The 57,671-nt window shown below is 48.2% G+C and carries 53 protein-coding genes (2 of these 53 cut by a window edge); 34 read left to right on the top strand and 19 right to left on the bottom strand.

The annotated features are described in order from the left end of the window. Window positions 1–177, top strand: partial view of a 3D domain-containing protein gene (locus OWN49_RS05500; protein WP_003151990.1) — the final stretch only. It extends 465 nt beyond the left edge of the window; only the last 177 of its 642 coding nucleotides appear in the window; the start codon falls outside the window, past its left edge; the stop codon is at window positions 175–177. 28 nt (window positions 178–205) lie between these two features. Here OWN49_RS05500 and OWN49_RS05495 read toward each other — a convergent pair whose 3' ends face one another. Next, complete coding sequence (locus tag OWN49_RS05495) at window positions 206–682, bottom strand: divergent PAP2 family protein (protein ID WP_003151991.1); 477 nt, start codon at window positions 680–682, stop codon at window positions 206–208. 147 nt (window positions 683–829) lie between these two features. Between OWN49_RS05495 and OWN49_RS05490 the strand changes: the two genes are divergently transcribed. Both OWN49_RS05490 and OWN49_RS05485 read left to right on the top strand, forming a co-directional pair. Then, a complete protein-coding gene (locus OWN49_RS05490) occupies window positions 830–2,320 on the top strand; it encodes a leucyl aminopeptidase (protein ID WP_176283512.1) in 1,491 nt (496 codons plus the stop codon). 132 nt (window positions 2,321–2,452) lie between these two features. Then, window positions 2,453–3,781, top strand: a complete 1,329-nt coding sequence (locus tag OWN49_RS05485; RefSeq protein WP_025650207.1) for a Na+/H+ antiporter NhaC family protein — start codon at window positions 2,453–2,455, stop codon at window positions 3,779–3,781. A gap of 45 nt (window positions 3,782–3,826) precedes the next feature. Here the strand turns inward: OWN49_RS05485 and OWN49_RS05480 are convergent, their stop codons facing one another. After that, window positions 3,827–4,420: a biotin transporter BioY gene (locus tag OWN49_RS05480; RefSeq protein ID WP_003151994.1), complete on the bottom strand. Its 594-nt coding sequence runs from the start codon at window positions 4,418–4,420 to the stop codon at window positions 3,827–3,829. 99 nt (window positions 4,421–4,519) lie between these two features. Here OWN49_RS05480 and OWN49_RS05475 point away from each other — a divergent pair, with 99 nt between their 5' ends. The 8 genes from OWN49_RS05475 (at window position 4,520) to OWN49_RS05440 (ending at window position 18,267) form a co-directional block, all read left to right on the top strand. After that, a complete protein-coding gene (locus OWN49_RS05475) occupies window positions 4,520–5,116 on the top strand; it encodes a sulfite oxidase-like oxidoreductase (protein ID WP_166705778.1) in 597 nt (198 codons plus the stop codon). Window positions 5,117–5,291: 175 nt separating this feature from the next. After that, window positions 5,292–6,161 carry an alpha/beta hydrolase gene (locus OWN49_RS05470; RefSeq protein WP_176283511.1) on the top strand — a complete coding sequence of 290 codons (870 nt, stop codon included), beginning with the start codon at window positions 5,292–5,294 and terminating at the stop codon, window positions 6,159–6,161. Between the two features lie 135 nt (window positions 6,162–6,296). Continuing rightward, on the top strand, window positions 6,297–7,082 hold the full coding sequence (locus tag OWN49_RS05465) for a 2,3-dihydro-2,3-dihydroxybenzoate dehydrogenase (protein ID WP_176283510.1): 786 nt from the start codon (window positions 6,297–6,299) through the stop codon (window positions 7,080–7,082). 23 nt (window positions 7,083–7,105) lie between these two features. Beyond that, window positions 7,106–8,302, top strand: a complete 1,197-nt coding sequence (dhbC, locus tag OWN49_RS05460) for an isochorismate synthase DhbC (protein ID WP_070082298.1) — start codon at window positions 7,106–7,108, stop codon at window positions 8,300–8,302. An 18-nt stretch (window positions 8,303–8,320) separates the two neighbouring features. Further along, the gene (locus OWN49_RS05455; RefSeq protein ID WP_031378404.1) at window positions 8,321–9,946 is read left to right on the top strand and encodes a (2,3-dihydroxybenzoyl)adenylate synthase; all 1,626 of its coding nucleotides are present in this window, start codon (window positions 8,321–8,323) and stop codon (window positions 9,944–9,946) included. A gap of 18 nt (window positions 9,947–9,964) precedes the next feature. Next, window positions 9,965–10,891, top strand: a complete 927-nt coding sequence (locus OWN49_RS05450; protein ID WP_031378405.1) for an isochorismatase — start codon at window positions 9,965–9,967, stop codon at window positions 10,889–10,891. A gap of 14 nt (window positions 10,892–10,905) precedes the next feature. Next, complete coding sequence (locus tag OWN49_RS05445) at window positions 10,906–18,033, top strand: amino acid adenylation domain-containing protein (protein WP_176283509.1); 7,128 nt, start codon at window positions 10,906–10,908, stop codon at window positions 18,031–18,033. A gap of 18 nt (window positions 18,034–18,051) precedes the next feature. Further along, on the top strand, window positions 18,052–18,267 hold the full coding sequence (locus OWN49_RS05440) for an MbtH family protein (protein ID WP_003152009.1): 216 nt from the start codon (window positions 18,052–18,054) through the stop codon (window positions 18,265–18,267). A gap of 44 nt (window positions 18,268–18,311) precedes the next feature. Here OWN49_RS05440 and OWN49_RS05435 read toward each other — a convergent pair whose 3' ends face one another. The 3 genes from OWN49_RS05435 to OWN49_RS05425 form a co-directional block, all read right to left on the bottom strand. Beyond that, entirely contained in the window at window positions 18,312–18,989 is a 678-nt protein-coding gene (locus OWN49_RS05435; protein ID WP_077722772.1) for a YukJ family protein, read from the bottom strand. A gap of 116 nt (window positions 18,990–19,105) precedes the next feature. After that, a complete protein-coding gene (ald, locus tag OWN49_RS05430; protein ID WP_070082293.1) occupies window positions 19,106–20,236 on the bottom strand; it encodes an alanine dehydrogenase in 1,131 nt (376 codons plus the stop codon). Between the two features lie 103 nt (window positions 20,237–20,339). Next, window positions 20,340–21,569: a PucR family transcriptional regulator gene (locus OWN49_RS05425; RefSeq protein WP_003152012.1), complete on the bottom strand. Its 1,230-nt coding sequence runs from the start codon at window positions 21,567–21,569 to the stop codon at window positions 20,340–20,342. A gap of 315 nt (window positions 21,570–21,884) precedes the next feature. On the opposite strand from OWN49_RS05425, the gene OWN49_RS05420 reads away from it, so the two are divergent. From OWN49_RS05420 to OWN49_RS05345, 16 genes are all read left to right on the top strand, one after another. Continuing rightward, window positions 21,885–22,178: a WXG100 family type VII secretion target gene (locus OWN49_RS05420; protein WP_003152013.1), complete on the top strand. Its 294-nt coding sequence runs from the start codon at window positions 21,885–21,887 to the stop codon at window positions 22,176–22,178. A 75-nt stretch (window positions 22,179–22,253) separates the two neighbouring features. Continuing rightward, window positions 22,254–22,493 (top strand): EsaB/YukD family protein, encoded by a 240-nt coding sequence (locus OWN49_RS05415; protein WP_003152015.1) that lies wholly within the window; start codon window positions 22,254–22,256, stop codon window positions 22,491–22,493. 14 nt (window positions 22,494–22,507) lie between these two features. After that, a complete protein-coding gene (gene essB, locus OWN49_RS05410) occupies window positions 22,508–23,794 on the top strand; it encodes a type VII secretion protein EssB (protein ID WP_077723177.1) in 1,287 nt (428 codons plus the stop codon). Window positions 23,795–23,848: 54 nt separating this feature from the next. Next, entirely contained in the window at window positions 23,849–28,324 is a 4,476-nt protein-coding gene (gene essC / locus OWN49_RS05405) for a type VII secretion protein EssC (RefSeq protein WP_077722771.1), read from the top strand. Next, the gene (esaA, locus tag OWN49_RS05400) at window positions 28,321–31,461 is read left to right on the top strand and encodes a type VII secretion protein EsaA (RefSeq protein WP_176283508.1); all 3,141 of its coding nucleotides are present in this window, start codon (window positions 28,321–28,323) and stop codon (window positions 31,459–31,461) included. The genes essC and esaA overlap by 4 nt, the downstream gene beginning before the upstream one ends. Before the next feature lie 7 nt (window positions 31,462–31,468). Further along, window positions 31,469–31,942: a type VII secretion protein EssA gene (gene essA, locus OWN49_RS05395; RefSeq protein WP_079898251.1), complete on the top strand. Its 474-nt coding sequence runs from the start codon at window positions 31,469–31,471 to the stop codon at window positions 31,940–31,942. A 60-nt stretch (window positions 31,943–32,002) separates the two neighbouring features. After that, the gene (locus tag OWN49_RS05390; protein WP_007408685.1) at window positions 32,003–32,734 is read left to right on the top strand and encodes a (S)-benzoin forming benzil reductase; all 732 of its coding nucleotides are present in this window, start codon (window positions 32,003–32,005) and stop codon (window positions 32,732–32,734) included. Between the two features lie 164 nt (window positions 32,735–32,898). Further along, the gene (locus tag OWN49_RS05385) at window positions 32,899–33,429 is read left to right on the top strand and encodes an HD domain-containing protein (protein ID WP_003152022.1); all 531 of its coding nucleotides are present in this window, start codon (window positions 32,899–32,901) and stop codon (window positions 33,427–33,429) included. 137 nt (window positions 33,430–33,566) lie between these two features. After that, a complete protein-coding gene (locus tag OWN49_RS05380; RefSeq protein ID WP_003152023.1) occupies window positions 33,567–33,803 on the top strand; it encodes a DUF2642 domain-containing protein in 237 nt (78 codons plus the stop codon). A 135-nt stretch (window positions 33,804–33,938) separates the two neighbouring features. After that, entirely contained in the window at window positions 33,939–35,045 is a 1,107-nt protein-coding gene (locus OWN49_RS05375) for an AI-2E family transporter (protein ID WP_014305723.1), read from the top strand. Window positions 35,046–35,106: 61 nt separating this feature from the next. Continuing rightward, window positions 35,107–35,328 carry a spore germination protein gene (locus OWN49_RS05370; protein ID WP_003152026.1) on the top strand — a complete coding sequence of 74 codons (222 nt, stop codon included), beginning with the start codon at window positions 35,107–35,109 and terminating at the stop codon, window positions 35,326–35,328. 72 nt (window positions 35,329–35,400) lie between these two features. Continuing rightward, window positions 35,401–35,649, top strand: coding sequence for a YueH family protein (locus OWN49_RS05365; protein ID WP_003152028.1), 249 nt, complete (start codon window positions 35,401–35,403; stop codon window positions 35,647–35,649). Window positions 35,650–35,714: 65 nt separating this feature from the next. Then, window positions 35,715–36,113 carry a YueI family protein gene (locus tag OWN49_RS05360; protein ID WP_003152031.1) on the top strand — a complete coding sequence of 133 codons (399 nt, stop codon included), beginning with the start codon at window positions 35,715–35,717 and terminating at the stop codon, window positions 36,111–36,113. A 96-nt stretch (window positions 36,114–36,209) separates the two neighbouring features. After that, on the top strand, window positions 36,210–36,761 hold the full coding sequence (locus tag OWN49_RS05355) for a cysteine hydrolase family protein (RefSeq protein ID WP_003152033.1): 552 nt from the start codon (window positions 36,210–36,212) through the stop codon (window positions 36,759–36,761). A gap of 17 nt (window positions 36,762–36,778) precedes the next feature. Further along, complete coding sequence (locus OWN49_RS05350) at window positions 36,779–38,245, top strand: nicotinate phosphoribosyltransferase (protein WP_014305722.1); 1,467 nt, start codon at window positions 36,779–36,781, stop codon at window positions 38,243–38,245. 129 nt (window positions 38,246–38,374) lie between these two features. After that, window positions 38,375–39,595, top strand: coding sequence for an EAL and HDOD domain-containing protein (locus tag OWN49_RS05345; protein WP_003152038.1), 1,221 nt, complete (start codon window positions 38,375–38,377; stop codon window positions 39,593–39,595). Window positions 39,596–39,601: 6 nt separating this feature from the next. Here OWN49_RS05345 and OWN49_RS05340 read toward each other — a convergent pair whose 3' ends face one another. Then, a complete protein-coding gene (locus tag OWN49_RS05340; protein ID WP_014305721.1) occupies window positions 39,602–39,943 on the bottom strand; it encodes a hypothetical protein in 342 nt (113 codons plus the stop codon). 464 nt (window positions 39,944–40,407) lie between these two features. On the opposite strand from OWN49_RS05340, the gene degQ reads away from it, so the two are divergent. The 6 genes from degQ (at window position 40,408) to OWN49_RS05310 (ending at window position 45,221) form a co-directional block, all read left to right on the top strand. Beyond that, window positions 40,408–40,548: a degradation enzyme regulation protein DegQ gene (gene degQ, locus OWN49_RS05335; RefSeq protein WP_003152043.1), complete on the top strand. Its 141-nt coding sequence runs from the start codon at window positions 40,408–40,410 to the stop codon at window positions 40,546–40,548. Window positions 40,549–40,699: 151 nt separating this feature from the next. Continuing rightward, window positions 40,700–41,575: a polyprenyl synthetase family protein gene (locus OWN49_RS05330; protein WP_146277410.1), complete on the top strand. Its 876-nt coding sequence runs from the start codon at window positions 40,700–40,702 to the stop codon at window positions 41,573–41,575. Window positions 41,576–41,589: 14 nt separating this feature from the next. After that, a complete protein-coding gene (gene comX, locus OWN49_RS05325; protein ID WP_044052947.1) occupies window positions 41,590–41,766 on the top strand; it encodes a competence pheromone ComX in 177 nt (58 codons plus the stop codon). Window positions 41,767–41,784: 18 nt separating this feature from the next. Then, entirely contained in the window at window positions 41,785–44,091 is a 2,307-nt protein-coding gene (locus OWN49_RS05320) for a sensor histidine kinase (RefSeq protein ID WP_165409405.1), read from the top strand. 80 nt (window positions 44,092–44,171) lie between these two features. Continuing rightward, complete coding sequence (locus OWN49_RS05315) at window positions 44,172–44,816, top strand: response regulator transcription factor (RefSeq protein ID WP_003152052.1); 645 nt, start codon at window positions 44,172–44,174, stop codon at window positions 44,814–44,816. Window positions 44,817–44,837: 21 nt separating this feature from the next. Continuing rightward, entirely contained in the window at window positions 44,838–45,221 is a 384-nt protein-coding gene (locus OWN49_RS05310) for a hotdog fold thioesterase (protein ID WP_007613430.1), read from the top strand. Window positions 45,222–45,260: 39 nt separating this feature from the next. Here OWN49_RS05310 and mnhG read toward each other — a convergent pair whose 3' ends face one another. Genes mnhG through OWN49_RS05275 form a run of 7 tightly spaced genes read right to left on the bottom strand, consistent with a single transcriptional unit; the run spans window position 45,261 to window position 51,030 of the window. Continuing rightward, a complete protein-coding gene (gene mnhG / locus OWN49_RS05305; RefSeq protein WP_003152056.1) occupies window positions 45,261–45,635 on the bottom strand; it encodes a monovalent cation/H(+) antiporter subunit G in 375 nt (124 codons plus the stop codon). Continuing rightward, complete coding sequence (locus tag OWN49_RS05300; protein WP_003152057.1) at window positions 45,619–45,903, bottom strand: Na(+)/H(+) antiporter subunit F1; 285 nt, start codon at window positions 45,901–45,903, stop codon at window positions 45,619–45,621. The genes mnhG and OWN49_RS05300 overlap by 17 nt, the downstream gene beginning before the upstream one ends. Beyond that, the gene (locus OWN49_RS05295; RefSeq protein WP_077722767.1) at window positions 45,903–46,379 is read right to left on the bottom strand and encodes a Na+/H+ antiporter subunit E; all 477 of its coding nucleotides are present in this window, start codon (window positions 46,377–46,379) and stop codon (window positions 45,903–45,905) included. The genes OWN49_RS05300 and OWN49_RS05295 overlap by 1 nt, the downstream gene beginning before the upstream one ends. Before the next feature lie 5 nt (window positions 46,380–46,384). After that, the gene (locus tag OWN49_RS05290; protein WP_077722766.1) at window positions 46,385–47,866 is read right to left on the bottom strand and encodes a Na+/H+ antiporter subunit D; all 1,482 of its coding nucleotides are present in this window, start codon (window positions 47,864–47,866) and stop codon (window positions 46,385–46,387) included. Continuing rightward, window positions 47,859–48,200: a Na(+)/H(+) antiporter subunit C gene (locus OWN49_RS05285; RefSeq protein ID WP_003152063.1), complete on the bottom strand. Its 342-nt coding sequence runs from the start codon at window positions 48,198–48,200 to the stop codon at window positions 47,859–47,861. Before OWN49_RS05285 ends, OWN49_RS05290 begins: the two co-directional genes overlap by 8 nt. Beyond that, window positions 48,200–48,631, bottom strand: a complete 432-nt coding sequence (locus tag OWN49_RS05280; RefSeq protein WP_077722765.1) for a Na(+)/H(+) antiporter subunit B — start codon at window positions 48,629–48,631, stop codon at window positions 48,200–48,202. Before OWN49_RS05280 ends, OWN49_RS05285 begins: the two co-directional genes overlap by 1 nt. Further along, on the bottom strand, window positions 48,628–51,030 hold the full coding sequence (locus OWN49_RS05275) for a Na+/H+ antiporter subunit A (RefSeq protein ID WP_176283507.1): 2,403 nt from the start codon (window positions 51,028–51,030) through the stop codon (window positions 48,628–48,630). The genes OWN49_RS05280 and OWN49_RS05275 overlap by 4 nt, the downstream gene beginning before the upstream one ends. A gap of 242 nt (window positions 51,031–51,272) precedes the next feature. Between OWN49_RS05275 and OWN49_RS05270 the strand changes: the two genes are divergently transcribed. Next, complete coding sequence (locus OWN49_RS05270) at window positions 51,273–51,491, top strand: hypothetical protein (RefSeq protein ID WP_146275399.1); 219 nt, start codon at window positions 51,273–51,275, stop codon at window positions 51,489–51,491. 44 nt (window positions 51,492–51,535) lie between these two features. Here the strand turns inward: OWN49_RS05270 and nupQ are convergent, their stop codons facing one another. The 6 genes from nupQ to malK all read right to left on the bottom strand — a co-directional run. After that, window positions 51,536–52,495, bottom strand: coding sequence for a guanosine ABC transporter permease NupQ (gene nupQ, locus OWN49_RS05265; RefSeq protein ID WP_003152071.1), 960 nt, complete (start codon window positions 52,493–52,495; stop codon window positions 51,536–51,538). Beyond that, complete coding sequence (locus tag OWN49_RS05260; protein ID WP_012118308.1) at window positions 52,496–53,542, bottom strand: ABC transporter permease; 1,047 nt, start codon at window positions 53,540–53,542, stop codon at window positions 52,496–52,498. It lies immediately after the preceding gene. Continuing rightward, on the bottom strand, window positions 53,535–55,067 hold the full coding sequence (locus tag OWN49_RS05255) for an ABC transporter ATP-binding protein (protein WP_015387787.1): 1,533 nt from the start codon (window positions 55,065–55,067) through the stop codon (window positions 53,535–53,537). Before OWN49_RS05255 ends, OWN49_RS05260 begins: the two co-directional genes overlap by 8 nt. A 141-nt stretch (window positions 55,068–55,208) precedes the next feature. Next, complete coding sequence (locus OWN49_RS05250) at window positions 55,209–56,282, bottom strand: BMP family lipoprotein (protein WP_007408665.1); 1,074 nt, start codon at window positions 56,280–56,282, stop codon at window positions 55,209–55,211. 401 nt (window positions 56,283–56,683) lie between these two features. Then, window positions 56,684–57,391: a response regulator gene (locus OWN49_RS05245; protein WP_003152077.1), complete on the bottom strand. Its 708-nt coding sequence runs from the start codon at window positions 57,389–57,391 to the stop codon at window positions 56,684–56,686. Further along, window positions 57,384–57,671, bottom strand: the final stretch of a protein-coding gene (malK, locus tag OWN49_RS05240) for a malate sensor histidine kinase MalK (protein ID WP_176283506.1). The gene runs 1,314 nt beyond the window's last position; the window shows 288 of its 1,602 coding nt (coding positions 1,315–1,602); its start codon lies beyond the right edge, outside the window — the gene reads right to left on this strand; the stop codon is at window positions 57,384–57,386. The genes OWN49_RS05245 and malK overlap by 8 nt, the downstream gene beginning before the upstream one ends.

The following is a 57,671-nucleotide window of genomic DNA, read 5'->3' as shown; positions in this document are numbered from 1 at the left end:
CTTGACCTCTACTTTGACACCGTCAAGGACGTCTATAACAATTGGGGCAAAAAAACACTTGAGGTCTACATTATTAAAAAAGGGAACGGCACAGTGACCGAGGACGAACTTGTAAAGCTGAACGAAACAAAGTCGCTGCAAGTGTTCAGAAATCAATACAAAACGGTAAAAGAATAAAAACGCTTCAGCATCCGCTGAAGCGTTTTTACATAAAGAAATAATCTAAAATCAATGTCAGCACAATACCGGTGACGCCGCCGAAGAACACTTCAATCGGCTGATGGCCGAGCAGCTCTTTCAATTTCTTCTGTTTTTCTTTCTCTTCCGCTTTCTGAAAGTCCTTCGCTTCGCTGACAAACCGATTAAAGTCGATGACCAGTTTATTAATGACTGTCGCCTGTTCACCCGCATGCCGCCTGACACCTGTAGCATCGAACATCGTAATGACGGCGAAAATCGCGGCGACTGCAAACAGGGGCGAGTCCAGTCCCTGTTCCAAAGCGATTCCGGTTGACAGCGCGGTGACGGCAGCGGAATGGGAGCTCGGCATGCCGCCGGTGCTCGTCACAAGAGACCAGTCAAGTTTTTTGGATACGATAAATTGAATAGGCACTTTTACAACTTGGGCAAAAATAATGGCGGCAAAACTCGCCAGTAAAGGAAAATTCATAAGTACATCCATATGCGACATCCTTTCTGTATCTGCTGATTCCGATCGTATCGAAAAACTGCAGAAAACGCCCTTAGTTTGGTAAAATAAAATCAATGAAAAATGTTTTTTCATTATACCACTTTACATAACAAATACCCACATAAGGAGTGTGTACTCATGTTTTATGCATCTGATCAACTGCGGCATCCCGAAACACTGGTCATCGGTCTTTTTCAAAAAAGCACGCTGAACGGATTTACGAAGGAATTGGATGATAAATTGGACGGTCATCTGACCCAGCTGTTAAAGGATGGTGATGTGTCCGCCAAACGCAATCGTGTATCAAAAGTATACCCTCCGGCTGCGACCGGTATGAAACGTATTTATTTTATCGGCCTGGGAAGAGAAGCGGATTATTCGTTTGAAGATACGAAAGAATGCTTTGCACGAGTATTTCAGCAGATTCATCAAGATAAAAAACAGGAAGTTTCCGTGTTGCTCGATACATTCGTCTCCGGGGAAGTGCCTGCCGCCGATGCCGCTCATGCGCTTTCGGAAAGCTGTCTGCTTGCGGTTTACGAAGTGCAGGATTATAAACATAAATCGAATGAGCCGGATCAGGAACTGAAATCAGTCTGCGCCGTGACCGAAGAAGACCTGAGGGAAGTGCAGGCCGGCCTGAACGTCGGCGCGGCATACGGCCAAGGGGCGAATTCAGCCCGCACGCTTGTGAATATGCCGGGTAATATGCTGACGGCCACTGATTTGGCGTCATATGCCGCTGAGCTTGCGGCAAAATACGATTTCGAGTGTGAAATTTTAGAAAAAGATGAAATGGAAGAGCTCGGCATGGGCGGGCTGCTTGCTGTTAACAAAGGCTCATCCGAACCGCCGAAAATGATCGTTCTGAAGTATCAGGGCAAAGATCAGTGGGAAGACGTCATCGGCCTGGTCGGTAAAGGAATTACCTTTGATACGGGCGGATATTCAATTAAGCCGAAAACCGGCATCGTCGGCATGAAAAGCGATATGGGAGGGGCCGCCTCGGTATTGGGCGCAATGGAAATTATCGGCGAACTCCGGCCTGAACAAAACGTGCTCGCCGTCATACCGTCTACCGACAACATGATTTCGTCCGATGCCATGAAGCCGGATGACGTCATCGTTTCGCTCAGCGGAAAAACCATTGAGATCCTGAACACCGATGCGGAAGGGCGTCTCGTGCTTGCCGACGGCATCACATACGCCAAGCAGCACGGAGCCTCTGTCCTTGTAGACGTCGCAACGTTAACGGGCGGTGTCATTGTCGCCTTAGGGAACGAAATGACGGGCGCCATGACCAATCACGCCGCGTTTTATGAACAAGTGGCGGAATCGGCGAAAGAATCCGGCGAGCCGATCTGGCAGCTTCCGATTACAGAAAAGGATAAAAAACGGGTGAGAAACAGTCAGATGGCTGATTTGAACAATTCCCCGGGAAGAGAAGGCCACGCGATTATGGCGGGGGCATTCCTTGGTGAATTCGCGGAAAACACGCCGTGGGTTCATCTCGATATTGCGGGAACCGCGACGGCGAATAAAGCGACATGCTTCGGCCCTGCCGGCGCAACAGGCGTCATGGCAAGGACGTTGGCTGTTTTGACTGAGCGGTTTACGCCCGAAAGATAACAGCATCCCGCTGCCTTGATGCAGCGGGTTTTTTGATTTCCAAAATCTTTAGTTGACTAAAGCGCAGAATGTATGTTAACTTTAATTATCTACTACATTAGCAAACTAAAGGATTTTTGGAGGGACTCATCAATGAATGCTGTTGTTGTCGCAGTATTGCTTATGCTCGTCTTAAGCCTGCTGCGTGTCAATATTATTATAGCTTTAATGATCGGCGCGCTTGCCGGCGGGCTGACCGGCGGCTTAGGCCTCGGAGAGACGGTGAAGGCTTTTACGGACGGTCTCGGCGGAAATGCCACCGTCGCGGTCAGCTACGCGCTGCTCGGAGCATTTGCCGCGGCGCTGACAAAGACGGGGCTTCCCGATGCAATGGTGGAAGCGTCTGTCAAACTAATCGGAAAAAAGGAAGATTCGCGGAAAAAAGCACTGTCAAAAGTGTTAATCGTACTGATTATTTTAATCATATCCTGTTTCTCACAAAACGTGGTGCCCGTTCACATTGCGTTTATTCCTGTATTGATTCCGCCGCTTTTAAAAATATTTAACGAACTTGAAATAGACCGCAGACTGATCGCGTGTGTGATGACATTCGGACTGACTGCGCCGTATATCGTTCTGCCTGTCGGATTCGGACAGATTTTCCAAGGGATGCTGAGAGATAATATGGCGTCAGCCGGTTTAAAGGTGCCGCTCAGTGATATTCCGTATGCTTTAATCATCCCGACGGCCGGGATGGTAGTCGGATTAATTTTATCCGTCATCGTCTTCCGGAAACCGAAGAAATATGAGACGAAGGAGATTGCCGGACTGTCGTCTTCTCCTTATACGAAAAAAAGCATTGCCATCGCCCTGATCTCCATTGCCGTGTCGCTTGCCGTTCAGCTCTATCTGTCACAAGTGCTCGGAGTGGAAGGTATGATCATGGGCGCGCTTGCCGGTTTGTTTACGCTGTTTATCAGCGGAGTCATGAAGCGCAATGAAGCGGATAAGCTGATCACGGACGGCATGATTCTGATGGCTTTTATCGGGTTTGTCATGCTTGTTGCGGCCGGTTTTTCAAATGTATTGAATAAAACGGGCGATGTGGCTTCCTTGGTCAAAGCATCAACAGGCTTTATCGGTCACAGTCAATCATTAGGCGCGCTCCTGATGCTGGTGGTCGGTTTATTAATCACGATGGGAATCGGATCATCATTTGCAACCGTACCCGTCATTACGACCATATTTGTCCCGCTGTGCGCTCAGCTCGGATTCAGCCCGATGGCGACGATCGCCGTAATCGGAGCGGCCGCCGCGGTCGGTGATGCGGGTTCTCCTGCAAGTGACAGTACGCTCGGGCCGACGTCAGGCCTCAGCGCCGACGGACAGCACCACCACATTTGGGATACGTGCGTACCGACATTTATTTTCTATAACATTCCGCTTGTGATATTCGGGTGGATTGCCGCGCTTGTTCTGTAAAAAAGGCTCCCGGAAAGGGGAGCCTTTTTGTATGCTGAGAACATCTTACGCCGGATTTCTGCTGAACCCCGTCGCTTTATGAATAGATCTGTATACGGCAGGCGCGATAGATGCCAATAACAGTGCTAAAATGATATCTTTTATGAAAAACCATATCATGTAAAACCAGGCCATTCCGTAGCTGATCGGAGCATGAAGCCATAATTTCAGCGCAATATACGTATAGGTCGTGCCAATGATATAAATGACGGCGGTACCGATCAAAGAGGCCCATGCATAATGCAGGCGGCCGGGTTTTTTTGTTTTTTCCAGCAGCCATCCGGCTGCAAATGCCGCCGGGATGTAAGCGAGAATAAATCCGCCGCTCTTTCCGATAAACGGCGCAAAGCCTGCTGAGAATTGAGCGAAAACAGGCGCCCCCGCGAGTCCGGCCAATGCGTATACCGTCATTGCAATGGCTGCCCGTCTGGCGCCGAGAAGCATCGCGGCTAACAGACAAAAGAAAGGCTGCAGCGATAACGGAATTCCCGCAACTTGCAAAAAAGGAGCCATTGATGTAATGTTGGCGCCGACGGCCATCAGTGCGGCAAACATGCCGATAAGCGCCATATCGCCCGCACGAAGGTTGCGTTGTTTCATTTGTTTTTCCCCCTTACACTTGTACCAGATTAGCGTAATCGAAGGGTGATTGATTGTCAACAAAGATTTAATATAGGTTTACTAAATGGAGGGAGCCATATGTTTTTCGGGAAAACGAGACAAACAAAACAGTCGGAACGGATTCCGCCAAATCAAAATGTCACAACGAAGTTTCCCGTGCTTCACGCCGGAAATGTTCCTTATTATGAAGATATGTCAAAATGGAATCTGCAAGTGTACGGGCTTGTTGACCGTCCTATGCTGTTAAGCTTTGAAGATATCAAAGCCTTTCCGGAAGCCGAAGTGAAAAATGATATTCATTGCGTCACGGGCTGGTCCCGTCTTGATAATATCTGGCAGGGAATACGCGCCAAAGACATCGCTGAGAAAGCGGGTGTGCACAAAGAAGCGGGATTCGTCATTCTGCACGCTGAAGAGGGCTGGACGGCCAACCTGCCGCTTTCTGATTTTACGCGGGAAACATCCCTGCTGGCATATGCGTATAACGGCGAGCCGTTAACGCCAGAGCACGGCTATCCGCTCCGAGGCGTTTTCCCCCATCTTTATTTCTGGAAAAGCGCAAAATGGCTGCGCGGCATTCAGTTCACAAAGGAAAACCACCCCGGCTTTTGGGAGAAAAACGGCTACCATATGAGGGGAGATCCATGGAAGAATGAGCGCTTTACATGGGATTAAGCCCCTATCCCTATATAGTTCTTAGGTACCTTATTAAAATAAGGTGCTTTTTTTATATCAAAAATCCATTGACTTTGTTTGGCAAAAAACCTATTATTTGAGGTGTCTTTTGATATTGAAAATCATTATCAATGAGGTTAGATAAAGCAATTGCCACAAAGGGGTTGAACACATAATGGACGGAAAACAAATAAAGCGGGGTTTCGCGCCGGCCGGCCGATACGCGGTTCCGGGCACAGAAGTAAGAGAAATGCGCTCAAAAGGAGGCCGTACGTATCGTATCTTTGTCTCTTTACCTCAGGAAGAACCGCCTGCATCCGGCTTCCCTGTCATATACCTGCTCGATGCGAATTCCGTGTTCGGCACAATGGCCGAAGCTTTGCGGGTGCAAAGCCGGCGGCCTGAAAAAACAGGCGTTGTTCCGGCGGTGATTGTCGGAATCGGCTACCCGACAGATCAGCCGTTTTCCGCCGAACGGCACAGTGATTTTACGATGCCGCTTTCTGAATCAGAATTGCCGGTGCATCCGCGCGGCGCGGCATGGCCCGAACAGGGAGGGGCGGAAGCGTTTCTGGAGTTTATAGAAGAAGAAGTAAAGCCCGCGATGGAGCGGGATTATCCGATCGACAGAGGCAGGCAGACGATTTTCGGCCATTCGCTGGGCGGTCTTTTTGTGCTGCAAGTGCTTTTGACGAGGCCGGACATGTTCCAGACCTATGTTGCGGGAAGTCCGTCAATTCATTGGAACAAGCGTTTTATTCAGGAAAACGCAGAACGTTTGTCAGACCGGCTCTCTGCGGAAAATCTTCAAGTCAGCGTATTGCTGGCTGCGGGAGAAATTGAAAAAACACATAAAAGCAGAATCCCGCAGCACGCAGAGGCGCTGTACGCTTTATTATCCGGATTTGAAGGTGATGGAGTCCGCGCTGAATACAGCGAGTTTGAAGGAGAGGGCCATATTTCTGTCCTGCCCGTTTTAATCAGCAGAGCCCTTCGTTTCTGCCTGAATCCGGGAGGGCCGCATACCCCGTATTCTCCCGCATGAGAAAAAACAGGCCCTTCGAACTAAATGCGGCTGATTCTAATTTTCTAATTGACTGCGTGTTTTGATTTGGATATGATTGTCTTGAATCATAATTGATAATGATAATCATTATCAATATAGAAAGGGAATGATAATATGAACGCATTGGGAATGAAAGGGAAAACAGCCGTTGTCACCGGCGCCGCTCAAGGCATCGGGGAAGCAACAGCGCTTGCCCTTGCTGAACAAGGCGTAAATGTGGCAGCTATAGATACAAATGAAGACCTGCTTCCCGGGCTTACTGACAGACTCCGGCAAAAAGGCGTGCAGGCGCAGGGGTTTGCCGCAGATGTATCTGACAGTGCGGCTGTCAATGATATCATCGCCGCCGTTGAACGCGACATGGGGCCTATTGAAATATTGGCGAACGTTGCGGGCGTGCTGCGGCCGGGTCCGGTGCAATCCCTCAGTGATGAAGATTGGGATCAAACATTTTCTGTTAATACGACCGGCGTATTTCATGTATCGCGTGCTGTAAGCCGGTACATGATTGAGCGTCAAAAAGGCGCCATCGTTACGGTCGGTTCGAATGCAGCCGGCGTTCCGCGTGCTTCCATGGCGGCTTATGCGGCGTCAAAAGCGGCTGCCGCCATGTTTACGAAATGCCTCGGACTGGAGCTTGCGGCCCATCATATCCGCTGCAACATCGTATCTCCGGGTTCAACGGAAACCGACATGCAGCGTGCGCTGTGGCGGGATGAAAACGGAGCACAGGACGTTATCAGAGGTTCGCTTGATACATATAAAACGGGAATTCCGCTTCAAAAGCTGGCAAAGCCTTCTGATATTGCAAATGCCGTTTTGTTTCTGGCCTCTGAACAGGCAAGCCATATCACGATGCATGATTTATGCGTGGATGGCGGCGCTACTTTAGGCGTTTGATGTAACGAGAAGGAGGGATAATCATGACAAATCAACATGTATTGACGGAAGTGTCTGCAAAAGAGGTGCTGGACGCTTACAAGCCCGGAGCGTTCTTTTTAGCTTCCCCGAAAAGTACGCTCCTTGCAGAAGGTGTGTTTGCAAAAGTGCCGGATGCAGACGCGGAGAATCAGCTGGACTCACTGCCTGAACGCGTAAGACAGACGCTTCTTGAGGCAAAGCAAGCCGGCATCAAACATCCGATTGCGGCCGGCGCCATTCCTTTTGACGGCAGAAAAGCTTCCCGGCTTTTTGTACCGAAGAATGTCCATACGGCAGGCCCGCTTTCGTTTGCGGAATCTTCCGCAGAAAAGCCGCAATCCAATACATATGACATCTGCCCCGTTCCGGAGCCTGAGGGCTTTATGAGCGGTGTGGAACAAGGCGTATTCAACATTACGGACGGTCCGCTCAGCAAAATCGTGCTGTCAAGGACGCTTCATCTGACCGCTGAAAAGGATATCGACATTCCTCAGGCCGTCAAGCATTTGGCGCAGCACAACCCGCGCGGCTATACATTCGCTGCCGATGTGACGGGAACGTCAGAAACAAGAAAAACGCTTTTCGGCGCAAGTCCTGAACTGCTGCTGTCCAAAAACGGAACATCGATTCTGTCCAATCCGCTGGCAGGTTCCAGACCTCGCAGCACAGATCCCGCCGAGGATCAGAGAAGAGCGGAAGAACTGCTGCAATCAGCAAAAGATCTGCATGAACATGCCGTAGTCGTGGCCGCCGTGGCCGCCGCCCTAAAACCGTTCTGCCGTGTGCTTGATGTGCCGGAAAAACCGTCACTCATTAAAACTGAGGCGATGTGGCACCTGTCCACCGAGGTAAAGGGAGAGCTGCGTGATCCGTCAACGACATCACTTGAGCTGGCCATCGCCCTGCATCCGACGCCCGCGGTATGCGGAACGCCGACGGATGCGGCGAGAGAAGCGATTCAGGATATTGAACCGTTTGACCGCAATTTCTATACGGGAATGGCGGGCTGGTGTGATGCTGAAGGCGACGGAGAATGGATTATCGCACTCCGCTGCGCCGAAGCGGAAACAAGGTCTCTCCGGCTCTTTGCGGGTGCCGGGATTGTCGCCGGATCAAAGCCGCAGGATGAATTGGACGAGACATCGGCGAAATTCCGCACCATGCTCCGGGCGATGGGGCTTTACCAAGATGAGTTGTAAAAAAGGAGGGAACGGATCGTGCTGACTGGATTTACGCCATGGCCGGAAGAATGGGCTGACAAATACCGAAAAGACGGCTGCTGGAAGGGTGAGACGTTCGGAGGAATGCTGAAAGAGCGTGCGGCTTTATACGGAAATCAAACTGCCGTGACGTGTAAAGATGTACATTGGACCTACAAAGAATTAGATGAAAGGGCCGATCGTTTAGCGGCGGGGCTGCATAAGCTCGGAATTCAAAAGGAAGACCGCGTTGTCGTGCAGCTGCCGAATATCGCTGAGTTTTTTGAAGTGATTTTCGCGCTGTTCCGCCTCGGAGCACTGCCCGTTTTCGCGCTGCCTTCTCATAGAAGCAGTGAGATTACGTATTTCTGCGAGTTTGCAGAGGCGAAAGCATACATCATTCCTGATACGCATTCAGGTTTTGATTACAGGGCGCTGGCCAGACAGGTGAAAGACAAACTTCCGGATTTGGCGCATGTCATTGTGGCCGGCGAAGCTGAAGAGTTTCAGGAACTGAGCAGCCTGCATAGAGAGCCTGTTCAGCTGGAAGAGGTAAGCCCGGCGGAAGTCGCTTTTTTACAGCTTTCAGGAGGCAGTACGGGGCTGTCCAAGCTGATTCCGCGAACACACGACGATTACATATACAGTTTGCGCCTCAGCGCGGAAATATGCGGCTTGGATCATCACAGCGTTTATTTGGCCGCGCTGCCGACAGCGCATAATTATCCGCTCAGCTCGCCGGGTGTGCTGGGAACTTTATATGCCGGAGGCCGGGTTGTTCTGTCACCGACGCCGAGTCCGGATGACTGCTTCCCGTTAATTGAAAAAGAACGTGTCACGATTACAGCGCTCGTCCCGCCGCTTGCGATGGTGTGGATGGACGCATCCGGTTCGCGAAGTGATGATTTATCAAGCCTTCAAGTGCTGCAGGTGGGAGGCGCCAAATTCAGTGCTGAGGCGGCCCGCCGCGTAAAGAGCGCTTTCGGATGCACCCTTCAGCAGGTTTTCGGAATGGCGGAAGGATTGGTGAATTATACGAGACTGGATGATCCTGAAGAGATCATTGTCAATACGCAAGGCAGACCGATGTCACCTTTTGATGAGGTCAGGGTTTTAGACGATGACGGGCGGGATGTCGCCCCCGGTGAAGCGGGACATTTGTTTACACGCGGCCCTTACACGATTCGCGGATATTATAAAGCGCCTGAACATAATGAAAGATCATTCACAGCCGACGGATTTTATCAGACCGGCGATATCGTCAAACTGACGGCGGACGGCTATATCATCGTCGAAGGACGTGCGAAAGATCAAATCAATCGGGGCGGTGAAAAAATAGCCGCTGAGGAGGTGGAAAATCACCTTCTTGCGCACCCTGCCGTTCATGATGCGGCCATGGTTTCAATGCCGGATGATTTTCTCGGAGAGCGGTCCTGTGTGTTCGTCATTCCGAAAGGAGAAGCGCCGAAACCGGGAGAGCTGAAAGCGTTTTTACGGGAGCGCGGATTGGCGGCATATAAAATCCCCGACCGGATTGAATTTATCGCTTCTTTCCCGAAAACCGGCGTCGGCAAGGTCAGTAAAAAGGATCTTCGCGAAACGATCGCCCAAAAAGTAAAGCCGGCTGAAATCAAACAATCTTAAAAAAAGGAAGTGTTTACATTGGCTATACCGTCTATTCCCGCATATGCGCTGCCGACAGCGTCAGATATGCCTGAAAATAAAGTATCGTGGACGCTGAATCCGAAACGAGCGGTGCTTCTGATTCATGACATGCAGAATTATTTCGTCGATGCTTTTGCGAAAGGTGAGGCTCCGATCACGGAGGCGGCTCAGAATATCAAGAAAATAAAAGAGCAATGCAAAGCGCTCGGCATTCCGGTGGTGTACACCGCGCAGCCGGGCAGCCAAGACCCGGCGGACCGCGCGCTGCTGACGGATTTTTGGGGGCCGGGGCTGAAAAGCGGGCCTTATGAAGAAAAGGTCATTCCGGAGCTTGCCCCGGATGATCAGGACATAGTCCTCACAAAGTGGAGATACAGCGCGTTTAAACGGACGAATCTCCTTGACATCATGCGTGAAAGCGGCAGAGACCAGCTCATGATTACGGGAATTTATGCACACATCGGCTGTCTCGTCACAGCCTGTGAAGCATTTATGGATGATATCCAAAGCTTCTTTATCGGAGACGCCGTTGCTGATTTTTCTTCAGAAAAACATAAGATGGCCATCGAATATGCGTCTCAGCGTTGCGCTTACACGGCTTTGACAAACGAAGTGCTGGAACTGCTGGGCGGCGCGCCGGTTTCTGAAGGAGAAGGGAAGACTTCCGCCGTATTGACAAAAGACCGGGTGCGGGAACAAATTGCGGCGATTCTTCAAGAATCACCGTCTGATATTCCGGATCATGAAGACCTGCTGGACAGAGGCCTTGACTCCGTCAGAATCATGAGCCTTGTCGAACAATGGCGCCGTGACGGAGCTGAAGTGACGTTTGTGGAACTGGCGGAGAACCCGACGCTGGAAGAGTGGTGGAGACTTCTTTCTTCCCGATCTCAAAAAGTCTTGCCGAACGCAGATTATTTATAAAGGGAGAGAATAGAATGCATGATACACAACAGCTGCCTCTGACAGGCGCACAGGCCGGTATCTGGTTTGCGCAGCAGCTTGATCCTGATAATCCGATTTACAATACAGGCGAGTACGTTGAGATAAACGGCGCGATCGATGTGAACATATTTAAAACCGCTCTCGAACGCGTGCTGACGGAAGCCGCGTCATTACACGCCCGCTTCGAAGAGGGAGCAGACGGGCCGAAGCAGATCATCAATCCTCCATTTGAGGCTGCGATCGATGTCATAGATGTGAGTTCAGAAGCTGATCCGAAGCAGGCCGCACTCAGACTCATGCAGACAGATTTGGCTCAGCCCGTTGATATGGCGGCCGGGCCTTTGTTCCGCGACATTTTATTTCAGGCGGGACCGGAACGCTTTTTCTGGTATCAGCGCATTCACCACATTGCGATAGACGGCTACGGTTTTTCACTGCTGGCACGGCGTACGGCGCAAATGTACACCGCAATACGGGAAGGACGTCCGGATAACGGGCGCTCCTTCGGCTCTTTGGAGGAACTGGTAAAAGAAGAACAAGAATACCGCGCGTCTGATCAATTCCTGAAAGATCGGGAGTTTTGGATGGAGAAATTTGCGGATGAACCTGATGTCGTCAGTTTGGCAGAAAGAGCGCCGAGAACGTCAACAAGCTTTCGGAGAAGCACGGCTTATCTTTCTGAAACGGCTTTACAGCATGTAAAAGCGATTCCGAACTGGCATGAAGCCGTCACAGCCGCAGCGGCGGTATATGTCCACCGGATGACAAACGCAGGGGATATCGTGCTCGGTTTACCGATGATGGGACGGATCGGCTCGATTTCACTGAATATTCCGAGTATGGTCATGAATCTTCTGCCTTTGCGGCTTTCTCTCCGCCCGGATATGAATTTTCATGAGGCCGTCAGCCAAGTGGCAAAAGAAATCCGAAACATCCGGCGCCATCAGAAATACCGCCATGAAGACATGCGCCGCGATCTTAAATTGCTCGGAGAAAACCGCAGGCTGTTCGGCCCGCAAGTCAATGTGATGCCGTTTGACTACGCGCTTGATTTCGCCGGAGCGCCAGGCACCGTCCATAACTTATCAGCCGGGCCCGTTGATGATTTGTCAATTAACGTTTACGACAGAGCGGACGGAAGCGGAATGCGTGTGGACTTTGATGCGAATCCGGAAGTGTACAGCGCCGAAGATATTGAAAACCATCAAAAACGATTCCTGCTTCTGTTGGAATCCGCTGTGAAAGACCAGACACAAAAAATCGGCACACTCAACCTTCTGCTTGAAAGTGAACGTCTCTGCGTACTGGAAAGCTGGAATGACACGCGCAAGGCCGAGAAGCAGAAAAGTCTGCCGGAGCTGTTTTACGAACAGGCCGTAAAAACACCGGACCGGCCGGCAATCATCACCGAAAACGAAGAGCTCAGCTATGCCGAATTGAACAAGCGCGCGAACCAGCTTGCCGGCATGCTAAAGGAAAAGGGGCTTGGACCGGAACAATTTGCCGCTTTGCTGCTTCCGCGGTCACAGGAGTTGGCCGTGAGCATGCTGGCCGTTTTGAAAACGGGAGCCGCATACCTGCCGCTTGATCCTGATTTTCCTTCTGAGCGGATCACATACATGCTCAAAGATGCACAGCCTGCATGCCTGATTACAACGATGGACTTATCCGGCCGCATGCCGGAAGACAGTGATGTAAAAAGGATCATTCTCGATGACCCGGATACGGTAAAAACCGTTGCCGCTCAAAATGCTGACTGTCCCGCTCAGGCGGAATGTTCGCCTTTGCACCCCGCTTATATCATCTATACATCGGGTTCAACGGGCAAACCGAAAGGCGTAGTCGTGACATTAAAAAGCGTAAGCAATTTCCTCTTATCCATGAGGGAAATGTTCCCGCTCGGCGCACAAGACCGCCTGCTTGCCGTTACGACTGCGGCGTTTGATATTTCCGGACTTGAGCTCTTCCTTCCGCTCATCAGCGGGGCGGGGTGCGTCATCGCACGTAAAGAGACGATTCAGGAACCGCGGGCGCTTGCGCACATGATTCACTCATACGGTATTTCAATCATGCAGGCAACGCCGACATTGTGGCATTCATTAGTCACCAATGAACCGGATTCCCTCCGGGCGCTGCAGGTGCTTGTCGGAGGTGAGGCGCTTCCGAACGCGCTTTTGCATGCTCTGCTTGAATCAGGCTGTACGGTGACAAATCTGTACGGGCCGACTGAAACAACAATCTGGTCGGCCGCACAGCCGCTTGCAAAAGGCCATACAGGGGCGCCTCCGATCGGAAAGCCGATTTGGAACACGCGGGTATACGTGCTGGACGCCGCATTGCAGCCAGTCCCGCCGGGAATTGCGGGCGAGCTTTATATAGCGGGCGAGGGGCTTGCCAGAGGTTATTATAACCGTCCTGATTTAACAGCTGAAAGATTCATTGCCGATCCGTACGGACCCGCGGGCGCGAGGATGTACCGGACGGGAGATCTCGTGCGCTGGCGTGAGGACGGCTCGCTTGATTATATCAGCAGAGCCGATCACCAAATTAAAATCCGCGGGTTCCGGATAGAATTAGGAGAAATTGAGTCAGTGCTGTCGAAATACCCGGGTATTTCGCAGGCCGCCGTCATTGTCCGTGAAGACCAGCCGGGAGATAAGCGGCTGGCGGCTTATGCTGTCGCGGATCAGCCCCTTGATATCGGCGGACTTCGTGAATATATGGGCGAAAGCCTGCCGGATTATATGGTGCCGGGCGCGTTTGTACAGCTGAAAGAATTGCCGCTGACGCCGAATAAGAAGCTCGATCGCAGCGCTCTGCCTGCACCTGATTTTTCCGCTGTCCTGTCTGACAGAGGGCCGCGGACGCCGCAGGAAGAAATATTATGCGATCTGTTTGCCGAAGTTCTCGGTCTCGCGCGGGTCGGAATTGATGACGGGTTCTTTGAATTGGGCGGACATTCGCTCTTAGCCGGACGCCTGATGAGCCGGGTCCGGGAGACGATGGGCGCAGAGCTTGGCATCGGCCGTCTGTTTGATACGCCGACCGTTGCCGGGCTCGCCGCACAGCTTGACACCGCAAAGAGTGCGCGGCCTAAGCTCAAGCCGTTTGACCGGCCGGAGCACATCCCGCTGTCATTTGCGCAGCTGCGTCTTTGGTTTCTCTACTGTCTTGAAGGGCCAAGCCCGACTTACAACATTCCGGTGATTGTCCGCATGTCAGGCAAGCTTGACCAATCAGCGCTGAAACACGCCTTTTACGATGTTGTCTGCCGTCATGAAAGCCTGCGCACCGTTTTTCCGGAAAATAAGGGATCATCTCATCAGCTCATTTTACCTGCTGAAGAAGCCCGCCCTGTGTTTACAGTGACACAAGCAGACAAAAACGAGCTCCAAGACATGCTTGCCGCTGCGGCACGATACCGGTTTGATCTTGCTAAAGAGCCGGCCGTCCGTGCTGAGCTGTTTGATCTTGGTGACGGCGAATATACGCTGATGGTTCTCCTGCATCACATCGCAGGCGACGGCTGGTCCTTGAATCCGCTCATGCGTGACTTATCCATAGCCTATATCGCCCGGCAAACAGGTGAAAAAGCAGAATGGGCGCCGCTGGCGGTTCAATATGCGGATTATGCGCTTTGGCAGCAGCAGCTTTTAGGCAGCGCGTCTGATTCTGAGAGCTTAATTGCGCGCCAGCTGGATTTCTGGAAGAAAACGCTTGAAAATGTACCGGATCAGCTGGAGCTGCCGTCTGATTTTCCGCGTCCCGCTGAATCAAGCTACAGGGGCGGCGTCATTCCGGTCAACATCGGCCAAGAGCTTCATGCCCGTCTTCTCTCACTAGCCAGAAATCAGCGCGTAAGCCTGTTTATGGTGCTTCAATCAGGGCTTTCCGCACTGCTGACCCGGCTCGGGGCGGGAACCGATATTCCGATCGGCAGTCCGATAGCCGGCCGCAGTGATGACGCATTAGGAGACCTTGTGGGTATGTTCATTAATACACTCGTACTGAGAACCGATACCTCTGGCGATCCGAGCTTTTGTGAGCTTCTTGAAAGGGTCAGGGAAATGAATCTCGCAGCATATGAACATCAGGACGTGCCGTTTGAACGTCTCGTGGAAGAATTGAATCCGGTTCGCTCCCGGTCAAGACATCCGCTGTTCCAAGTGATGCTCGCATTCCAAAATACGCCTGACCCTGTACTCAGTCTTCCTGATATGGAAACAAGCCTGCAAATCAGCAGTGTCGGATCGTCCAAATTTGATTTGACATTGGAATTGGCTGAACAGCGCCATGATGACGGCACGCCTGCCGGTATTGAAGGCTTTCTGGAGTTCAGTACAGACTTATTCAGAAAAGAAACGGCTGAAGCACTTGCGGGACGCCTGCTTCTTCTGCTCGAAGATGCCGTATCACATCCGGATAAACCGATCGGAAGCTTAACCATTCTTTCTGATGAAGAGCGCCGGAAGCTTTTGTCGGTTAAACGGGCAAAACAGCATATTCAGCCTCGGCAGACACTGCCTGAACTGTTTGAAATACAGGCCGCCGCAAAATCGGATGAAACGGCGGCAGTATTTGAAGAGAGCGGACTCACTTATCAAGAGCTGAATAAAAGAGCCAATCAGCTCGCGCACATGATGATTGCCCGCGGCGTCGGCCCGGAGCAGTTTGTCGCACTGGCGCTGCCGCGTTCTTTAGATATGATTGTCGGGCTGTTAGCCGTCCTGAAGACGGGGGCAGCGTATTTGCCGCTTGATCCTGATTATCCCGCGGACCGCATCGCTTTTATGTTACATGATGCCAAGCCTGTATTTATGCTCACCAATCGTGAAGGCGCAAGTAAGCTCTCTGGCGAAAACGGCATGCCGGCCTTCATCCTGGATGATCCGCAGAATAAGGAAACACTTCGGCAATATGCCGTCACGAACCCTGAGAATGCCGACCGGATTCGTCCGCTGTCACCGCTTCACCCGGCCTATGTCATTTACACGTCGGGATCAACAGGTGTGCCGAAAGGTGTCATCATTCCGCACAGCAATGTTATCCGGCTGTTTGAGTCGACGCGGCATTGGTATCACTTTAATTCTGATGATGTATGGACGATGTTTCACTCCTACGCTTTCGATTTCTCTGTCTGGGAAATATGGGGGCCGCTGCTTCACGGCGGACGTCTCGTCGTCGTGCCGCATGACATCAGCAGATCGCCGGAAGCGTTTCTACATCTCCTCGTGAAAGAGCGAGTGACCGTACTTAACCAAACGCCGTCAGCGTTTTACCAGCTGATGCATGCGGAAAAAGAACACAAAGAGCTGGGGCGTCAGCTCGCACTCAGATATATCATCTTCGGCGGCGAGGCGCTTGAGCTGAGCCGGCTTGAGGATTGGTACAGCCGCCACGCGGACAATCAGCCGGTGCTTGTGAACATGTACGGCATTACGGAAACGACGGTGCACGTCAGTTACCTTGAATTAGACAAAAACATTGCCGAACTGAGAGCAAACAGCCTCATCGGCTGCGGCATTCCTGATCTGAACGTATATGTGCTTGATGACCGGCTGGAGCCCGTGCCTCCGGGCATAACGGGTGAAATGTATGTTGCCGGAGGGGGCGTGGCGCGAGGCTACTTAGGGCGGCAAAGTCTGACCGCCGAACGCTTTGTGGCTGATCCGTACGGCCCGCCGGGAACGAGAATGTACCGGACGGGGGATTTAGCCCGTCTGCGGACGGACGGTTCTCTTGATTATATGGGCAGGGCGGACCACCAGATTAAAATCCGCGGCTTCCGGATTGAATTGGGAGAAATCGAAGCGGTTCTCGTCAAACATCCGGATGTCGAGGATGCCGCCGCAGTCGTCCGTGAAGACCGGCCGGGAGATAAACGGCTGGCCGCCTACCTTGTCCGATCTGCCGGCAGCACTTTGGACACGGGGGACGTGCGCCGGTTTGCCGAAGAAAGCCTGCCGGATTACATGATTCCGTCAGCTTTTGTCCAAATGAATGAACTGCCGCTGACACCGAATGGAAAGCTTGACCGAAAAGCGCTCCCTGCGCCTGACTTCCAAACTGAGGTCACCGGCCGGGGACCGAGAACGCCGCAGGAAGAAATGCTGTGTGAGCTGTTCGCAGAGGTGCTTCATCTGCCGCGTGTCGGTATTGATGACAGATTTTTTGATTTAGGCGGCCATTCTTTGCTTGCGGTTCATTTAATGAGCCGTATTCGGGAAGCGATGGGAGCCGAGCTCAGTATCGGAACACTATTTGAAGCTCCTACGGTGGCAAGCCTTGCTGAAAGACTTGAGTCAGGAACGGGCACAAGCGCGCTTGATGTTCTTCTTCCGCTCAGAACGGCAGGAGAAGAAACACCGTTGTTCTGTGTCCATCCGGCCGGCGGTCTCAGCTGGTGTTATGCCGGGCTGATGTCTTCTTTAGAGGCTGATTATCCGATATACGGCTTACAGGCGAGAGGCATCGGAAAAAAAGAACCGCTTCCGCAAAGCTTAGATGACATGGCGGCGGATTATATTGAAAAAATCCGCACCGTGCAGCCGAAAGGGCCGTACCGTCTGCTCGGCTGGTCTCTCGGAGGGAATGTCATTCAGGCCATGGCGACACAATTACAGAGCCGGGGCGAAGAGGTTTCGCTTTTGGTGATGCTTGACGCGTATCCGAATCATTTTCTGCCGATAAAAAATGCGCCTGATGACGAGGAAGCCGTCATTGCGCTGCTTGCCCTGGGAGGGTACGACCCGGACAGCCTCGGGGATCAGCCGCTTGATTTTGACACCGCGCTGACCATTCTCCGCCGTGAGGGGAGCGCATTAGCCAGCCTGGACGAGTCAGTGATGATGAATCTGAAAGACACGTACGTTAATTCTGTCGGGCTGTTAGGAACATACAAGCCGAAGCCGTTCCACGGAGATGTGCTGTTCTTCAGATCCACGATTATTCCGGAGTGGTTTGACCCGATTGAGCCGGATACTTGGAAACCGTATATTACGGGGAAAATCGAGCGGTATGACCTAGACTGCCGCCATAAAGATATGTGCCAGCCGGGCCCGCTTGCCGACATCGGCGCGATTCTGGCAGAGAAATTAAACGGACGGCGTACAGTCCGGTAAAGAAAGGAAAGAGATGATATGACAAATCCATTTGAACGGGAAGACGGTTCATACCATGTGCTCGTCAATGCTGAAGGCCAGTACTCACTGTGGCCGGCCTATCTGGATGTGCCGGACGGCTGGGAAACCCGCCTGACGAATGAAACCCGCCCCGTTTGTCTCGAATATATTGAAACAAACTGGCGTGATATGAGGCCGGAAAGCCTGAAGCGGACCGAAGCTGCTAAAATGTAATAAGAAAAGCCTGCCGTTATTTCGGCAGGCTTTTTATGCGGACATCAGCCGTTAAGCTGTGTATGATCACAAAATGTATAAGGGTGGCCTTCTTCATCCGTGCACCATGACTGAGACAGAAAAGCCAAAAAGACCGCGGCCCACTGGTCTGCAAACTGGATTAAAATACCGCCGTCGTGCCACGTTCCGTTATCCTTCTTCCAGCGTGTATCAATTGGGTTTCCCTGATTCATATGAATATTATGCATGCCGTTTGTCGGCTTGAACCCGAAAATCTTATCAGCGCCCGGCTCCGGCCCGAATTTAGAGCCGTAAATATAGACGGTGGCTTTTTCTGATTTGGCTTTTTGCATGTACGTCTCAATAAAGTCATTTAAGTCATTATCCGGCCCGGTGACTTCATGCGGAAGGGGCACCATGTTCCGGGGATCAAACAATCCGCCGCGGACATAATCCAGCGCCAGCTCACGGCTGGTTTCATCAATTGGGGTATATCCATACGGAATGTTCGGCAGCAGGGTGATCGCGCTTGCGTCAAAATGATCGCGTGCCGCATACAGAACCTCTGATTCTTTTGAACTTGACATGACATTGATCGCACAGCGATAGCGCGTATCAGGCTCGCCTAGCACCTCGACTTGAAAATGCGGAGAATCATCATCTGTTTCCCTTCTCATATCTAACACAGTGCCTTTTAATACACCATAGTGCTGAACAGCCATATGAATCCTCCTTTTTCTTCCGGGATATGAATTGATATTCGAGACAGGGGGCCGTTTTTCCTTTTATGAGAAAGGAAAAAGACAGCCCGCTGATCAGGCTGTCCTCTTCATCTCTATTAAGCTTTTGCAGCCGAACCTTGCATTGCTTTTTCAGCAGGCACGTAGTCATAGCCTAAGTCTCTGGCTACCGCTTCATACGTGACATGTCCGTTAGCCGTATTTAAGCCCGCTTTAAGCGCAGGGCTGTCTGCAATGGCTTGTGCCGCGCCTTTATTGGCGATTTGAAGCGCGTAAGGAACGGTTACATTCGTTAATGCGAGCGTAGACGTACGCGGTACGGCGCCCGGCATATTGGCGACAGCGTAGTGAACGACGCCGTGTTTTTCGTAAGTCGGATTATCGTGGGTTGTAATATGATCGACGGTTTCCACAATGCCGCCCTGATCGATGGCAACATCAACAATGACGGAACCCGGTTTCATTTGTTTAACCATTTCTTCCGTAACGAGAGTCGGCGCTTTGGCTCCCGGGATGAGCACGGCGCAGATCAGAAGATCCGCTTCCGCGACGGAATCTGCAATATTTACAGGGTTTGACATCAATGTTTTAATCTGATGCCCGAAAATATCATCAAGCTGACGCAGGCGGTCTGCGTTCAAATCGATCATTGTCACATCGGCACCGAGTCCGACAGCCATTTTCGCGGCATTTGTTCCGACGCCGCCCCCTCCGATGATCGTGACTTTTCCGCGGGATACACCCGGTACGCCGGCTAATAAAATTCCTTTTCCGCCCTTTGGTTTTTCAAGAAACTGTGCTCCGATCTGCGCGGCCATTCTGCCGGCCACTTCGGACATCGGCGTAAGCAGCGGAAGGGAACGTCCGTCCGTTACCGTTTCGTACGCGATAGCTGTCACGCCTTTTTCTGTAAGCGCTTTAGCTAATTCCGGCTCTGCGGCTAAATGAAGATAAGTGAACAAGACCAGACCTTGACGGAAATACGCATACTCTTCAGCCAGCGGTTCTTTTACCTTCATGACCATTTCCGCATCCCATACTTGCTTTCTGTCCTCCAGAATTTCCGCCCCTGCTGATACATAATCTTCATTTGTAAAGCCGCTTCCGAGTCCCGCTCCGGATTCCACAAGAACCCGATGGCCGTTTCCGATAAGCTGTGAAACGCCTCCAGGTGTTAATGCCACTCGATTTTCATTGTTTTTGATTTCTTTTGGAACCCCGATAATCATGTCTGTTTCCCCCAATGTTTGTGTGATGCTTCAAGTGTAGCGCGATTTTTGCGAAAATTCTTTGTTTGAAACAGAAAATAAAAAAACACGGATTTGTGAAATTTCACGAACCCATGCTGCGAAGTTTGATATCCAGGTAAATCGTAAACTTCTCATTCACATTTTTTAAGTCGATTTCTGCGATCTGGCTGATTCTTTTCAGCCTGTAATTCAATGTATTGACATGGATGTTAAGCGCTTTAGCGGCGGTGTTGACGTTGCTGTCGGCATCAATAAAATGTTCGAGCGTTTTTACCATATCGGCTTGGTGCTCCCTGTCATACTGCTCAAGCTTTGACAGGGAATAGTTCATATAGCCGCTGTGCTTGCGTTTTTCATCCAACACATCAAGGTACTGATAAATGCCGAGTTCAGAAAAGCTGAAAAGGTGTTTGGTTTCTCTCACAAACCGCTCTTTCGCTTTTAATACGGAGAGCGCTTCCTGATAGGATCGGTAAACGTAAGAAATCGATTCGTAAATACCGCCGATCGCAATCGACGCATCCTCAATTTTATATCGTTCCTTCAGCTGTTTTTGAATATGAAGAGCGAAGTGCTTTAAATCTTTAAAAGGCTGATCGGTTTTCGGCGCGGCTAATAAGATTAATTCATTTGAATCAACAGTCGCCAGCATGACATGAATCTGCTGTGTCGTTTCCTGCAAATATTGCAGCTGTTGTTCCGTCTTTTCAGTCAGCTCATCATGTAAACGGATGATCATGACGCTGAACACGGACGGCAGCGCCATTCCGAGCTTATGAAACCCTTCGGCCATCTCGGCTTCCTGATAGATATGGCCGGTCAGCATTTTCCAAAAAAACTCCTGGCCCCGCTCTTCGATTTTCGTTTTGCGGATCTGCAGGTGCAAAAGCTTGTTCCGCACCGCTTTAGCGGCCAGCTGAAGTGTCTTCAGATCTTCGTCATTGAGCTTTTTTTTGATCTCAAGCGCCCAAATAAATCCGAGAACCTGACTGTTTTTCCAGATGGAAATCGCCACGCGGTTGCTTAGGCCCACCTCGTCAATTTCTTTCACTTTGATCGGCTGGTCCGTTTTTAAAAGGGCCGGAATGGTTCCGTCTTTCCACAGTTTGTTGATGACTTTTTCCGGCACCCTCCGCCCGATAATCGTCGACGTCCGGGCCGGATCTGTACAATCGCTGTGCGTGCTGTATGCAAGCAGTTTATGATTAACGTCTTCTATTGTAATGGGGCATTGAAGAACTTCACTGATATGGTCGGCAACATCTTCAAGCCTGTCGAAACTGTACTTAAATGGATCCTTTGGATTGGTCATCTGTATCCCTACTTTTTCATAGCTTCATATCTTGATCTTACCATCTTGCTTTTCAGACTGAAAGGCATCTTTGCAGGGAAATAGACTAGGACAATAAGATCATTCAGTGAAAACGAAAATAATAAGGAAATAATACTATTGTATTTACAAAATGTGTAAATATGACGAAAAATCCGATATATCATAAGACTCATTTTGTAAAATTAAAACAGATTTGTTTGACTGTGCCGATTGGTTGTTTTTATAATAATGACGTTCAAAAAATAAGTGAATTAGCCCATATTTAGGCTGATGACACAGGAGGGTATAAGGAATATGTCTGGATTAATTCGTGTCACACCCGAAGAGCTAAGAGCGATGGCTAAGCAATATGGCGTTGAAAGTCAGGAAGTCATGAATCAGGTTGACCGCCTGAACCGCATGATTTCTGATTTGAAAGGTATGTGGGAAGGTGCTTCAAGTGAAGCATTCGCGGATCAATATGAGCAGCTGAAACCTTCATTTATTAAAATGTCTGAATTGCTTCAAGATGTGAATCATCAGCTCGATCAAACGGCAAATACGCTTGAGTCTACCGACCAAGATATCGCTAACCAAATTCGCGGATAATAAGATGAATGAAGAAACGGAGCGCCTGATTCAATCAAGAAGACGGCGCTCTTTCTATGTAAGGGTGATATGAATATGTATATCGATATTACAATAGATTTAACACATTATAACGGCAGCGTCTTCGATCTCAGATTGTCAGATTACCATTCTGTGAAAAAAGTCATTGATATTGCCCGGCAGGCTCAGCATGTATCCGTTCCGCCGCGTGAAGGCTATTGGATCAGAGTGGTCAATAAAGAAACGGTTTTTTCCGGAGAACAAAAGCTATCTGACTGCGGCATTACGAACGGAGACCGCCTTGAAATTTTATGAAAGGACATGGTGGAATGACAGGTCATAACAGATCTTATTTAGAAACAGAATTAGACGCCGTCCGGGAAGAAACCGAATCAGGCTTCACGTTCACCTTCCAGCGGGAAAAAATCAAGCTTCTTGACGGGCTGGAAGCGAATGTGATTAAAGACGCCGATCCTTTTTTTCAAAAAGAGGTCTCAGTTTCAGAAGACGAAGTAACCATCACAATCAAACCTCCTTCTTCTTATCAGGCTTTCCGCTATATAAAAGGAAAAGATAAAAAAAGCAGGTGGCAATTTGCCTACCGTCTCGTCCAAGCCGTGAAACAGCATAAGCTGAAACGTCTCAATCTGATTGCCGCCCCTGAAAATATCGTGTTTGATAAAGCGCTGACGCCTTACTTTCTTCATTACGGCGTAAAGGAGAGCCTTCCGCCTTATGAGGAAGATAGAGAAAGGGTGTTAAAAGAGCTCAAAGCCTGTGCGGCGCTTGCAGCTGACGGGGCGTACACCTTCGATGAATATTTGAAGTACAAGGAGACGCTTCATTTCTCTCCTGAGGTGAAAAGCGTGTTAGAAGCGGAGACGATTGAAGAACTGGAAGAAGCCATTCAAACCGCAATTGATTCCCTCGAAGAAAGGGACAAGACATACATAAAACTGCCGAAAAAGAAATGGAAAATCCAAAGATACGCCGGTCTGGCGCTTGCCGTCCTCCTTGTGCCGGCACTTCTTTACTCCTTATACGTTCTGTTTTTCGCCCAGCCGAAGCAAGAGGCAATTACGGAAAGCAACCGCTATTTTTTAAATCAGCAGTACAGCAAAGTCATTGACACACTCGCTAAATACGATGCGGAAAGCCTCCCGGAATCTGTGCAGTACGAGCTTGCTTCCTCTTATGTGGCAGTTGAAAATCTGAGGGAAGAACAGCGGAAAAACATCGGGAATCTGGTCACGCTGCAATCAGACCCGAAGCACTTCCTTTATTGGATTGATATCGGCAGAGGGGAAAATGAAGAAGCCATCAAAATCGGCCGCAATCTTGAGTACAACCCGTACATCTGGCTCGGACTTACAAAATATAAACAGCAATTATTAGCGGATGACAGTATGAAAGACGACGAAAAGCAGAAAGAACTGGACGCCGTGGAAAGCGAGCTTGCGAAGGCGAAAAAAGAGGCGGAGGAACAGCATAAAGAAGCGGAGGAAAACAGTGACACCGCCGAAGCTTCCGACGGACAAGATGAAAGCAAACAAGACAAAGCGAAAGATAACAAAGAGAACGACAAGAAAGATGAGAAAAAAGATGAAAAAAAATAACAGCACACATCAAATGGCCGCATGTAACGATCAGGCTGTCAGGAGGTTCGCCATATGAGTCTGTTATGGGTCTTTTACCGAGAGAACGTACAAAAGGTTCAGCTGTCTGAACTCCCGCCCTCTCAGCCGATTACGATCGGTCCGGATATGAAAGATACAATCACGGTCGGCACACTTCCGTTACGGCAAAGCGCCGCAACCCTTTATCGGAAAGAAACAGATCGTTATGATGTTTTCCTGGGAAATAACTGTGCCGGCGAATTGACAATAGGAAATGAAATGCCCTGCCGGATTGAAGAAGAGACGATGCGGCTTCTGCTCACCCCTGACCAGGAAGAATCCTCCGTGTATTTTATCGGCGGGAAGGATGAGATCGTTTTCTCATCAGAAACAGAGGAAGCGGATATATACAAAGAGCCGTCCTCCGCTCAAACAGGGGCTTTTTATCTGCGAAAGTCGGGAGGATGCTGGTCTGTCGTCTCTGATGGCCAGGAAGTTTATGTGAACGGAAAGCTTGCAGAAGCTCCCGAAAGGCTCCGGACGGGAGATGAGCTGCTGTGGAATTTTCTGCGTGTGAGGCTGACGGAGGACGACCTTTTAGAAATCGTTCATCACGAAAAGCTTCAAGCCGGTTTAACCAAAACGGTAAAACCAAGCACCGAAATGAAAAAGAAATACCCGCAATATCGAAGAACGCCGCGCATGGTCTACGATCTTCCCGAAGACCGCGTTTCATTCAGCTTTCCCTCGCAGGAAAGCGAACAGAATAACCGGGGGCTGTGGCTCGTCATTCTGCCTCCTGTGGTCATGCTGATTGTAATGGGGGTTGTCGCCATTATACAGCCGAGGGGCATATTCATCCTTGTCTCTTTGGCGATGTTTATGATGACTCTCATTACGTCCACCGTGCAGTATTTCCGTGAAAAAAACCAGCGGAAAAAACGGGAGGAAAAACGGGAGCGTGTGTACAAGCAGTATTTAGAAAGCAAACGGAAAGAGCTTCAGACGCTGTCGGAAAAACAGCTGCACGTGCTGACGCATCATTTTCCCCCGTTTGAAAAAATGAAATATTTAACTTCTGAAATCAGCGGCCGCATTTGGGAGAAATCGCTGGAAAGCAGGGATTTTCTGATGCTTCGGCTCGGAACGGGCACGGTCCCGTCAAGCTACGAGATTTCAATGAGCGGCGGAGACTTGGCGAACCGTGATGTGGATGACTTGATGGAGCAGTCGCAGCACATGCAGCGTGTGTATAAAGATATCCGCCATGCGCCCGTGACCGTTGATTTACAAGAAGGGCCGATGGGGCTTGTCGGGAAACCTCAGATCGTCAAAAATGAAATTCACCAGCTGATCGGCCAGCTCGCGTTCTTCAACAGCTACCATGACCTGCGATTTGTCTTTATCTTTCATGAGGACGAATATAAGGAATGGGAATGGATGAAGTGGCTGCCGCAATTTCAGCTGCCTCATATGTATGCGAAAGGATTTATTTACAATGAACAGACCCGCGATCAATTGTTATCGTCCATTTACGAGCTGCTGCGGGAGCGGGATTTGGAAGAGGATAAAGAAAAAAAGATCTTTCAGCCGCATTTTGTCTTTGTCATCACAAATCAGCAGCTGATCGCAGAGCACGTCATTTTAGAATACATTGAAGGCCGGCATGAGCATCTCGGCATCTCGGCAATCATCGCCGCGGAAACGAAGGAAAGCCTGGCAGAAAACATTCACACCCTCGTCCGCTACATTAATGAAGATGAGGGAGACATTCTCATTCAGCAGAAAAAAGCGGTGCAGATCCCGTTTAAGCTGGACAGGCATGAACGGACAAACAACGAGCGGTTTTCCCGGACGCTTCGGACATTGCACCATCAGGTCGGAATGACGAATTCCATTCCTGAAACGGTCTCATTTCTCGAGCTGTTTCATGCGAAGGAAGTAAAAGAAATCGGCATCAGGCAGAAGTGGGAGACAAGTGAGTCTGCAAAATCGCTGGCTGTTCCGATCGGCTATAAAGGAAAAGACGACATCGTCTATTTAAACCTGCATGAAAAAGCGCACGGGCCGCACGGATTGCTGGCGGGAACGACCGGCTCCGGGAAAAGTGAATTTCTGCAAACGTATATCCTGTCATTGGCCGTTCACTTTCACCCGCATGAAGCGGCGTTTTTGCTGATTGACTATAAGGGCGGAGGAATGGCGCAGCCGTTCCGCAAGATGCCGCACCTTCTCGGGACGATCACGAATATTGAAGGAAGCAGAAACTTCAGTATCAGGGCGCTTGCATCCATTAAGAGCGAGCTGAAAAAACGGCAGCGGCTGTTTGATCAATATCGCGTCAATCACATCAATGATTATACAAAGCTGTATAAACAGGGAGAAACGGATATTCCGATGCCGCACCTGTTTTTGATTTCAGATGAATTTGCCGAGCTGAAAAGCGAAGAGCCTGACTTTATCAGGGAGCTTGTCAGTGCGGCCCGCATCGGACGGAGCCTTGGTGTGCATTTAATTCTCGCCACGCAAAAGCCGGGCGGCATCATTGACGACCAAATATGGAGCAACTCACGCTTTAAGGTCGCGCTGAAAGTGCAGGATGCAAGTGACAGTAAAGAAATCCTGAAAAACAGTGATGCGGCGAATATTACGGTCACCGGACGCGGCTACTTGCAAGTCGGAAATAACGAAGTGTATGAGCAGTTCCAGTCTGCCTGGAGCGGCGCCCCTTACATGGAAGATGTATACGGCACCGAGGATGACATTGCTATCGTTACCGATACCGGCTTAATTCCGCTGTCTGAGGTGGATGCGGATGATGCGGCGAAAAAAGACGCCCCGGCAGAAATAGAAGCCGTAGTCGAAGAAATCGAGCGGATTCAAAATGAAATGGGCATTGAAAAGCTGCCGAGCCCGTGGCTTCCCCCGCTTGCCGAACGTATCCCGCGCACGCTTTACCCCGCGCAGGAAAAAGACCGCTTCTTCATCGCCTGCGTTGATGAGCCTGATCAGCAAAGACAGGCGCCTCTCGCTTACACGATGATGGATGACGGCAACATCGGCATTTTCGGCTCATCCGGCTACGGCAAGTCAGTGGCTGCCATCACCTTCCTGATGAACTTCGCGGAAGGATACACGCCGGAAGAGCTTCATATGTACATCTTTGACTTCGGAAACGGCACGCTTCTGCCATTGGCAAAGCTTCCGCACACCGCAGACTATTTCTTAATGGATCAAATGAGAAAGATCGAAAAATTCATGATCCGCATCAAGGAAGAAATCGAGCGGCGGAAACGGCTGTTCAGAGAAAAAGAAGTCAGCCATATCAAAATGTACAATTCGCTCAGTGAAGAAGAGCTGCCGTTTATATTTATCACAATTGACAATTTCGACATCGTCAAAGATGAAATGCATGAATTAGAAACGGAATTTATCCAGATTTCACGCGACGGGCAAAGCTTAGGTATTTACTTCCTGCTGACCGCAACGAGGGTAAACGCCGTCCGCCAGTCACTGTTAAACAACATAAAAACGAAAGTCGTCCATTATTTAATGGATCAGTCAGAAGGATACTCCATTTACGGGCGTCCGCCGTTCAGTCTCGAACCGATCCCGGGCCGCGTCATGATCCAAAAAGAAGAACTGTATTTCGCACAAATGTTTCTTCCGGCTGAAGCGGAAAATGACCTCGAGATGTTCCAGGCGCTGAAAGCTGATGTCAAAGCTTTAGCTGAGCGCCACTCCGGAACAGCCGGTCCAGACCCGATTCCGATGCTTCCGGATATGCTGACGGCCGGCGAATTTTCACTCCGTCTCGGCCCGGAACAAGAACCGTTCCGCATTCCTGTCGGGCTTCATGAGGAAAAGGTCAGCCCTGTGTACTTTGATCTGGGTAAAAATAAACATTGTCTTATTTTGGGCCAGACACAGCGTGGAAAAACAAATATCCTGAAAGTGATGCTGAATCACCTGCTGCGTGAAGGTACGGAACGGGTCGGGCTGTTTGACTCGATTGACCGGGGACTGTCGCAGTATGCGCAGGAAACAAAGGTCAGCTATCTGGACACAAAAGAAGACGTCCGGCAGTGGATCGAAACGGCAGAAGCCGTTTTCACGGAGCGCGAAGCTCAGTATGCGCAGGCCGTCAAAAATGGCGATGTGCACAAACTCAGTTTCTCTCCCGTCGTGTTAATGGCCGACGGCATTACAAGATTCCAGCAGACGATCGACACCGCCATACAGGACAAGCTGGCGATGTTTATGAAATCTTACGCGCATGTGGGCTTCAGTTTTATCCCGGCGGGCAATCACAGCGAATTCTCAAAAGGCTATGATTCCTTAACGACGGAAATGAAACAGATCCGCCACGCGATGCTGCTTGTGAAAAAATCCGAACAAAATGTCATTCCGCTGCCTTACCAAAGGCAGGAACCGGACATTCAGCCGGGCTTCGGCTATTTGGTTGAAAACGGGAAGGAGCAAAAAATCCAAATACCTTTATGTTCAGCGGAAAGGGAGGCCGTCAGATGACCGAACAACGAAAAAGCCTGATCAAATTAATAGCCGCGGTCGTCATCATTCTGCTGCTGCCGGTGCTGTTTTTCCGGTTTATCGGCGATGACCCGGGAAAACAAAAAATCAACGCCACCCGCCAAATCGCAGTCGTGAATGAAGACATGGGCTTACAAACAGATGAAAATGAGGAAGAGGAATCCGTCCATTTCGGCAAAGAAGTAGCGGCCGCTCTCGGCGGCCGTCCGGATTATTCATGGACGGTTGTCAACAGGAGCGCGGCTGAAAACGGTCTGGCAGCTAAGAAGTATGACGCCGTCGTTTACATTCCATCCGATTTTTCAAAAGACATCTTAAGCTATGATAAGGAGCGTCCGCAAAAAGCCACGCTGACATTCAATATTCAAAGCAACCTGAACGCCGTCAACAAAGAAAAAGTGCAGCGTGAGCTTGAAGACGCCCAAAAATCAATGAATAAAAAAATGTCGGCATTATATTGGAATTTCGTCTCACAAAAAGTGAACAATGTCCGAGGCGATTTTGACAAGATCGTCAATAAAGAATCAGAGTTTCAAAACGTCATGTACAACTTTTACAAGCCGAGCTCCAATGACTTGGCAGGTGAAATCAAACGGCAAAAAGACCTGATTGACGAACTGAAAAAATCAATGAATGAAGCGCAGGGCGCGGTAAAAGAAAAACTGACCTCGGCAGATGAAGCCAAAACCACGCTCAAAGACTTTGCCGACACGGTCGAGCGCTACAAACAATATCAAGAAAATCAGAAAAAACTGCTGATGGCCGCGCAGGAACAAAATCAAAAGCAAATCACAACCGGATTGAACGCCATTAAAGCACAGCAGGCCGCCAACCAGTTCAGCACGATGATGAGCGGGCTGTCTTCAGGCATAAATCGGGCGCAGACACAGCTTGACCAGACGGGATCGTCTCTTTTGGCCGCCCAACAGGTGAGAGAAGCGCAGATTCCTGAGCAGGAACACGGGATGGCAGATATTCAATCCAATTTACTGAACAATTATTTGACTCAATATAAAGCGCAAGCAAGATTTGAAACATTGAACAGCATTCAAACCCTTATGAAAAGGGATCGGCCGGCATTAACCGTTCCGGAAAAGGACCCGGGGGATGACGGCTCGGATGACCCGAATGAAGAAGAAAAACCGGAAGAAGAAAAACCGGAAGAAGAAAAACCCGGCGATCTGAAAATTGACCTTGACGATCAGCGTGAAGAATTAAAACGCATCTCTGCTGAAATCAATCACATTTCTGACGGATTAAAAGAACCGGAAAAAGAAAGTCCGGACCCTGAAAAACCGGGCCAAGGCGATGACGGTGAAAACTCCGGCGATACCGATCCGAATAACGGAACGAATCCCGGAGAAGACGGAAAAACGGAAGACGGCACAAAAGAAGAGCAGCCTGCTTCCGATAACACAGGCGATCAGGAGCCAAAAACCGTCCAGACCGCGACAGCCGCTGAAAACGTCACTCCGCCTGCTGATGAGCCGGCGGACGATCCAAACGATTCTGAAGGGGACGGCGGCACGGACATATCTGAGGCAAAAGAAAGGCTGAACCAAGCCGCAGAACGCATTCAGCAAATTGAAAAAGAGCTGGAAGAGAAACAGCAGACTCATAATGAAGAACTGAAAAAACGTCTCGATGCTCTTGATGAAGAAATCCAGGGCCTTAAAGACCAGATTGATGACGTCAAAAAACGGGCAGATAAATTAAAGAAAAATCTGAAAGAATTGGAAGAAACGAGAAAACAAGACTTCAATACCGTTTACAGAATGATTGTAAGAACAGAACAGAACATTCTGAACTACCCGTCATTGGATAGCGGCCGCAAATCTGCTCTTGAACAGATATTTGCCGCTGACATTAATACAAAAAAGATATCCGATTTAATGAGTTACTATAATGATTTATCCCTGTATGAGGCGACACTCTATCACTCTCTTGACGCGGGCTCGCTGCCTGATGTGAAAAACCGGGTGCTGAAAGCCCAGCAAGGCGAAGTCCAAACCGTTCTCGCCATCAAACCGGAAGAAACGGCAAGCTGGGAAAATCTGAAAAACAATAAAATGCAGACAGATGAAGACATCAGCAATTTTATTAAAGGCATGACCGAATTCTCGGATAACTACAGCTCGTATATCAGAGATGAACAAGCGGGAGTGCTCAATGAGCTTGCCAGCATTTCAGACAGCGCGGCGAAAGCATCCGATCAGCTGGCTGAAGGCGCTGTGCAGGAAGCGGCCGTGTTCAGCGGAGACGGATTAACCGGAACGATGGCGCTCGGCGCTCAGGATACCGTCGGCCGCGAAGTCCTGCAAATGTCTGACACGATGGGCCATCTGTCAGAACGCCAGTCCGGCATCATCAGCTATACCGACAATATGCAGCAAAGCGTAAATGACGTCCAGCAGAAAGCGGACACCCTGAACAGCAACTGGGGCAAAAACGTCAATTCCACGAAATTGATCAGAAATGACGTGTACGGCATTTTAGGGAACGCGCTCGTTGACGGACAGGAAAACGGCTACGTTTACGATTATCTCGCCAACCCGCTTAAAATCAGCGGAGAGGTGCCGGAAGACCGGGTTCAGAATGTTCCGCCGGTCGTCATTTTGGTGATCGTCCTGATCAGCAGTCTTCTGATCGGCTATTTCAGCTCGTATTATCAGCAGGCGCCGCTTCTTGTCAAAGGCGCGCTCTTTGGGATTTTAAACATTATGGTCGGATTGATGATCAGTCTGTTCGGTCTGAATATCTATTCGCTTCCGGATGATCAGACGATTAAATGGTCAGTCTTTACGATTCTCTTGCTTGCGGCGAGTTCAGCTTTTATCCGGGCAGCCTTTGTCTTCGGCTCAATTACCGGATGGATCGCATCATCCGCGCTCATTCTCTTTTATGTGGCGCCGTTGATCGACCTAATTATGCCGAACTTCACCTTTGACAGTCCGGTTTCGAAAGTCTATATCGATATCCAATACGGAACGGGCCATCTGTTTGCGATGGGCATAACGGTTCTTGCGATCATTACGCTGATTGCGGCGGCGCTTCCGCTCATCATTCGGCTGCTTGCGGAAAAAACGGAGGAAAGTGATCAGTCTTATGAGGCGTAACACAATCGTGGAAAAAGGAGTTTTGCTGTTTGCTCTCTCCTTTCTCCTTTTTCTCCCGCATGCCGCAGCCGCGAATGAGGACAATACTGATGTCAAGCCGAATGAATATGAAAAGAAGGACATTGAAATTCGTACGGATTACCTGCACGACGATGCCTACTCCGAGGAAAAAACGGCGCTTCCGAAAGAACAGAAGGATATCACGTTTGATCAGCCGGCCGAAAACCCGGATGACAAACTGATATCAAATCTGTTTACATCGTCAGACACGGAGCCGAATACGATCAAAGCGCAATCGAAACAACTGGGTATCACATTTGCCGAGCCGGCGGTGCGGCATACCTCGGCAGATATGGAAACGGAAGAGAAAAAGACTTCTTATCTGCTTCCTGTTATTTATGCCGTCTTGATCCTCCTCGGGATTGCGGCGATGATCTATCTGATCCCGAAAGTCACGGCGCAGGAAAAGGCAAGGCGGTAAACGGATCGCTTGTGTTTGCGGGAAGACAGCCCGTAAAATAAGAAAAAAAGGAGGAGTTTCATGCAGTTTTTTCTTATAACAGGCGCGTCAAAAGGCTTGGGCCGGGCGCTTACGGAACAGGCGCTTCAAGAAGGAGCCGAAGTCGCCGCGCTTTCAAGAACGATAAGCGGGGAAAAGCGCGAGGGACTGACAGAATACAGTGTTGATCTAACCGATCTCGCAGATACCGGGCGGCAGATGAAGGCGATTCTTGATCAAGCAGAGGAGAAGGGGTACTCCGCCGTCACACTGATCAACAATGCCGGAATGGTGGAACCGATCAAGCGGGCGAAAGAGGCTTCCGCCGAAGAATTAAACCGCCATTACACCCTTAATCTGACGGCGCCTGTTTTGCTCAGCCAAATGTTCACAAAGCGTTTCGAAGCGTTCAGCGGCAGCAAAACAATTGTCAACATCACATCGGGTGCGGCAAAAAATCCTTATAAAGGCTGGAGCGCGTATTGCAGCTCAAAAGCGGGGCTTGATATGTTTACGAGAACATTCGGGTTTGAACAGGAAGATGAAGAGCTGCCGGTCCGCATGATCTCATTCTCGCCGGGAGTGATGGATACAGACATGCAGGCTGTCATCCGTTCTTCGTCAAAAGAAGATTTCCATGACATCGAACGGTTCCGCAATCTGAAAGAAACGAAAAACCTCAGAAGTCCTGAATACATCGCCGGCGTCATTCACTCACTGATCGCGGGCGAGCCGGAAAACGGACGGATATACGATATCAAAGAATTTTTGTAGAGCAGCTTTCACGCTGCTCTTTTTTTGTTTGTACAATCACTTAGGGGTCCGGCGGCATATGATGAATGAAACAACATATAAGGGGTATAAGAAATGTATCAGATGAATTGAGTTTCTTCTCGATTTATGTTAGGATTCTAAAAATATATGAAGGAGGGGTTTCCATGAGAAATGTAACGTTAATGGATGTCTTCACCCATCCAATCGCACAAAAGTATTTACAGCGTTCCGGTGTCGCCCATGCGATCGCCTGCGCGTTTCATGCATACCGTCTTGCCGTAAAAGCAGGTGTCAGCCCGGATCTGGCGGCGAAAGCGGCGTTACTGCATGACGTCGGCCATTATGAATGGTACACAGACGGCAAATGGGATTATGAAAAGTACAGAAGAAACGATATCCATGCCATTAAAGGCGCGGAACGGGCGCATAAGCTGCTCATCCGGCTCGGTGAAGAACCGAAAGCGGCGAAGGACATTGCGCTGGCGATTCTGCTTCACACCGATTCCTATCTGCCTGAAGGCGAACTGGACAAGAATACGCTCCAGCAAATCGTGAAACAAGCGGATGAACTCGATGAAGAACCCGGCGGACATCACCATTACCGCCAAATGGATCACACGGCCGCGCTCAAACAAATCCAAAAGCTTGATCAGTTAATTGACCGAGCCCAATATCCCATAAGAAGCTCAGTCTAGGCCACTCATGCGGCCTTTTCCGCTTACATAACTCCGCATGCTCACTAACACCTTTTCCGCTCCGATAGACGTACTGTGTCAAAGCCTTTGTCCGCTGCATATGCTGAAGGAAAACATAGTAAAGGGGATCAGCGAAAATGGCCCATCAAGGAAGCCCGCAAATCGTCTCGTTAGTGGATCCTTACGTTTATCAGACCATCCATAAGCTTATCGGCTCAAGGTTTATCATTCAAACCGTCAGACGCATTGTCAGAGGACGGCTGATTGATGCCACTCCGGATCACATCGCCATTGAAGAGACGCATGACCGTGTATTTTATATCAGAAACCGCCATGTGGTTTCCGTCATGCCTGATTATACCGAACGCGTGTAACAGCCCGAAAAGGCGCAAACCGGAGGCGGCACTATAGAACCCCGGTGCGTCTTCTTTTTTGAGATACATAGATGCACGGCGGCTTTTTTTGGTACAATCACAGTACAAGTTCGCATGACAATAGGAGGAAATCGCTTGTTGAAATCAAAGGTCCATTTTTGGACGCTGCAAATTTTGCTCGTTTTGCTCATTATTTACGTATCAACGAAAGTCTCGTTTATTTTTCAGCCGTTTTTCGGTTTTATCACCACTCTGTTTTTTCCGATTTTGATCTCGGGCATTTTGTTTTTCATTTTTAATCCGATCGTGCGCCTGCTTGAGAAAAAAATCCCCCGGACATTGGCAATCCTGCTCATTTATCTCGTTTTCATCGGCCTGATTGCCTTTATGTTCACCGCCATCGGGCCGATTGTGGCTTCCCAGGTCACGGGGCTGATTAACAATTTCCCTGATTACATTCATCAGATTCAAGTCTTGACGGCGCAATTATCCCATTCCAAATGGTTTACGTGGATGATGACGCAGGATTATGTGTCGATAGAAAAAATCCAGCAGTCTCTGACGGGATTTTTACAAAGCCTTCCGCAAAATATTACGGCAAGCCTGTCGGCCGTGTTCGGCGTCGTTACGAATATCACGCTTGTCGTGATCACTGTTCCATTCATTTTGTTTTATATGCTGAAGGACGGCCGGCGGTTTCCGCTCTTGGCGGTCAAAATCCTGCCTTCTTCCTACCGGGCGGAAGGTCGGAAAATATTTAACGACTTATATGTCACATTGGCCGCCTATTTCCAAGGCCAGCTGCTGATTTGTCTCTTTGTCGGAACGGCATGTTTTATCGGATATTGGATCATCGGCCTGCCGTATGCGTTAATTCTCGGGATGGTGATCGCCGTCACCAATATCATTCCGTACCTGGGGCCGTTTCTCGGGGCGGCGCCCGCGGTGATTATCGCGTTTATGGATTCGCCGGCTAAGGCGCTGTTTGCCGTTATTGTTGTCGTTGTCGTCCAGCAGCTTGACGGGAACCTGCTTTCTCCGCTTGTGATTGGAAAACGGCTGAATACCCACCCGCTCACCATTATTCTTCTGCTTATCGGAGCGGGCAGTTTCGGCGGCATTCTCGCAATGATCCTGGCCGTGCCGGTTTACGCGGTTTTAAAAGCTTTCGTCTTAAATATCGTCCGGCTTATCAAACTTCGTCAGCGGTCAAAGCTCGAAGACAGCCGCAAGCCGAAATAAAAACGGGCACAACTCCCGGTGCAGCGCATAAAATGCTGTAAAGAAAAGCGGAGGTGTGGGTATGCCTGCAATTGTGGGACCGATTTATATTATGAGTTTAGCCGGAGACGCTGCGGCGAGCTTCGGTGACGTGTTTGCCATTTCTCCCAAAGCCGTTGACCACTCAGGCGCGGGGGCAGGGGCGTTTCATTCCGGAGATTTTGTCAAAATTACTAATAAATTCAGCAAAACGCGCTTTGAAGACATCGATGTGTTTGACGAACCTGATTGGTTTAACGCGTGACAGCCTCCTTTTAGGAGGCTGTCGCTTTTTTGTAGTATAATAGAATCAGTCTTTATAAAAGGGGAATGTTTTATGAAAATCAGAAAAGCGAATATTACCGTGCAGTCCGGAATGATCGGTGATGTATATCTGCATGAAAATAAAAAAGAACAGCATACCCTTGTAGCCGTTCCGGAACTTGAGTGGAGCACGATCATTTCCTATGAGGAAGAGAAAAAGGCGCTGGCGCAGCGGCTTTTACAATCATTCAGCAAGCTGATTGAAGAAGAACCCGCCGGAGAGCTCGCCGGAAAGATCTCCCATTGGGTGGCTGAAATGTAACGAAAACGGTTTACCGCATCCCGTCCGGGGCGATAATTGTAAAACAAGCTGGGAGGGACAGGCCGATGAGCGACAAAACGGTTGACCTTTATTTACAGCAGGGGATGTACGGTCCTTTGCAGACGAAACCGGATGAACGCCATTTATTTTTAGGCTCGCTGCGTGAAAGAGTCATCATTGCCCTGACGAAGGGACAGGTGCTGCAAAAGCAGCCGTATGAAGAAGTGAAACAGGCGCTGAAAAGCCGAAAAGACGCGGTGCTCTATATAAACGGAAGGCTCCCGTATCATGCTTATTCACCATATATGAAGCTTGCCGCACTTGCCGGTGTCCGAAGCTCCGTCATCTCGGACCTTCAATTCGAAACGCCGCTCGGCCTGGTTTTTGCCGCCGATTATGCCGTGAACCTTGACGGCATTTACGTGCAGGATGACATTTTTCAGCGCTCACTCCTGAAATCTTAAAAGGGCAAAACACCGTTTGTCAATTTACAATGCCAATTCACTTACAAGTGGAGATAGGATATAATGGTTTTCATATGAATGGCGGGGAGGCCGGCTATGAAAAAAGCATTTATATGCATTGATTATACGAATGATTTTGCAGCTGAGAACGGGGCATTAACTTGCGGAGAACCCGCGAGACAGATTGAAGATACGATTGTCAGTTTGACGCAAGCATTTATAGAAAACGGTGATTACGTTGTCTTTGCGGTAGATTCGCATGATGCAGACGATGACTTTCATCCCGAGACACGCCTGTTTCCTCCGCATAATATCAACGGCACGGAGGGCAAAGAGCTGTACGGAAGGCTATCGCCTCTTTATGAGAAACATAAACACGCAAAAAACGTAAATTATATGGAAAAAACGAGATATTCTGCTTTTGCGGGAACGGATTTAGAGCTGAAACTGCGGGAACGGCAGATCACTGAGCTGCATCTTGCGGGCCTGTGCACCGACATCTGCGTTCTTCACACGGCGGTTGACGCCTACAACAAGGGCTTTCAGATCGTCATTCATCAAAACGCTGTGGCCAGCTTTAATCCGGAAGGGCATGAATGGGCCCTGTCCCATTTTAAGAACAGCATCGGAGCGCAAGTGGCAGAGTAAGGAAGGGGAAAACAATTTTGGTGGAGCATGGTTTTAAAGACGACAGTTTGTCTTTACATACAGATCTTTATCAAATTAATATGGCCGAAACGTACTGGAGAGACGGCATTCATGAGAAAAAAGCGATTTTTGAGCTTTTTTTCAGAAAGCTTCCCTTTGAAAACGGCTATGCGGTATTTGCGGGCTTAGAAAAAGCAATCGAATACTTGGAGAACTTCAAATTTACCGACAGCGATCTGAATTATTTAAAAACGGAATTGCACTATGCTGATGATTTCATTGATTATTTACGGGATCTTTCTTTTACCGGATCTCTTTACAGCATGAAAGAAGGCGAGCTCGTTTTTAACAACGAACCGATTATGCGGGTCGAAGCGCCCCTGATTGAAGCGCAGCTGATTGAGACGGCTCTGCTTAACATTGTGAATTACCAAACATTAATCGCCACGAAAGCGGCCCGCATTAAAGGCGTTGTCGGTGACGAAGACGCCCTCGAATTCGGAACGCGGCGCGCCCATGAAATGGATGCGGCCATGTGGGGAGCGAGAGCGGCTTTGATCGGCGGCTTCAGCGCGACGAGTAATGTAAGAGCCGGAAAGCGTTTTAATATACCGGTATCCGGCACGCACGCTCATGCGCTCGTACAAGCGTACCGCGATGAATATACGGCATTTAAGAAATATGCGGAGACCCACAAAGACTGCGTATTTCTCGTAGATACGTACGATACGATCCGTTCGGGCATGCCGAATGCGATTAAAGTCGCAAAGGAATTCGGCGACCGGATCAACTTCATCGGCATCCGCCTGGACAGCGGGGACTTGGCGTACCTGTCAAAAAAAGCGCGTGAAATGCTTGATGAAGCGGGTTTCACAGACGCAAAGGTCATTGCTTCAAGCGATCTTGATGAGCACACGATATTAAATCTGAAATCCCAAGGAGCGAAAATCGATACGTGGGGCATCGGCACGAAGCTGATTACCGCATACGATCAGCCGGCTCTCGGCGCGGTTTACAAACTTGTCGCCATTGAAGAGGACGGCAAACTGACCGACACCATTAAAATTTCGTCAAACCCTGAAAAAGTGACAACGCCGGGAAGAAAGAGAGTATACCGAATTATCAACAAGCTGAATCACCACTCGGAAGGTGATTATATCGCGCTTTATGACGAGCGGGTAAATGATCAGAAACGCTTAAAAATGTTCCATCCCGTCCACACGTTCGTCAGCAAATTCGTCACTGATTTCTATGCGAAAGACTTGCATGAGCCGATCTTTGAAAACGGCGTTTTATGCTATGATAATCCCGAAATTACCGACATCCAGCAATACGTGCAGGATAACCTCAAACTTCTGTGGGAGGAATACAAACGGATCAGCAAGCCGGAAGAATATCCGGTCGATTTAAGCGAAGACTGCTGGAGCAACAAGATGCAGCGGATTCATGAAATCAAAAGCAAGCTGAAACGGGAACTTGAATAGAAAACAAAGCGGCCTTTCCTATCTCTGGAAAGGCTTTTTTGTTGTGATAATATTTTTCACATTTAGACAAATTTCGTCAAGTTATTTGATATACTTATGTTCGAAGGCCGCATCTAAGGGGGTAAATGAATGAAGGTGTTTGTTGCGAGACAGCCTATCTTCAACAGAAACGAACAGGTTGTTGCTTATGAACTTCTTTACCGGGAGAGCGAAGAGAACCGCTATTCGGCCGCGGACGGAGATAAAGCTACGACGGATCTCATTATTAACAGCTTTATCAACATCGGAATCGAAAAGCTGACTGAGGGGAAACGCTGCTTTGTGAATTTTACAGAAAGCCTGATGTTTTCAGATCTCCCTACCTCCTTTGATCCTGACCAGCTTATTATCGAAATTCTTGAGGACATACCGATCACTCCGGCACTCATCTCAAGATGCAGACAGCTGAAGAAATTAGGATATACATTAGCACTTGATGATTTTTACGCCATCAATCCGGAAAATGAAGAGTTAGTGGAACAGCTGATGAAATATATTGATATTTTAAAAATCGACTTTTTGCAATCCTCGCGTCTGGAGCGCAAAAAAATCATTCAGACGTACAGCTGTAAAAGTCTGATTTATTTAGCGGAGAAAGTGGAGACGAGAAAAGATTATAAACAGGCGGCCATAGACGGCTTTCACCTGTTTCAAGGATATTTTTTCAGTGAACCGCGTGTCATCAGCGGAAATGATCTGACGTTTCATTTTCATTCTTACTACCAGCTTTTAAGCGAATTAAACAATGACCAGCCTAATATACAGCGCGTGACGGAATACATAGAGCGGGACGTCAGCTTATCGTATCAGATTCTGCGTTTTTTAAACGGATCGCAAACAAGGCTGAAAAAAAAGATAGACAGCATCCAGCAGGCCATCATGATGCTCGGGCTGAATGAGATTAAGCGCTTGATTTACATTCTTTCATTCAGAGATTTAACGGCGAAAAGCCACTCAAGCCAAAAAGAAATCATTAAGATTTCCTTAATCAGGGCCAAACTGTGCGAACTGCTGGCGAAAAGAACCGGAAGGCCCCAGCCCTCTTCTTACATGCTGATCGGCATGTTTTCGCTCATCGATACGCTTCTCCACAGGGAGCTGGAGGATATCATCAAAGAACTGCCTTTAATCGATGAAGTCGGACAGGCGCTGCTCGGTTATGAAAACGATTATTATAAGATGCTCGCGCTCGTCAAAGCCATTGAATGCAACAACTGGGACTGTGACGAGTGGGGAAAAGAACTGAACAAAGAAGAAGCGTATGAATGTTACTTACAGGCGATCGAATGGTGCCGGCAGCTGATCGATTGAGCCGCTTTAAGCCGACCACCTGAGGGCGATGATAAACCGGCTTTGCTCTCTGATCAGACTGACACGGATGCCGTCGGGATTATACGTCACGTCAAAGTCATTTTTGATGCCGGTCTGCTTAATGAGCCGCTTGACCGCTGCGGTGTCAGATGATTGCGCTGCGGTGAGGATGCTGCGCGCAAGCTCTTTTGACGCCGACAGCCGCGCAAGGAGCAGGCGCGCATCCTCCAGCATGCCCGCAGCTTCTTTTGCGGACGCTGTCAAAATATCTGCGTGAACCGGGGCACTGGGCGCTGGATGCCGGTATGGCGCGGCGAAAACAGGGCAGCATGGATACACATAATGCATACGGCGGCCTCCTTCCTGAGAAAACATTCGTTATACATGAGTATAGGCGGCGTGATAACGAGTTATGACATGCAAAAAGACCACAATGCGGGGTTGCGGTCTTTTCGGTGTTTGTCGGTGGTTATGCGACGCTGTTCGCCCATTCTGTTTTGAAATTGCGACGGCAGGGACTATAGTCCCTGCCGGTTTGTCGGAAAACCGTTGAAAAAACAGCAGAACCGCCAGATTGGTCTGCTTTATCCTAAACGTCTGCCTTTGTGGTAGTTATATAGTCCCGTTCGCTAAATGCCCTGTTCGGGACTATGGAATTACCATGGTTTGCGGTGTCACGCAGATACTTTTACACATACTTTTCGGTGAAAAATCCCGCAAAAACGTTTACACTATTAGTAACAGATCAAATACCTAGGACTCGTTCACCATACACAATTCATTGATCTTTCAAAAAAAGGAGTGTGGAAACGGTGGAAAACAAATTAGAAGAAGTAAAGCAATTATTATTCCGACTTGAAAATGATATCAGAGAAACAACCGACTCATTACGAAACATTAACAAAAGCATTGATCAGCTCGATAAATTCTCATATGCAATGAAAATTTCTTAAAAAGACTTGGAAACAAGTCTTTTTTTTGTGCATTTTTTATCCATTTCATGGATAAAGTATTATACGATTGTTAAAAAACAAAAAACCTGCTGTCTTTCATCACCTGCATTTAGTAAAATAGAATGGGAGGGTGAAGACAATTATTGAGCAAATGTGTTTAGATGCCGAAACGATTAAAGAGAAGATGAAGGAAATTGTTGGGGAGAAAATAAATAATCCACATTTAAAAGACACCCTTCAGACTTTTATAAATGAAAAAAATCATTTTGCTTTTGGTGTTCTTGCATTTAAGCATTATGTGGCTTTCGATGGTGAGCATTATTCGGATATTACGTTATTGGCTTCAGGAATTGAATTGTTAATTTTAGCTTTTGATATTTTTGACGATATAGAGGATGAAGATAACTTGGATAAGGAATGGATGAAGATAGATCAATCTATCTCTTTAAATGCAGCCACTTCTCTTTATTCAATAAGTCTTCAAGTGATTTGTGAGCTTAAAACGAACTCCGATTTTCCCCGGCTTGCTATGAAATATGCTTTAAATGCAATGCAAGGTCAGCATAATGACCTCGAAAATTTCCCCGAAACTGAAGACGAATGTCTTCAAATGATTAAACAAAAATCAGGCTCGCTTACTGCAATGTCAGCTGTATTAGGAACAATGCTTGCAAATGGGGAGTTTAACGAAGAAATTGAGAATTATTCTTATAAAATTGGAATTGTTAAACAGATTGAAAATGATTATTATGGTCTTTTTAATAAAAATCGTAGTGATATCAGAAAGGGAAGAAAAACATTAATTCTGTTGTATCTAAAGCGAAGATTTAATGCTGCTTCAGAAAAAATCTTGGATTTAATGAATGCAGAAGCAAGTTACCATTCATTCCTCATTGATAATAAAAAAAGCCTTGAAGACCTGCTATTTGATGCAGGAGTTAGCCAGTATGTTTCAATGTTAATTAAAATGTACGAGGAAGAAATTACGACAAGTATAAAAGATTTAAATATAATGTTAGAACTTTAATGGAGGAAATTACAGTGAAGCAAGATATCGTACATTATCTTATGGAAAATCCACTTGTACTTACAAAGTTAGCGTGTGGGGAAGCTAGTTTAATAGGAGTTCCGGATAAACTGTTACCTGCCATTGTTGAGATTTTTGAAAGAGACTTAAGTCAATCAAAAAAATGCAGGGGAATTTTTTGGGAACAATGATTGAGAGAGTGAGATCTATTGAAAAAATTCATTAGAAATTTTTCGATTGTATTGTTATTCGTCAGTCTCTTTTACGTCGCTCATATTATATATTTTACTCAAAACGGAATTTTGGTAGGAACCTATGTGGTTGAAAACAATAACCATGAATTGCAGGTTGTAAAACTCTCCAAGTCTACGTATGGTAAATATATGGGCTTAAAAGAGGGAGACAGGATAATTGAAATAAGCGGAAAAACACCGACAGAAGAGAATATAAGAGGTCAATATCTAGCGAAAGCTGAACATATGAAAATAATAAGGGGTAATAGTAAAATAGACTTACATAATACTGAGTTTATTTCCTTAAATAGCTCTTATAGTTTTTTTATCTATATTATCCCATGCATATTATTTGCTTTAAGCATGTTATGCATTTTTTATATTTATAAAGTTAACAGAGTAAAAGATACTTATTCAGCCTATATTTTGATTATTTTTTTATTGTGTACATCCATTGCATATTTAAGCGCAGGTGGAGTAACTAGAGGATATGAAATAAACAGATATATTAACCTTTTTACATTTTTGAACGTACCTGTATTATACTTTCACTTTTTGTATCAATACTTTAAAGAATTAAAATTGAAATTTTCAGCTGGTTATGTTGTGTCTACTCTCTATATATTGCCGGTTATTAATATAATAATCGAGATATTCCAGAAGCATTTTGCCTTCCAACTTGTTACGAATATTAATTTAGTAACATTTTTTTTGGAAATGATGGTCGTCTATACATCCATTATTTTTTATGGACTAGTCTACCGAAAAAAGGATCACTTTTATTTGCTGAAAGTGTTACTTATATCTAATACCATAGCCTTTTTTCCGTTTACAGTATTTTATATTATACCTGAGGTGTTGTTCGGACAGTATATTTATTCTGCTATAGTTACGGCACCATTTTTAATAATTATTCCATTAGCTTTAGTCTATCAATTCGTGGTCAATAAAATCTACGATATAGACTTCTTGTTGGGCAGAATCAGGTACTATGGTTTCCTTTCCATTATTCCGACTATTGGAGTTGTATGGCTGAATATATTATTCGACAGCAAGGGGAATAACTTTAACATTATTCAAATCACTGTATATGTATTTTTGATTTTTTTAGCGGTATTTTATATTAAGGAGTTATTAGACTACAAATTTCGCCTGAAACGTTTTTCAGAAAAATATAATTATCAAGACAGCATTTATAAATATACACAGCTTCTTAAAAGCGTATCAGCTTTAAATCAAGTGTTTATGAATTTGAAAAAGACTATTTTGGACGTCTTGCCTGTTAGTAAAGCTTATATATTTGAAATCAATTCTGACGGAGACATTCTGTATTTTGATAAACAGAACAGTGAACCGAACTGGCAGCCGTATAAAAAAGAATTTGATAAAGTCACATCAGAGATTGGCAAGATTTTTGAAGTAAATCAAGGTTTTCTGATGAAGATTGGAGAAAGAGGGGCAAACTCATACGTTCTGCTTTGTTTGTCGAGCATTAATACTCCGAGACTGACAAGAGATGAGATATCTTGGTTAAAGACATTGTCTTTTTATACAAGTGTTTCGATGGAAAACATATTGCAGATCGAAGAACTCATGAACCATTTACAAGACCTGAAACAACAAGGCTCAAACCCGGTCTGGCTCAAAAAGCTGATGTTTACGATCGAGGAAAAGCAGCGTTCGGATTTAGCCCGTGATCTGCATGATTCGGTGCTGCAGGACTTGATTTCTTTGAAGCGTCAGTGTGAGCTGTTTCTGGCTGATTTTAAAAGAGAAGAGCCTTGCCAGTTAGAGGTGCAGGACAAGCTTCATCAGATGAATGAGCAGATGTCGGATGTTATTTTGATGACCCGGGAGACGTGCCATGAGCTTCGTCCTCAGCTGCTGTATGATTTGGGTCTGGTCAAGGCGGTATCCAAGCTTGCCGCGCAGCAGCAGGAGCGTGCGCCGTTTCATATCCGTCTGAATACGGGCCGGTTTACGGCGGCGCTGGATTTGGATACGCAGCTGAATTTGTACCGCATTATTCAGGAATTTCTTTCGAACGCCATGAAGCATTCACAGGCGAATGAGGTGCTGATTATGCTGATCAGCATTCAAAATAAAGTGATTCTGCATTATGAAGACGACGGTGTCGGCTGCAATCAGGAAGAAGGCGGCGGACAGTCGATGAGCATGGGTCTTTCGGGTATTAAGGAACGCGTCCGTGCGCTTGACGGACGGATGAAAATCGACACAAGTGAAGGAAACGGTTTTAAAGCGGATATTGAAATGGAATTGTAACCAATTTATCACCAAATCGACTTGGCAGAAGCCAAGTCTTTTTAATAAAATGGAAATGAGTGAGTAAAAGGGAGGAAACCATGAAAAAGATACTAGTGATTGATGATCATCCGGCTGTCATGGAGGGCACCAAGACGATTCTGGAAACGGACACGAATCTTTCTGTCGATTGCCTCAGTCCTGATGCCAGTGAACAATTCGTTCTCCGGCATGATTTTTCAGCTTACGATCTCATATTAATGGATTTAAATCTGGGTGATGACATCAGCGGCATCGAGCTTTCCAAGAAAATCTTAAAAGAGAATCCTCTCTGTAAAATCATTGTCTACACAGGCTATGAGGTTGAAGATTATTTTGAAGAATCCATCCGCGCGGGCCTGCATGGCGCCATCAGTAAAACCGAATCTAAAGAGAAAATCATGCAATACATATATCACGTGCTCAACGGACAGATTTTAGTTGATTTCTCCTATTTCAAACAGCTGATGACCCAGCAAAAAACAAAAACGTCTTCTTCCCCTCAAAGTGAGCAGGATCGGTTAACCCCGAGAGAGCGCCATATTCTCCAAGAGGTCGAAAAAGGTTTGACCAATCAGGAAATCGCAGATGCGCTTCACTTAAGCAAGCGGTCGATTGAATACAGCCTGACATCCATTTTTAATAAGCTGAATGTCGGCTCCCGTACTGAAGCGGTGCTGATCGCCAAGTCAGATAACGTACTATAAATCTTGAAGGGAGAATGACCTATGAATCTGAACAATACATTGCTCGGCGCACTCGGTATTGAAATCACTGAAAACACGCCGGAGAGATGCGTGGCGGTGATGCCGGTGGATAAGAGGACGGTGCAGCCTTTCGGATATCTGCATGGGGGCGCGTCAGCAGCGCTGGCGGAGACTGTTGCAAGTGTCGGGGCCCAGCATTTTATCGACCGGTCGAAACAGGCGTGTGTCGGGCTTGAGATTAATGCCAATCATTTAAAGTCCGTGAAAGAGGGCGGAACGGTCACGGCGATAGCGGAACCCGTTCACACAGGCAGGGCAACCATTGTGTACGGGATTAACATTTTCGATGAACGAGAAAGGCTGATCTGTGTTTCCCGCTGCACGCTGGCTGTTATAACAAAATAAACAAACAGCCGGAACCCTGAATCGTCCGGCTGTTTGTTTTTACAAATATGAATCTTCTTTTCGTTTGATCACAAAGTTTCTGATCCCTTTGTAATCATCCTGAACGCTTCTTTTATCAAGCGCCGCTCCCGAATTGTACGCCGCCCTGCATATGAGGTGCGCTCCGACCGGCGCCGTCAGCAGGATAAAAATGATGCCGAGCAGTATTTTTACAGAAATTTCTCCGGTCAGCATCCACAAGTAGCCTAACACCCCGAGCAATACCAAATTAACGCCGAGTGTCGAGCCTTTTGAAGAGGCGTGGGCGCGCGTATACACATCAGGAAGCCTGAGTGTGCCGAAAGACGCGACCAGGCAGATCAGCGATCCCATCAGAATACAAACGGCGACGGCCCATTTAACGATTTCGATCATTTTCGATAATCTCTCCTTTCTCCAAAAACTTAGCAAAGGCAATCGTGCCGATAAACGATAAAATGCCTAGCAGCAGAATGATGTCCAAAAAGGCCGATGTGTTTAAGAGAATGGATACAAGCGCGGTCATGGCAATCAGATTAATGCCGATCCCATCAAGCGCGACGACCCGGTCCGGTATCGTTGGCCCTTTCATGACGCGAATGACGTACAGAAGAGTCGAAACCGCCATAATGCCGAGTGATAATTGCAGAATAAACGTAAACATCAGCGGCTCACCTCCTGAATGGCTTTCTCAAAAGAGACGCGGATGTCATGGATCGCTTTCTCCGCATCTTCAATGTCCATGGCGTGTATATAGAGAATCGACCGGTCATCGGAGATATCCATCACGAGCGTACCCGGTGTTAAAGTAATTAACAGCGAGAGCAGTGTGATCTCCCAATCCTCCGTCAATTCCGTCTTAAACGCGAAAATGCCCGGGCGGATGTTCAGTTTCGGCGATATAACGGTTTTCAGCACGCTGACATTGGCCAAATATAATTCCTTTATAAAGATCAGCGCCAGTCTGATGACCGACCATATTTTCCAAATGTAAAACGGCCGCGAGAAGAAGCGCCGGAAAAAAAACAGCGCCGCCAAGCCCGCGATAAATCCGGTTATAAAACCCGCCGTGCTGAGGCTGTTTGTGAGAAACATCCAGCAAACAGCGAGAAGAACATTTAATAAAAGTTGAAAAGCCATGCCATCTACTCCTTCAAAACAGCTTCAATGTATTTTTCCGGATTCAGCAGATTCTCAGCCGTCTGATTGACATACGGCGAAACCCATTCGGTTCCGAGCCCGAACAGAAGCGACAAAAGGAGAAAAGCGGCTGCCGGATAAAGAAGTCCTTTTGCGGACCGTCCGCCTGCGCCGGGGATTTCTTTTTCTTCCCCCCAAAAAGCCGTCGTAAAAACCTTCAGCACAGAATAGAGCACAAGCAGGCTTGATAAGAGAATCAATACGGAAAACAATGTTTCCCCCTTATCGAACCCGCCTTCCGCGATCTTCAGCTTGCCCACAAATCCGCTGAACGGCGGGATGCCGGCCAAAGATATGGCTGAAATAAAGAACATCCATCCTAAAACGGGATAACGGGTGATCAGTCCGCCCATTTTATGCAGGCTGGCAGTGCCTGTCAATGCGATAAGCGTGCCGGCAAGCATAAACAGCGCTCCTTTAATCAGCATATCGTGAATCAAGTAATAAACCGCTCCTTGAATGGAGGCCGGCGTGTTCATGGCAATGCCGAACAAAATCACGCCGACGGCTGTAATAATATTGTAGATGACGATTTTCATGACATCCGAAAAGGCGATAGATCCGATTACGCCGAATAGCACCGTCAGCATCGCAAGCCACATCATCAATTGGTGGGTAAAGCCCGTATCGTGAATAAAGATCAGGGTGAATACTCTTAAAATGGCATACAGGCCGACTTTCGTTAAAAGAGACCCGAATAAAGCTGAAATTGCAGCCGGCGGGGCGTAATAAGAGCCCGGCATCCAGAAATACAGCGGGAATATCCCGCCCTTTAAACCGAAAACGACGAGAAGAAGGACGCTGATCACGGTTATTAGCCCGGTCTGGCCCGATTCGCTTATTTTTACGCTTAGATCAGCCATATTCAGCGTGCCCGTCACCGCATATAAGTAACCGACGCCGATGACAAAAAACGCGGATGACACAATGTTAAACACGATATACTTCAATGATTCTCTTAATTGAATTTTCGTTCCGCCAAGCACGATCAGCATGTAGGACGCGATAAGCAGAAGCTCAAAAAAGACGTACATGTTGAACAGGTCACCCGTCAAAAACGCTCCGCTTACGCCGGCCAGAAGAAACTGCACCCCTGAATAATAGAAAGCGCGCTCCCTTTTTTCTCCGATGGAGCGGAAGGAGTACAGGATGACGAGCAGCCCGATTATGGCGGTTGTCAAAACAAGCAGTGCGGCGAGCTGATCCGCGGCGAGCACAATGCCGTACGGCGCTTTCCAGCCACCGAGTGTCAGCGTCTGAATCCCGTGTGTGAAAACCGTCTGAACGAGAGCGGCGCTGATGACGATGGAGACACAGGAAGCGGCAGTGCTGAATATCCGCATCAGCATCACGTGCCTGTTCATAAAAATCAGCAGCACTGCGGCAAGCAGCGGCACCAGAATGGGCAATATCACAAAGTTATTCATGTTGATCATTTCCCCTCATTCGATCCATATCGTCCGTTTTCAGTTCCTGATAGGCGCGAAACGCCATCACAAGCAGGAAGGACGTGACGCCGAACGAAATAACGATCGCCGTCAGTATGAGTGCCTGCGGCAGCGGATCGACAAACGACGTGCTTTTTCCGCCCAGTATGGGAGGAGCGCCTTTTTTCAGTCCGCCCATGGTCAGGAGCAGCAAATGGACGCCGTGGCTCAAAAGCGCGGTGCCGATAATCACGCGCAGCAGACTTTTAGAAAGCAGCAGGTAGGTTGCCGCCATAAACAAAATACCGGCAATGACAGACATTAAGATTTCCACTATTCTTCCTCTCCAATCGTTTGAATAATGGTCATCGTCACGCCGACAACAACGAGATACACACCTAAATCAAACAAAGTGGCCGTCGCAAGCTCCGTATTCCCGAGCACCGGGAGATGAAAATGGCCGAATGTATGGGTGAGAAAGGGCACTCCGAATAAGAATGAACCTGCACCCGTTGCAATCGCGATAAGCAGACCCGCGCCCGCCACATAAATAAAATTGACGGGCAAAATCGATTTAACGGTTTTTAAATCAAAGGCCAAAAGCAGCAGCACGATGGCCGAAGACGTAATCAATCCGCCGACAAATCCTCCGCCGGGAGCGTTATGCCCCGATAAAAATAAATAGAAAGAGAAAAGCAGAATGATAAAAGATACAAGTTTCGTTGCCGTCTGAAGGATGATGTCGTTTGTTTTTTGCTGTCTCAACGCTCTTCTCCCTCCTCTTTTACTTTTGTTCTGATCATGCCGTAAATCCCGAGTGCGGCGATCGACAGCACCGTGATTTCAAACATCGTGTCAAATCCCCTGAAATCAACGAGGATGACGTTGACGATATTGTTTCCTCCCCCGAGCTTATGGCTGTAAGCGGTGAAAAAGGAGGAGATGCTGTCTTTTGTTTTTTCGCTGGAAGACGCGATTCCGAGCATTGTCACGATGATGCCGACACCGAGAGAAATGATAAAATTCGTCATCCGGAATGTTCTTGTCTTCTTTTTCCGCCGCATTTTCGGCAGATGGTAAAAACAAAGAAGAAACAAGGCGACGGATATCGTCTCAATGACAAGCTGCGTGAGCGCCAGATCGGGCGCTCTGAAAATCACGAAAAACAGCGCGAGTGTGTACCCGACAACACCGAGTGAGATAATGGCCGTCAGCCGCGATTTGGCGAACACAGTCGCAATCGTTGCGCTCACCATAACGAGGGACAGCACGATTTCATACAGGCCGATCTCAGCCATGCCTTTCGCTGTCATGGAAAAGCCGCCTTTCATGACGAACGCCGCTCCGATGAGAATGATAAACGCCGCAAAAATATACAGCAGATAATCCCGCAAAAATCCGGTCATATAAGATGACGTCAGCTGGTAAGATCTTTTTTCCATACTGCCCGTCACCGCATCGTAAAGCTTGTTCAGCGTCAGTTTTTTCGGAAACAGACCGTACAGACGCTCCCATTTAGACAGCGTTACGTAACCGATCGTGCCGACAATGATGATGCCGAGGGTCATCATTACCTCAGCCGTCACCCCGTGCCACTGGGAAATATGGACATGGAATGTATCTCCGCCGGTTAACAGAGCCGGATAAATGGAGTTCATCGCCGGTTCAATCAGGCTGTAAGACAAAACGTTCGGGGCAAAAAACAGACTGACGGCGCAAGCGGCAAGAATCACCGGCGAAATCAGCATGCCGAGCGGAGCTTCATGCGGCGTCTTTTCAAGCTGAGCAGATTTACGCGCGCCGCTGAACGTTCTGAAAAACAGCTTCATGCTGTAGATGAAAGTGAAGACGCTCCCGATCCATGCGAGAACGGGGAACAGCACGCCCCACGTATCCAGGCTGAAAATATCTGCATGAGCAATCCGCAGCATACTTGTAAAGAACATTTCTTTACTTAAAAAGCCGTTAAACGGAGGGAGGCCGGCCATGGAAAACGTTCCGATCAGTGAAACGGTAAACGTTACCGGCATAAGCGCCATCAGGCCGCCGAGCCTGCGGATATCCCGCGTTCCCGTTTCATGGTCGATAATGCCGACCGCCATAAATAAACTTCCTTTAAAAGTAGCATGGTTAATTAAGTGAAACACAGCCGCGGTGACAGCCGCCGTAAAATACTCTGAATGCTGATAATGAAGCGCGGCGGCTCCTGCGCCGAGCATCGATACAATCATACCGAGCTGGCTGACTGTGGAAAATGCCAGAATCGCTTTTAAATCGGTTTGTTTAATCGCATTAAAGGAAGCCCATACCATCGTGATCAGACCGACTGAGGCAACCGTCCAAAACCAGACGGGTGAAAAAGCAAAAACCGGACTGAATCTGGCAATCAAATAAATACCCGCTTTCACCATTGTAGCCGAGTGCAGATAGGCGCTGACAGGAGTCGGCGCCTCCATGGCATCAGGCAGCCAGATATAAAACGGAAACTGCGCTGATTTCGTAAAGGCCCCCAATAACAGGAGAACCATCGCCGGAATAAAGAACGGATGGCCTGCGATAATATGCACCTGGTTGACCATTTCCCTGATACTGAAAGAATCCGTCATCAGATACAGCAGGATAAAGCCGCCGAGCATGCACAGCCCGCCGCCGACGGTAATCAGCAGTGATTTTTCCGCCCCGTAGCGTGATTTCTTCCGCTTATGCCAATACCCGATTAATAAGAAGGATGACAGGCTTGTCAGCTCCCAGAACATATAAAGCACGATGACGTTATCGACGAGCACAACGCCGAGCATCGCGCCCATAAACATCAGCAGGTACACATAAAAGGGGCCGAGCTTTTCTTTGTCCTTCGATAAGTAAAAAATACTGTAAAGCGTCACTAAAGAGCCGATGCCCGTAATCAATAAAGCGAATAACAGCCCGAGTCCGTCAATATAAACGGTATAGTTAATACCGAGGGACGGAATCCATTCGGCCGCATACCGGACGGTTTCCCCAGCCATTGTGACAGGGAGCTTGCTGATAAAGTAAACAAACAGCACAACGGGCACTATCAGCACAAACCAGCCTGTATGGACTTGTTTTACCCGTTTATAAAGAAAGGGAACGATAAATGCAAATAAAAAAGGCGCCAAAATCGCGAAATGTAACAGCTGCAACAGAAGACCTCCTTTGCTTGTTTTTTCATCAAGCAACTGCTTTATGTAAGAATGAATCAATCAATTCACGGTCATAGGACCCAGTACAAATTATATCGCACTTTTTTTTACCCTGCTACGGCATAATGTATTCCTCTTTGTGTTTTTGTGGTCTTTTGAACCCAAAATAAATTTATCAAATATCCGGATCTTTGTATATACATTTCTATTTCAGATCAAGCTTTACAAAAGGAGCTGGTCAGATGAAGAGAAAGGCGGCGGCCTGTATTGGAATATTTTGTTCTATTATTGCAGGAACATTCATAGCGGATGATTTCTGCAAAACGTTGCAGCAGACGGAGGCAGATGATTGGGAGCGTTTTTTTCTCGGTGCGGAATACGCAGAAGACAAGCTGAGTGCGGCTGAATCAATGCAAACGCCGTTTCAGCCGCGTGAGTATATCAGAATCGTATATAGATGAAAAGAGTTCCGGCACCAGGGTGCGGAACTCTTTTTGTGTCACAATCAGCGTTTTCCTTTAATATAAGGGATGCCGTTGGCTTTAGGCGCATCCGCTCGGCCGATGAAGCCGGCAAGCGCGAGAATGGTCAGAATGTAAGGAGCCATCAGCATGTATACATTCGGAATGTCTTTGAACAGGGGCAAAAGCGAGCCGATAATGCTCAAACTCTGCGCAAACCCGAAGAACAGCGCAGCCCCGAGCGCGCCGATCGGATGCCATTTGCCGAAAACCAGCGCGGCGAGAGCGATAAAGCCTTGCCCGGAAATGGTGGAGTGCGTGAAATCAAGCGCGATCGTGGAAGCATATACACCGCCGCCGAGCCCGCCGAACAGCCCGCTGATCATGACGCCGATATAGCGCATGCCGAACACGTTGATTCCCATCGTATCGGCCGCCATCGGATGTTCCCCGACAGAACGGATGCGGAGGCCGAACGGCGTTTTGAATAAAATAAACCAGGAAACAAAGGCCAGTACGATGGCTAAAATCGACGTATAATATACGTCAGAAAAGAAAATCTTTCCTAAAACCGGAATATCGCTTAACCCGGGAATGTTCGTTTTGTAAAAGGGCTCCGGGATTTTATCAGTCTGCGCCTTCCCGTAGATCAGCTTGACGATAAACAGTGTTGCTCCTAACGCGAGCATATTGATCGCCACACCGGTTACCGTCTGATCGGCGCGGAAAGAAACCGCGGCAGCCGCGTGGATCAGTGAGAACAGTCCGCCGGCAATCATAGCCGCAGCCAAGGCGAGCCACGGAGCGGCGGCGCCAAGCTCGCGTCCGAAAAATAAGTTGAACATGACGCTTGTAAAGGCGCCGATAATCATCAGTCCTTCAAGACCGATGTTGACAACCCCCGATCTTTCAGAAAACACGCCGCCGAGAGCGGTTAAAATAAGCGGAGCCGCATATACGAGAGTTGCCGGGACAATAATGGATAAAATCTGCAGGAAGTCCACTTACTTCGCCCCCTTTTTCTTCAATTTATCAAGGATGAGACGGATGGCGTAGCTTGATGCCACAAACAAAATAATAATGGCGATGACGATGTCAACGACTTCAGAAGGCACCCCGGATTCAATCGGCATATTTAATGCCCCGACTTTAAGGCCGCCGAGAAGACATGCCGCCAGAACAACGCCGATTGCCGTGCTGCCGCCGAGAAGCGCAACCGCAATGCCGTCGAAGCCGACGCCGGTAAAGGCGCCCTTAACCGCCGCATATTGAAAGGTTCCGAGTCCTTCCATCGCGCCGGCAAGCCCTGCGAAGGCGCCGGAAATCATCATGGCGTACATCATATTTTTTCTGACGCTCATTCCGGCGTATTGTGCGGCGTGCTGGTTAAAGCCGACAGCCCGGAATTCAAATCCGCTTTTTGTTTTATGAATGATAAACCACATGAGGACTGCCGCAAACAGAGCGATCAGAATGCCCCAATGAAGGCGGGAGTAATCTGTCAGCTGCTCTAAAAACGGGGAGCGGAGCGACGCGCTTTCATGAATTTTGTCTGTTTTGTCCCGGTGGTCCGTCATGACATCGGAAATGAGATAATTGGTTAAATGAAGAGCGATATAATTCATCATGATCGTGACAATCACTTCGTGGACAAAAAAACGGGCTTTTAAAAATCCGGGAATCAGGCCCCAAATGCCGCCCGCAGCCGCAGCCGCCAATAATGAAAGCGGAAGGTGGATGTAAGCGGGGGCGTCAAAGGAAGCGCCGACCCACACCGCGGCGGTCCAGCCGACAAGGAGCTGTCCTTCAACCCCGATATTAAAAAGGCCGGTCCGAAATGCAAATGCCACGGCCAATCCGGACAAAATATATGGCGTAATCTGCCGGATCGATTCCCCGATGTAATACACTTCACCGAAAATGCCGCTCCAAAGAGCCGAATACCCGCTTACGACATTGTAGCCGCTGGCGAGCATGATGACCGCACCCGCAGCTAATCCAAGGATGATCGCAATCAGCGGCACAGCCAGATGAGAAAGTCGATTAATCATGTGTTTTCCCCGCCTCCATTTGCTTACTACCCGCCATTAAAAGTCCGAGCTCCTGCTCGTTTGTTTCAAGCGGATTGACGTTTGCGATGATGCTGCCTTCAAAGATGACGGCGATGCGATCGCTGAGATTCATGATTTCATCAAGTTCAAAAGATAACAGAAGCACCGCTTTACCGGCATCACGCTGCTCAATGAGCTTTTTATGGACGAATTCAATCGCGCCGACATCGAGTCCCCGCGTCGGCTGGGCCGCAATTAAAAGATCCGGATTTCTGTCCACTTCCCGGCCGATAATGGCCTTTTGCTGATTTCCCCCGGAGAGAGCGCGCGCAGGCGTATATTCATCAGGTGTTCTGACATCGTATTCTTCAATCAGGCTTCGCGCTTTGTCATAAATCGTGTGTTTATTTAATATGCCGAAAGAAGAGTAGGGCTTTTGGTAATAACTTTGCAGCACGATATTTTCTCCGATCGGAAAATCAAGGACGAGCCCGTGTTTATGCCTGTCCTGCGGAATATGCCCGATGCCGGCTTCAGTGACTTTCCTGGGCGGCATGTTTTGCAGCTGTTTGCCGTTTAACATGATCGTGCCGGCATTTGTTTTTCTGAGACCTGTAATGGCTTCAATTAATTCAGACTGGCCGTTTCCGTCAACGCCCGCAATGCCGACGATTTCACCGGCTCTGACAGAGAGGGAGAGCTGTTTGACCGCCTCAACGCCGCGCGCGTCTTTCACCGTTACATCAGAAAGCGAAAGCACTTCCTGTTTTGGTTCGGCCGGCTGTTTATCCGTCTTGAATGACACTTCGCGTCCGACCATAAGGCTTGCCAGTTCATCTTGATCCGTATGTGCGACATCAAGTGTTGTAATGCCTTTTCCTTTCCGGATGATGGTGACACGGTCGCAGACTTCCATAATCTCTTTTAATTTGTGGGTGATGAGGATAATTGATTTTCCTTCATTGACAAGATTTTTCATAATCTGAATCAGTTCTTGAATTTCGTGCGGAGTCAGCACCGCGGTCGGCTCGTCAAAAATGAGAATGTCGGCGCCCCGGTAGAGGGTCTTTAATATTTCCGCCCGCTGCTGCATACCGACGGAGATATCGGCAACTTTGGCTTCAGGATCAATGTGCAGGCCGTAACGGTCGGAAATATCACGCACGTCCCGGGCGGCGCGCTGTCTGTCAATTCGGCCGAAAGTTTTCGGCTCTTTTCCGAGAATGATATTTTCTGAGACGGTGAAGGTATCCACAAGCATAAAATGCTGGTGCACCATCCCGATGCCGAGATCGTTGGCTTTGTTCGGGCTGTTGATGTGAACGCGTTCGCCACGCACCCGGATCTCGCCTTTTTCCGGCTGATACAGGCCGAATAAAACGTTCATGAGTGTCGATTTTCCGGCGCCGTTTTCACCGAGAAGGGCGTGTATTTCGCCTTTTTTCACTTGAAGCGTGACGTCATCATTGGCGACGATTCCGGGAAATTCCTTGCGTATATTAAGCATTTCAATGATATAATCCACCGATTTGTCGCTCCTTTTCAGAGATACTTTGATGAGAAAGAGCTTGGCAAAAGAAAAGCTGCAAGAGATGCAGCTTTTCCTTCACCGCTCTTTTCAAAAAAGAGAGGGGATAAGCACGGAAGTCTCCTTATCCCCTGGTTCTTACTCAGCCTTGAAGGATTTCAATTCTTTTTCAGTTGAAGGGATCTCGAGTCCGTCCGCGATTTTCTTCTTCCAATCGTCTGTTGCTTTGATGACATCGTCAGAAAGGTTCTCCTTATGATCCGAGATGCCGACTGCATCTTGCGCCAAACCGTATGTTAATGTTTTGCCGCCCGGGAATTTACCGTCACTCGCTTTTTTCGTTAAGTCCTCCACGGCAGTATCCACTTTTTTGACCATTGATGTGAGAGTGACATTGTCTTTTGTGCCTTTGACTTGGCCTTCCGCGTACTGGTCTTTATCAACACCGATAACCCATACGTTCCGCTTCGGATCTTCTTTTTTCAGATTTTTCGCTTCTGTGAAGACGCCCGTTCCCGTTGCGCCGGCCGCGTGATAAATGACGTCAACGCCTGATTTGTACATGCTTTCAGCCGTCGCCTTGCCGACATCGGCTTTGTCAAACCCGCCCGCATATTTCACTTCGACGGTCGCTTTCGGATTTGCGGCTTGTACACCCGCGCGGAAGCCGATTTCGAATTTTTTGATCAATTCAGACTCCATTCCGCCCACGAATCCGACTTTTCCCGTTTTGCTCGATAGCGCAGCGGCCGCTCCCACGAGGAATGAGCCTTCCTGCTCTTTAAATGTAAGGCTCGCCACGTTGTCTTTTTTGACAACGGCATCAATGATCGCAAAATTTGTGTCTTTGCGCTGATCGGCGATTTCGCTGATGGAATCCTGCATCAGATACCCGACGCCGTAAATCAGGTCAAAGTGTTCCCGCGCTAATTTATTTAAGTTCGTTGTATAATCTGCATCTGATTTTGATTGAAGATAGTCAAAACCGCTTTTGCCTTTTGTAAGCCCGTTGTCTTTTCCGAATGCCTGGATGCCTTCCCAGGCGGACTGGTTAAATGATTTGTCATCAACACCGCCGATATCCGTTACCATGCCGACGGTAAAGTTTTTGCTGCCGGAGCCGTTTGCTTTGTCACTTGAACCGCATGCGCTTAATATGGTTCCGGCCGCTGCGATGAGCGCCATCGCCATTCCGATTTTGCGTTTTTTCAAAGATATAACCCCCCTGTAAAATATGGCTGTGCCGTTCAATTCAGACTTGAGTCCCCGTGCCGGATGCAGAATCAAAAAAACTTTCTGATAATAATGATGAGACGTCTCTTTTTTTCCCGCCTTGAGCGGCTGTCTCTTCCGGGTTCGGGACTTATGACTTATCTGAAAAGATCTGCTAACCAATCATAATTTATCATTTTACCCGCCATAAATAAATAGAAATTTGCTTATTTTTTAAAAAATATCAATTTTATGAATCGGCTTCCTCATCTGGTTAAAACAGAGGAGGATCAGCCGGGTCATTATCCTTATATAGCATATCAAAAAGGAATCTCAAGCCTTTTGTCACGGGATATGACAGTAAAAAAGCACCGTTCACAGCGAAACGGCGCTTTTTGACATTATAAATATTGTTTGATGCTGCTGACATTGCCGGTGTTGATATGATATTGAAAGACGGGTCTGCCGATCGTGCCGTACGCCATCTCTACATTCAGCACTTGTATGTCTTCCAGAAATTTAAGGTATTTCCGGATGGAGACTTGCGAGATTTCAGTATGCTTGGCGAGATCTTCCGTGGTAAAAGAGCCGTCGCCGAAAGACTCAATACTCGCCCAGATGAGTTTAAGCGTGCTCTTTGTCAATCCCTTCGGAAGGTGAACCTTTTCCGCCGCTTCTTTCTTTTGAAAAAGCTCGGCATCCAATTCTTTCTGTGTCATGCTTCTGTGTGATTGATAAACTTTCTGCTTGCGTCTGTAGTCGGAAAGAGCGGTTTGAAAGCGGTCAAATTCAAATGGTTTGATTAAATAATCGACGGCGCCGTACCGAAGCGTTTTTTTAATGACGTCCAGCTCGCTTGCGGCCGAAATGACGATGACGTCAACCGATTCATTCTGCTTGCGGATTTCCGTTAAAAGCTCAAGCCCGTTTTTTCCCGGCATGTAAATGTCAAGAAGGATGAGATCGATATGATGCTCGCTCAGCACGTGCAGCGCGCTTTGAAAGGATGATGCGATCCCTTTCAGCTGGAATCCTTCAATCTGGCTGAGGTAGCGCTTATTTAATTCACCCACCATGGGGTCGTCTTCAACTATGAGTACATTAATCATCATTTTCCTCCTTCGGTTCATACGGAATGCGAAGACTGAAAGTCGTTCCTTCATTCTTTTCACTTGTCACAATCATATGGCCTTTTAAATTTTCTGTTGCCTGCTGGGTGAAATAGAGGCCGAACCCCCGGTTTGTCCCTTTTGTGGAATAACCTTGTTCAAAAATACGGGCTTGGTCTGCCGCAGACATTCCGGCTCCCGTATCCGTAATCTCTATGTCAAGCTGGCGATCCTGAAACCGCATCGAGCACGTAATGTTTTTTTTCGGCATCTGCGCCAC

This window comes from Bacillus sp. NEAU-242-2 (assembly GCF_027853835.1).
In the GTDB taxonomy this organism is placed as follows: Bacteria; Bacillota; Bacilli; order Bacillales; family Bacillaceae; genus Bacillus; species Bacillus velezensis.
The sequence above is the reverse complement of the archived record's forward strand: the minus strand, read 5'-3'. Positions and strand labels throughout refer to the sequence as shown.

Bases quoted from the DNA above. Each gene is read 5' to 3' on its own strand.
- OWN49_RS05495 (WP_003151991.1), bottom strand. From the start codon at position 682: ATGGATGTACTTATGAATTTTCCTTTACTGGCGAGTTTTGCCGCCATT.
- OWN49_RS05490 (WP_176283512.1), top strand. From the start codon at position 830: ATGTTTTATGCATCTGATCAACTGCGGCATCCCGAAACACTGGTCATC.
- OWN49_RS05485 (WP_025650207.1), top strand. From the start codon at position 2,453: ATGAATGCTGTTGTTGTCGCAGTATTGCTTATGCTCGTCTTAAGCCTG.
- OWN49_RS05480 (WP_003151994.1), bottom strand. From the start codon at position 4,420: ATGAAACAACGCAACCTTCGTGCGGGCGATATGGCGCTTATCGGCATG.
- OWN49_RS05475 (WP_166705778.1), top strand. From the start codon at position 4,520: ATGTTTTTCGGGAAAACGAGACAAACAAAACAGTCGGAACGGATTCCG.
- OWN49_RS05470 (WP_176283511.1), top strand. From the start codon at position 5,292: ATGGACGGAAAACAAATAAAGCGGGGTTTCGCGCCGGCCGGCCGATAC.
- OWN49_RS05465 (WP_176283510.1), top strand. From the start codon at position 6,297: ATGAACGCATTGGGAATGAAAGGGAAAACAGCCGTTGTCACCGGCGCC.
- dhbC (WP_070082298.1), top strand. From the start codon at position 7,106: ATGACAAATCAACATGTATTGACGGAAGTGTCTGCAAAAGAGGTGCTG.
- OWN49_RS05445 (WP_176283509.1), top strand. From the start codon at position 10,906: ATGCATGATACACAACAGCTGCCTCTGACAGGCGCACAGGCCGGTATC.
- OWN49_RS05440 (WP_003152009.1), top strand. From the start codon at position 18,052: ATGACAAATCCATTTGAACGGGAAGACGGTTCATACCATGTGCTCGTC.
- OWN49_RS05435 (WP_077722772.1), bottom strand. From the start codon at position 18,989: ATGGCTGTTCAGCACTATGGTGTATTAAAAGGCACTGTGTTAGATATG.
- ald (WP_070082293.1), bottom strand. From the start codon at position 20,236: ATGATTATCGGGGTTCCAAAAGAAATCAAAAACAATGAAAATCGAGTG.
- OWN49_RS05425 (WP_003152012.1), bottom strand. From the start codon at position 21,569: ATGACCAATCCAAAGGATCCATTTAAGTACAGTTTCGACAGGCTTGAA.
- OWN49_RS05420 (WP_003152013.1), top strand. From the start codon at position 21,885: ATGTCTGGATTAATTCGTGTCACACCCGAAGAGCTAAGAGCGATGGCT.
- OWN49_RS05415 (WP_003152015.1), top strand. From the start codon at position 22,254: ATGTATATCGATATTACAATAGATTTAACACATTATAACGGCAGCGTC.
- essB (WP_077723177.1), top strand. From the start codon at position 22,508: ATGACAGGTCATAACAGATCTTATTTAGAAACAGAATTAGACGCCGTC.
- essC (WP_077722771.1), top strand. From the start codon at position 23,849: ATGAGTCTGTTATGGGTCTTTTACCGAGAGAACGTACAAAAGGTTCAG.
- esaA (WP_176283508.1), top strand. From the start codon at position 28,321: ATGACCGAACAACGAAAAAGCCTGATCAAATTAATAGCCGCGGTCGTC.
- OWN49_RS05390 (WP_007408685.1), top strand. From the start codon at position 32,003: ATGCAGTTTTTTCTTATAACAGGCGCGTCAAAAGGCTTGGGCCGGGCG.
- OWN49_RS05385 (WP_003152022.1), top strand. From the start codon at position 32,899: ATGAGAAATGTAACGTTAATGGATGTCTTCACCCATCCAATCGCACAA.
- OWN49_RS05380 (WP_003152023.1), top strand. From the start codon at position 33,567: ATGGCCCATCAAGGAAGCCCGCAAATCGTCTCGTTAGTGGATCCTTAC.
- OWN49_RS05370 (WP_003152026.1), top strand. From the start codon at position 35,107: ATGCCTGCAATTGTGGGACCGATTTATATTATGAGTTTAGCCGGAGAC.
- OWN49_RS05365 (WP_003152028.1), top strand. From the start codon at position 35,401: ATGAAAATCAGAAAAGCGAATATTACCGTGCAGTCCGGAATGATCGGT.
- OWN49_RS05360 (WP_003152031.1), top strand. From the start codon at position 35,715: ATGAGCGACAAAACGGTTGACCTTTATTTACAGCAGGGGATGTACGGT.
- OWN49_RS05355 (WP_003152033.1), top strand. From the start codon at position 36,210: ATGAAAAAAGCATTTATATGCATTGATTATACGAATGATTTTGCAGCT.
- OWN49_RS05345 (WP_003152038.1), top strand. From the start codon at position 38,375: ATGAAGGTGTTTGTTGCGAGACAGCCTATCTTCAACAGAAACGAACAG.
- OWN49_RS05340 (WP_014305721.1), bottom strand. From the start codon at position 39,943: ATGCATTATGTGTATCCATGCTGCCCTGTTTTCGCCGCGCCATACCGG.
- OWN49_RS05330 (WP_146277410.1), top strand. From the start codon at position 40,700: ATGTGTTTAGATGCCGAAACGATTAAAGAGAAGATGAAGGAAATTGTT.
- OWN49_RS05315 (WP_003152052.1), top strand. From the start codon at position 44,172: ATGAAAAAGATACTAGTGATTGATGATCATCCGGCTGTCATGGAGGGC.
- OWN49_RS05310 (WP_007613430.1), top strand. From the start codon at position 44,838: ATGAATCTGAACAATACATTGCTCGGCGCACTCGGTATTGAAATCACT.
- mnhG (WP_003152056.1), bottom strand. From the start codon at position 45,635: ATGATCGAAATCGTTAAATGGGCCGTCGCCGTTTGTATTCTGATGGGA.
- OWN49_RS05300 (WP_003152057.1), bottom strand. From the start codon at position 45,903: ATGTTTACGTTTATTCTGCAATTATCACTCGGCATTATGGCGGTTTCG.
- OWN49_RS05295 (WP_077722767.1), bottom strand. From the start codon at position 46,379: ATGGCTTTTCAACTTTTATTAAATGTTCTTCTCGCTGTTTGCTGGATG.
- OWN49_RS05290 (WP_077722766.1), bottom strand. From the start codon at position 47,866: ATGAATAACTTTGTGATATTGCCCATTCTGGTGCCGCTGCTTGCCGCA.
- OWN49_RS05270 (WP_146275399.1), top strand. From the start codon at position 51,273: ATGAAGAGAAAGGCGGCGGCCTGTATTGGAATATTTTGTTCTATTATT.
- OWN49_RS05260 (WP_012118308.1), bottom strand. From the start codon at position 53,542: ATGATTAATCGACTTTCTCATCTGGCTGTGCCGCTGATTGCGATCATC.
- OWN49_RS05245 (WP_003152077.1), bottom strand. From the start codon at position 57,391: ATGATTAATGTACTCATAGTTGAAGACGACCCCATGGTGGGTGAATTA.